This is a genomic window from Nonomuraea muscovyensis (assembly GCF_014207745.1).
Classification (GTDB): Bacteria; Actinomycetota; Actinomycetes; order Streptosporangiales; family Streptosporangiaceae; genus Nonomuraea; species Nonomuraea muscovyensis.
The window spans coordinates 56572-113370 of the sequence record NZ_JACHJB010000004.1; the positions used below are offsets into that span (position 1 = coordinate 56572).

General features: G+C 68.6%; 53 protein-coding genes and 3 pseudogenes (1 of these 56 only partly in view). 30 read left to right on the forward strand and 26 right to left on the reverse strand.

The genetic code is table 11. The features are described 5' to 3' along the window. Positions 1-200 precede the first annotated feature (200 nt). Positions 201-1127, reverse strand: coding sequence for an anti-sigma factor RsbA family regulatory protein (locus FHU36_RS38175; protein WP_185089014.1), 927 nt, complete (start codon positions 1125-1127; stop codon positions 201-203). Positions 1128-1417: 290 nt separating this feature from the next. On the opposite strand from FHU36_RS38175, the gene FHU36_RS38180 reads away from it, so the two are divergent. Together FHU36_RS38180 and FHU36_RS38185 are read left to right on the forward strand one after the other, a co-directional pair. Next, positions 1418-1798: a DUF8711 family protein gene (locus FHU36_RS38180; RefSeq protein WP_185089015.1), complete on the forward strand. Its 381-nt coding sequence runs from the start codon at positions 1418-1420 to the stop codon at positions 1796-1798. A gap of 139 nt (positions 1799-1937) precedes the next feature. Further along, positions 1938-3413 (forward strand): DUF2079 domain-containing protein, encoded by a 1476-nt coding sequence (locus tag FHU36_RS38185; RefSeq protein WP_312892123.1) that lies wholly within the window; start codon positions 1938-1940, stop codon positions 3411-3413. On the opposite strand, the gene FHU36_RS45230 is transcribed toward FHU36_RS38185, so the two are convergent. Continuing rightward, positions 3410-4678, reverse strand: a complete 1269-nt coding sequence (locus FHU36_RS45230; RefSeq protein ID WP_376774190.1) for a glycosyltransferase family 4 protein — start codon at positions 4676-4678, stop codon at positions 3410-3412. The genes FHU36_RS38185 and FHU36_RS45230 overlap by 4 nt on opposite strands. 38 nt (positions 4679-4716) lie before the next feature. Here FHU36_RS45230 and FHU36_RS38200 point away from each other — a divergent pair, with 38 nt between their 5' ends. The 3 genes from FHU36_RS38200 to FHU36_RS38210 are packed head-to-tail and all read left to right on the forward strand — an operon-like array spanning position 4717 to position 10114. Then, a complete protein-coding gene (locus FHU36_RS38200) occupies positions 4717-5535 on the forward strand; it encodes a PIG-L deacetylase family protein (RefSeq protein WP_312892125.1) in 819 nt (272 codons plus the stop codon). A gap of 49 nt (positions 5536-5584) precedes the next feature. Continuing rightward, complete coding sequence (locus FHU36_RS38205) at positions 5585-6643, forward strand: lysylphosphatidylglycerol synthase transmembrane domain-containing protein (protein ID WP_185089016.1); 1059 nt, start codon at positions 5585-5587, stop codon at positions 6641-6643. Positions 6644-6694: 51 nt separating this feature from the next. Beyond that, on the forward strand, positions 6695-10114 hold the full coding sequence (locus tag FHU36_RS38210; RefSeq protein ID WP_312892126.1) for an ATP-binding protein: 3420 nt from the start codon (positions 6695-6697) through the stop codon (positions 10112-10114). Between the two features lie 44 nt (positions 10115-10158). Here FHU36_RS38210 and FHU36_RS38215 read toward each other — a convergent pair whose 3' ends face one another. Continuing rightward, the gene (locus FHU36_RS38215; RefSeq protein WP_185089017.1) at positions 10159-10665 is read right to left on the reverse strand and encodes a hypothetical protein; all 507 of its coding nucleotides are present in this window, start codon (positions 10663-10665) and stop codon (positions 10159-10161) included. Between the two features lie 167 nt (positions 10666-10832). Here FHU36_RS38215 and FHU36_RS38220 point away from each other — a divergent pair, with 167 nt between their 5' ends. Beyond that, the gene (locus tag FHU36_RS38220; protein WP_185089018.1) at positions 10833-11369 is read left to right on the forward strand and encodes a DedA family protein; all 537 of its coding nucleotides are present in this window, start codon (positions 10833-10835) and stop codon (positions 11367-11369) included. A 12-nt stretch (positions 11370-11381) separates the two neighbouring features. Here the strand turns inward: FHU36_RS38220 and FHU36_RS38225 are convergent, their stop codons facing one another. After that, positions 11382-11588 carry a YegP family protein gene (locus FHU36_RS38225; RefSeq protein WP_185089019.1) on the reverse strand — a complete coding sequence of 69 codons (207 nt, stop codon included), beginning with the start codon at positions 11586-11588 and terminating at the stop codon, positions 11382-11384. A gap of 114 nt (positions 11589-11702) precedes the next feature. Here FHU36_RS38225 and FHU36_RS38230 point away from each other — a divergent pair, with 114 nt between their 5' ends. Together FHU36_RS38230 and FHU36_RS38235 are read left to right on the forward strand one after the other, a co-directional pair. Continuing rightward, positions 11703-12545 (forward strand): D-alanyl-D-alanine carboxypeptidase family protein, encoded by an 843-nt coding sequence (locus FHU36_RS38230; protein ID WP_246503220.1) that lies wholly within the window; start codon positions 11703-11705, stop codon positions 12543-12545. Between the two features lie 407 nt (positions 12546-12952). Beyond that, entirely contained in the window at positions 12953-13570 is a 618-nt protein-coding gene (locus tag FHU36_RS38235) for a hypothetical protein (RefSeq protein ID WP_185089021.1), read from the forward strand. Between the two features lie 131 nt (positions 13571-13701). On the opposite strand, the gene FHU36_RS38240 is transcribed toward FHU36_RS38235, so the two are convergent. Then, entirely contained in the window at positions 13702-14199 is a 498-nt protein-coding gene (locus tag FHU36_RS38240; protein ID WP_185089022.1) for a winged helix-turn-helix transcriptional regulator, read from the reverse strand. A 101-nt stretch (positions 14200-14300) separates the two neighbouring features. Between FHU36_RS38240 and FHU36_RS38245 the strand changes: the two genes are divergently transcribed. The 3 genes from FHU36_RS38245 (at position 14301) to FHU36_RS38255 (ending at position 17900) form a co-directional block, all read left to right on the forward strand. Continuing rightward, positions 14301-15743: an MFS transporter gene (locus FHU36_RS38245; RefSeq protein WP_185089023.1), complete on the forward strand. Its 1443-nt coding sequence runs from the start codon at positions 14301-14303 to the stop codon at positions 15741-15743. Positions 15744-15755: 12 nt separating this feature from the next. Further along, on the forward strand, positions 15756-16241 hold the full coding sequence (locus tag FHU36_RS38250; protein ID WP_185089024.1) for a pyridoxamine 5'-phosphate oxidase family protein: 486 nt from the start codon (positions 15756-15758) through the stop codon (positions 16239-16241). A gap of 177 nt (positions 16242-16418) precedes the next feature. Then, on the forward strand, positions 16419-17900 hold the full coding sequence (locus FHU36_RS38255) for an MFS transporter (protein WP_185089025.1): 1482 nt from the start codon (positions 16419-16421) through the stop codon (positions 17898-17900). Positions 17901-17951: 51 nt separating this feature from the next. On the opposite strand, the gene FHU36_RS38260 is transcribed toward FHU36_RS38255, so the two are convergent. Both FHU36_RS38260 and FHU36_RS38265 read right to left on the reverse strand, forming a co-directional pair. Then, positions 17952-18209, reverse strand: a complete 258-nt coding sequence (locus FHU36_RS38260) for a DUF4235 domain-containing protein (protein ID WP_185089026.1) — start codon at positions 18207-18209, stop codon at positions 17952-17954. Positions 18210-18293: 84 nt separating this feature from the next. After that, positions 18294-18536: a hypothetical protein gene (locus FHU36_RS38265; RefSeq protein ID WP_185089027.1), complete on the reverse strand. Its 243-nt coding sequence runs from the start codon at positions 18534-18536 to the stop codon at positions 18294-18296. A gap of 115 nt (positions 18537-18651) precedes the next feature. Between FHU36_RS38265 and FHU36_RS38270 the strand changes: the two genes are divergently transcribed. From FHU36_RS38270 to FHU36_RS38280, 3 genes are all read left to right on the forward strand, one after another. Further along, positions 18652-19176 (forward strand): SigE family RNA polymerase sigma factor, encoded by a 525-nt coding sequence (locus FHU36_RS38270; protein ID WP_185089028.1) that lies wholly within the window; start codon positions 18652-18654, stop codon positions 19174-19176. After that, positions 19173-20381, forward strand: a complete 1209-nt coding sequence (locus tag FHU36_RS38275; RefSeq protein ID WP_185089029.1) for a TolB-like translocation protein — start codon at positions 19173-19175, stop codon at positions 20379-20381. Before FHU36_RS38270 ends, FHU36_RS38275 begins: the two co-directional genes overlap by 4 nt. A gap of 377 nt (positions 20382-20758) precedes the next feature. Continuing rightward, the gene (locus FHU36_RS38280; RefSeq protein WP_185089030.1) at positions 20759-21742 is read left to right on the forward strand and encodes a zinc-dependent alcohol dehydrogenase family protein; all 984 of its coding nucleotides are present in this window, start codon (positions 20759-20761) and stop codon (positions 21740-21742) included. Between the two features lie 166 nt (positions 21743-21908). On the opposite strand, the pseudogene FHU36_RS38285 reads toward FHU36_RS38280, so the two are convergent. Further along, positions 21909-22283 (reverse strand): annotated as a pseudogene (locus FHU36_RS38285) (TrmH family RNA methyltransferase); the annotation flags it as partial. Positions 22284-22434: 151 nt separating this feature from the next. Beyond that, entirely contained in the window at positions 22435-23172 is a 738-nt protein-coding gene (locus FHU36_RS38290) for an SDR family NAD(P)-dependent oxidoreductase (RefSeq protein ID WP_246503221.1), read from the reverse strand. 36 nt (positions 23173-23208) lie between these two features. Here FHU36_RS38290 and FHU36_RS38295 point away from each other — a divergent pair, with 36 nt between their 5' ends. Next, a complete protein-coding gene (locus FHU36_RS38295; RefSeq protein WP_312892127.1) occupies positions 23209-24105 on the forward strand; it encodes a LysR family transcriptional regulator in 897 nt (298 codons plus the stop codon). A gap of 190 nt (positions 24106-24295) precedes the next feature. Here FHU36_RS38295 and FHU36_RS47000 read toward each other — a convergent pair whose 3' ends face one another. Further along, positions 24296-24634, reverse strand: coding sequence for a TrmH family RNA methyltransferase (locus FHU36_RS47000; RefSeq protein WP_376774191.1), 339 nt, complete (start codon positions 24632-24634; stop codon positions 24296-24298). Positions 24635-24676: 42 nt separating this feature from the next. Continuing rightward, positions 24677-25102 (reverse strand): annotated as a pseudogene (locus FHU36_RS38305) (TrmH family RNA methyltransferase); the annotation flags it as partial. Positions 25103-25151: 49 nt separating this feature from the next. Here FHU36_RS38305 and FHU36_RS38310 point away from each other — a divergent pair. Further along, complete coding sequence (locus FHU36_RS38310; protein ID WP_246503222.1) at positions 25152-26633, forward strand: recombinase family protein; 1482 nt, start codon at positions 25152-25154, stop codon at positions 26631-26633. A 551-nt stretch (positions 26634-27184) separates the two neighbouring features. Then, entirely contained in the window at positions 27185-31255 is a 4071-nt protein-coding gene (locus FHU36_RS38315) for a P-loop NTPase family protein (RefSeq protein ID WP_185089032.1), read from the forward strand. A gap of 675 nt (positions 31256-31930) precedes the next feature. Here the strand turns inward: FHU36_RS38315 and FHU36_RS38320 are convergent. The 6 genes from FHU36_RS38320 to FHU36_RS38340 are packed head-to-tail and all read right to left on the reverse strand — an operon-like array spanning position 31931 to position 35405. Continuing rightward, positions 31931-34141: a P-loop NTPase family protein gene (locus FHU36_RS38320; protein WP_185089033.1), complete on the reverse strand. Its 2211-nt coding sequence runs from the start codon at positions 34139-34141 to the stop codon at positions 31931-31933. Further along, entirely contained in the window at positions 34138-34494 is a 357-nt protein-coding gene (locus FHU36_RS38325) for a hypothetical protein (protein ID WP_185089034.1), read from the reverse strand. Before FHU36_RS38325 ends, FHU36_RS38320 begins: the two co-directional genes overlap by 4 nt. A gap of 33 nt (positions 34495-34527) precedes the next feature. Then, on the reverse strand, positions 34528-34719 hold the full coding sequence (locus FHU36_RS38330) for a hypothetical protein (RefSeq protein WP_221497275.1): 192 nt from the start codon (positions 34717-34719) through the stop codon (positions 34528-34530). 42 nt (positions 34720-34761) lie between these two features. Beyond that, positions 34762-34890 (reverse strand): hypothetical protein, encoded by a 129-nt coding sequence (locus FHU36_RS46035; RefSeq protein ID WP_281394589.1) that lies wholly within the window; start codon positions 34888-34890, stop codon positions 34762-34764. 7 nt (positions 34891-34897) lie between these two features. Beyond that, positions 34898-35131 carry a hypothetical protein gene (locus FHU36_RS38335; RefSeq protein WP_185089035.1) on the reverse strand — a complete coding sequence of 78 codons (234 nt, stop codon included), beginning with the start codon at positions 35129-35131 and terminating at the stop codon, positions 34898-34900. Positions 35132-35189: 58 nt separating this feature from the next. Continuing rightward, the gene (locus tag FHU36_RS38340) at positions 35190-35405 is read right to left on the reverse strand and encodes a hypothetical protein (RefSeq protein WP_185089036.1); all 216 of its coding nucleotides are present in this window, start codon (positions 35403-35405) and stop codon (positions 35190-35192) included. A 170-nt stretch (positions 35406-35575) separates the two neighbouring features. Between FHU36_RS38340 and FHU36_RS38345 the strand changes: the two genes are divergently transcribed. Genes FHU36_RS38345 through FHU36_RS38355 form a run of 3 tightly spaced genes read left to right on the forward strand, consistent with a single transcriptional unit; the run spans position 35576 to position 36796 of the window. Then, positions 35576-35899 carry a hypothetical protein gene (locus tag FHU36_RS38345; RefSeq protein WP_185089037.1) on the forward strand — a complete coding sequence of 108 codons (324 nt, stop codon included), beginning with the start codon at positions 35576-35578 and terminating at the stop codon, positions 35897-35899. Positions 35900-35902: 3 nt separating this feature from the next. After that, a complete protein-coding gene (locus tag FHU36_RS38350) occupies positions 35903-36454 on the forward strand; it encodes a hypothetical protein (RefSeq protein WP_185089038.1) in 552 nt (183 codons plus the stop codon). A 24-nt stretch (positions 36455-36478) separates the two neighbouring features. Further along, positions 36479-36796, forward strand: a complete 318-nt coding sequence (locus tag FHU36_RS38355) for a hypothetical protein (RefSeq protein WP_185089039.1) — start codon at positions 36479-36481, stop codon at positions 36794-36796. A gap of 326 nt (positions 36797-37122) precedes the next feature. Here the strand turns inward: FHU36_RS38355 and FHU36_RS38360 are convergent, their stop codons facing one another. From FHU36_RS38360 to FHU36_RS38370, 3 genes are read right to left on the reverse strand one after another with little or no spacing between them, the layout of a single operon-like run. Then, positions 37123-37449 carry a hypothetical protein gene (locus FHU36_RS38360; RefSeq protein ID WP_185089040.1) on the reverse strand — a complete coding sequence of 109 codons (327 nt, stop codon included), beginning with the start codon at positions 37447-37449 and terminating at the stop codon, positions 37123-37125. Positions 37450-37486: 37 nt separating this feature from the next. After that, positions 37487-37837, reverse strand: a complete 351-nt coding sequence (locus FHU36_RS38365; RefSeq protein WP_185089041.1) for a hypothetical protein — start codon at positions 37835-37837, stop codon at positions 37487-37489. A 6-nt stretch (positions 37838-37843) separates the two neighbouring features. Continuing rightward, a complete protein-coding gene (locus FHU36_RS38370) occupies positions 37844-38143 on the reverse strand; it encodes a hypothetical protein (protein ID WP_185089042.1) in 300 nt (99 codons plus the stop codon). 212 nt (positions 38144-38355) lie between these two features. Here FHU36_RS38370 and FHU36_RS38375 point away from each other — a divergent pair, with 212 nt between their 5' ends. Further along, positions 38356-38811, forward strand: coding sequence for a GntR family transcriptional regulator (locus FHU36_RS38375; protein WP_185089043.1), 456 nt, complete (start codon positions 38356-38358; stop codon positions 38809-38811). A 170-nt stretch (positions 38812-38981) separates the two neighbouring features. Then, positions 38982-39419 carry a hypothetical protein gene (locus FHU36_RS38380; protein WP_185089044.1) on the forward strand — a complete coding sequence of 146 codons (438 nt, stop codon included), beginning with the start codon at positions 38982-38984 and terminating at the stop codon, positions 39417-39419. A 171-nt stretch (positions 39420-39590) separates the two neighbouring features. On the opposite strand, the gene FHU36_RS38385 is transcribed toward FHU36_RS38380, so the two are convergent. The 5 genes and pseudogenes from FHU36_RS38385 to FHU36_RS38405 form a co-directional block, all read right to left on the reverse strand. After that, positions 39591-39995, reverse strand: a complete 405-nt coding sequence (locus FHU36_RS38385) for a hypothetical protein (protein ID WP_185089045.1) — start codon at positions 39993-39995, stop codon at positions 39591-39593. A gap of 38 nt (positions 39996-40033) precedes the next feature. Further along, a pseudogene (locus FHU36_RS38390) lies at positions 40034-40507 on the reverse strand (TrmH family RNA methyltransferase); the annotation flags it as partial. A gap of 64 nt (positions 40508-40571) precedes the next feature. Continuing rightward, on the reverse strand, positions 40572-43160 hold the full coding sequence (gene fxsT, locus FHU36_RS38395; RefSeq protein ID WP_185089046.1) for an FxSxx-COOH system tetratricopeptide repeat protein: 2589 nt from the start codon (positions 43158-43160) through the stop codon (positions 40572-40574). 1256 nt (positions 43161-44416) lie between these two features. Beyond that, entirely contained in the window at positions 44417-45367 is a 951-nt protein-coding gene (locus FHU36_RS38400) for a TrmH family RNA methyltransferase (RefSeq protein ID WP_185089047.1), read from the reverse strand. A 154-nt stretch (positions 45368-45521) separates the two neighbouring features. Beyond that, positions 45522-46352 carry a DUF4184 family protein gene (locus tag FHU36_RS38405; RefSeq protein ID WP_185089048.1) on the reverse strand — a complete coding sequence of 277 codons (831 nt, stop codon included), beginning with the start codon at positions 46350-46352 and terminating at the stop codon, positions 45522-45524. A 166-nt stretch (positions 46353-46518) separates the two neighbouring features. On the opposite strand from FHU36_RS38405, the gene FHU36_RS38410 reads away from it, so the two are divergent. The 8 genes from FHU36_RS38410 (at position 46519) to FHU36_RS38445 (ending at position 56559) form a co-directional block, all read left to right on the forward strand. After that, complete coding sequence (locus tag FHU36_RS38410) at positions 46519-47124, forward strand: cation diffusion facilitator family transporter (protein ID WP_185089049.1); 606 nt, start codon at positions 46519-46521, stop codon at positions 47122-47124. A 133-nt stretch (positions 47125-47257) separates the two neighbouring features. Further along, a complete protein-coding gene (locus FHU36_RS38415; protein WP_312892129.1) occupies positions 47258-49036 on the forward strand; it encodes a substrate-binding domain-containing protein in 1779 nt (592 codons plus the stop codon). A gap of 157 nt (positions 49037-49193) precedes the next feature. Beyond that, positions 49194-50807 carry an RNA polymerase sigma factor gene (locus FHU36_RS38420; protein ID WP_185089050.1) on the forward strand — a complete coding sequence of 538 codons (1614 nt, stop codon included), beginning with the start codon at positions 49194-49196 and terminating at the stop codon, positions 50805-50807. A 476-nt stretch (positions 50808-51283) separates the two neighbouring features. Then, positions 51284-52402 (forward strand): GNAT family N-acetyltransferase, encoded by a 1119-nt coding sequence (locus tag FHU36_RS38425; RefSeq protein WP_185089051.1) that lies wholly within the window; start codon positions 51284-51286, stop codon positions 52400-52402. Positions 52403-52573: 171 nt separating this feature from the next. Next, complete coding sequence (locus tag FHU36_RS38430; RefSeq protein ID WP_185089052.1) at positions 52574-53407, forward strand: glycosyltransferase family 2 protein; 834 nt, start codon at positions 52574-52576, stop codon at positions 53405-53407. A gap of 25 nt (positions 53408-53432) precedes the next feature. Further along, the gene (locus tag FHU36_RS38435) at positions 53433-54386 is read left to right on the forward strand and encodes a glycosyltransferase family 2 protein (RefSeq protein WP_185089053.1); all 954 of its coding nucleotides are present in this window, start codon (positions 53433-53435) and stop codon (positions 54384-54386) included. Between the two features lie 5 nt (positions 54387-54391). Beyond that, positions 54392-55183, forward strand: a complete 792-nt coding sequence (locus FHU36_RS38440) for a polysaccharide deacetylase family protein (RefSeq protein WP_312892131.1) — start codon at positions 54392-54394, stop codon at positions 55181-55183. Beyond that, on the forward strand, positions 55180-56559 hold the full coding sequence (locus tag FHU36_RS38445; protein WP_185089054.1) for a lipopolysaccharide biosynthesis protein: 1380 nt from the start codon (positions 55180-55182) through the stop codon (positions 56557-56559). Before FHU36_RS38440 ends, FHU36_RS38445 begins: the two co-directional genes overlap by 4 nt. Here the strand turns inward: FHU36_RS38445 and FHU36_RS38450 are convergent. Continuing rightward, positions 56497-56799: the 3' portion of a glycosyltransferase family 2 protein gene (locus tag FHU36_RS38450; protein ID WP_185089055.1), read on the reverse strand. 648 nt of this gene lie beyond the right edge of the window; 303 of the gene's 951 nt are visible here — the last part of the coding sequence; its start codon lies off the right edge, out of view; its stop codon occupies positions 56497-56499. The two genes, FHU36_RS38445 and FHU36_RS38450, sit on opposite strands and share 63 nt — an antisense overlap.

Below are 56799 nucleotides of genomic sequence, written 5' to 3' on the forward strand. Positions count from 1 at the left end.
CCGCCCGAAACGGCCCTGAGCCGCCCCTTACGACCTCGGTCGCCCCATCCCTGACCCGGTCGCGGTGACCTGCGCGAAGACCGACCCTGGTAGGGCGGGCCCCCTCAGGGTGCGGGCGGGTCTCCCCACCCGCTCGCCCTGGAGCGGGGCGCGCGGCGAGCGCCGCCCCGGCAGGTCGGGCGTCGAGGCGTGCGCGGGGGTCAGCCGGCCGGCAGGTCGAAGTAGGTGCGGATGACGGTGCCGCCCGCGTGGGTGTGCACCCGGACGAGGTCGGTCAGCAGGTTGACGATGAGCAGCCCGCGCGAGCCCGCCACGTGCGGGTCGACCGGCCGGCGGCCCGCCAGCGGGTCGGTGATGTGACCGGTGTCGCTGACCTCGCACACCAGCCGGTCTCCCTCGGTCCAGACCCTGAGGAGGCCCGCGCCACCGCCGTGGTCGAGGCTGTTGGCCCCGAGCTCGGCGACCACCAGGCGGATGTCGTCGAGCCGGGTGCTGCCGAAGCCCAGCTCGGCGGCGAGGTCGGCGGCGAGCGTGCGGGCCGCCGCCAGGTTGGTGCGGTCGAAGCGGAGGGTGTCGGACCGGGCGGGCTCCCCGAGCGGCCGGTTGTGCTCGACGACGACCTGGAAGGGGGCGAAGGCGGCGCTGGGCCGCTCGCCCCGCCCGTCGCGGATGACCGGATGGGTCAGCGCGGCCTCGTGCAGGACGCGGGGGTCGAGCCGCTCGGCGTCGTACGGGCACAGGATCGTGACGTGCCGCCCGGTGAAGGCGAAGTTGATCAGGGCCTCGTGCTGGGCGCAGGCGGGGTATTCGGTCGCGGTGCGGCCGGGCCAGATCGGCTCGCCGATGATCCGTACGTGCGAGCCGGGATGGCGGTCGGCGAAGGCGCGCAGGACCGCGGGGATGATGCGGCCCGGGTTGCGGCCCGCCTGCTCCATGTCGAGGAGCTGGACGCGGGCGGCGTCGGCGCCGAGCTCCGACTCGATCAGCTTGAGCCGGGCGGCGGGAACGGCGACGGCGACGGGCTCGTCGCCGTCGAGGCCCTCGCGGACGAAGGCGGTGGTGGCAGCCACGTAGTGCCGGTCGCCTTGGTAGAAGAGCGCCGGGTGCACGAACGGGTCCGCCAGCATCAGCCTCACGGTACCCGCTCGTGAGGTCTTCACGACAAACCGATGGGTATCTGTCCTGGTGTGAAGAGACTCCGGATCGTCCTCCGTCCCCGTCCGGCGCCCCGGCCCGTCCCGCTCGACCTGCGCACCCCGTCCGGTCGGCCCCTCCCCTTCTGACGGCCCGCCCCATGACGGGCCGGGTCACGGATAAGGCTCAGATAAGGACCTTGTTAGTGTCGTGCAAGCGGCGATCAAGAGTCCGACCATAATGTCCCCTTCATCTCCTGACGAAGAACGAAGGGCAACACACCATGACTCCCGTTCGCCGGCGCATCGCCATGACGATCGCGACGCTCTCCCTCGCCGGCCTCACCACCGCCTGCGGCGCCCTCGGCCAGGCGGTCGACTGCAACGAGGTGGCCACCGAGGTCACCAAGATCTCCAACGAGTTCTCCACCTCGATGGCCAGCGTCGCCACCGACCCCAAGGCCTTCGAGACCGCCGGTGACGAGGCCGCCAAGAAGGTCAAGGACCTGGCCGCCAAGTACGACGGCGAACTCGCCGCCGCGCTGAACGACCTGGCCGCCACCTTCGACGGGCTGTCCATCGACCCGAAGAACCCGACCGCGGCCATGGAGTCGACGAGCAAGCTCCAGGGCTTCACGACGAAGATCCAGAGCGCCTGCTCCTGACAGGCTTCCGGCCGCCGCGCCGCCCGCGTGAGCAGGGCGCGCGGCGGCCGGCCCGGTCCGCGACGCCTCGCGTCGCCGGGCACGGGCCAAGCGCGAACCAGGCGGCGACAGGTCACGAAAGCGGTCTAAAGTGGTCGCCGTGACGGGCGACACGCTTGCGGCCGAGTCCGGGGCCACCGCCGCCCTCCCCCGCCGGCGGACCCTCCTGGGCGGCCACCGGCTCCGCGTCGGGCTCCTCGCCCTCCTCGCCGCCGCCGCCTACGCCGTGATCGGCCTGGTCAAGCTCGCCACCTTCCGCGCCTCGGTCTTCGACCTGGTCATCGTGGACCAGGCCGTCCGCAACTACGCGCGGTTCCGCCCGCCGTACGTGCCGGTGCTCGGCGCCTTCCACGACCGGGGGCTCGACTACCTCCAGGTGGCCGACCACTTCTCCCCCGCGTACGCGCTGCTCGCGCCGTTCTACTGGGTGCACGACGGGCCCGAGTCGCTGGTCGTCGCCCAGGCGCTGCTGTTCGCCGCGGCGATCCCGTTCGTGTGGCTGTTCACCCGGCGCGTGCTGGGCACCGGCGCCGCCTACCTGGTCGCCGTGGCGTACGCCCTGTCCTGGCCCGTCGCGCAGGCGGTGGCGTTCGACGTGCACGAGGTGATGTTCGTGCCCGTGCTCACGGCCGTCATGATCGAGCGCTACCACGCGGACCGGCCGCTGCCCGCGTTCGCGGCGATGTTCGGGCTCCTCCTGGTCAAGGAGGACATGGGGCTCATGGTGATCGGGTTCGGGCTCTTCCTGTTCGCAGTCGGCGACCGCTTCCGCGCCGTGTGCTGCGCGGCCGTGGGCGTCGGCGGGGTGCTGCTGACCAGGGGCGCGCTCATCCCCATGCTCGGCGGCGACGCCGAGGACTTCTGGGCCTACGGCCACCTCGGCCCCGACGCGCCGAGCGCGATCCTGGCGCTGCTGCGCGACCCGGTCGCGGCCGTGCTGCTGCCGTTCGGCGCCGAGGACAAGGTCGACACGCTCCTGCTGATGGTGTGGCCGACGCTGCTGCTGTGCCTGCTGTCGCCGCTGACGCTGGCCGCGCTGCCGCATGTGCTCGAACGGATGCTGGCCGACCGTCCGCTGTGGTGGCAGGCCGACTTCCAGTACAGCGCGTTCACGGTGGTGATCCTGCTGTGCGCGGGCGTGGACGGCCTGGCCCGGCTGCTGCGCCGGCTCAGGCGCTCCGGCGACCGGTCGATCGGGCTCGCCTGGTCGCTCGCGGCCTGCGCGGTGGCCGTGACGCTCGTGCCGAAGTTCGCCCTGGACCAGCTCTACCACCCGTCGTTCTACCGGGGCGACGAGGTGAAGGTCGCCGCCGCCCGCGAGGCCGTGGCCAGGGTGCCGTCCGGGGTGACCGTCGAGGCGGTCAACTCGGCCGGGCCCGCCCTGACCTCACGCGCCACCGTGCTGCTGTGGACCGGGCAGTCGCGCGGCGCGCCGTGGGTGGTGGCCGACACGGCCCGCTGGGAGTTCCCGTTCGGGTCGGCCGAGGAGCAGGCGGCACGGGTCGCCGCCCTGGTGGAGGAGGGCTACGCCAAGGTCTTCGAGCGCGACGGCTACGTGGTGCTGCACCGGCCCTAGACGTCGCCGCGCCCGGCCGTACGGGTGGCCTGCTCGTAGGCGCGGTCGAACCCGTCGAGCACGGCGGGCCACGAGCCCGCCGACGGCGGCGTCTCCCGGTTGTGGGCGGTGATCCGCTCGCGCAGCGCGGCGTCGGTGGCCAGCCTGGCCACGGCCTGCGCGAGGGCCCCCAGGTCGCGGCCGAGCAGCCCCTCGGTGCCGTGCGCGACGAAGTCGGCCACCCCGCTCTGCGCCCGGGCCACCACGGGCAGCCCGGCGGCGCGCGCCTCCAGGGCCGCGATGCCGAACGACTCGCGTGGCGCCGGCGCCACGAACACGTCGGCCGACTCGAGCACCTTGGCGATCTGCTCGCGGCTGTAGCGGCCGGGCAGCGACACCCAGCCGGTCATGCCGTGCCGGGCGAGGTAGCGCTCCATCGAGGCGCGCGCTGGGCCGTCGCCGACCACCGTGGCGCGCAGCGGGATGTGCGCCGGCACCCGGGCGCGGGCCGCGCCGAGCAGTCTGAGCAGGCGTACCGGCTGCTTGCGCGGCGCGAGCCGGCCGACCGCCACGATGTGCACCTCCTCACGCGGGTCCGCGCCCCCGCCCCGCGGGTGTCCGGCGAACGCGGAGACCGTGGAACTTGTGGAGTCCGTGGAGTCCGTGGAGTCCGTGGAGGCTGTGGAGTCCGTGAAGGCTGTGGAGTCCGTGAAGGCTGTGGAGTCCGTGAAGGCTGTGGAGTCCGTGAAGGCTGTGGAGTCCGTGGAGCCCCTGGAGAACGTGCGCCAGGCCGACAGGTCGAGGCCGTTGGAGACCACGTGCACCGGCACGCCGCGCCCCGCGACCGCGCGGATCGGGGCCGCCGCGGCGGTGCTGACCGTGGTGGCGACCAGCCCCCACCGCTGCCAGCCGTACGCCGTGGCGAGCAGCCGGTAGACGAGGCGGGTCAGCGGGTCCCACATGCTGTGCACGGTCACCACGCACGGCAGCCCGGCGCGCACCGCCGCGCGCACGCCCATCCAGGCGAACGGCGAGACCGCGCCGGTGTGCACGTGGACCACGTCGGGCCGCGAGAGCGTCATGCGCCGCGTGAGATGCCTCACCCCGAACGGGTGCACGGGCAGGTCGAAGGGCATGCGGGCGACGACGCGGTGCACGCCGGGCAGCGCCTCGCCCCGTGTCGCGGTCGCCACCTCGACCTCGTGGCCGGCCTGCCGCTGCATCCGCACCAGGTCGGCGACCTGAACCTCGATCCCCCCGAGCCGCGGCAGGTAACAGTCACTCACGTGAAAGATCCGCACCCCTCCCAGACTAATCTGGGCGTGTGCCTCCACGTACCGCTGTGTTCTTCCATGCCCACCCCGACGACGAGGCCCTGCTGACGGCGGGCACGATGGCGATGCTCGCGGCCGAGGGGCACCGCGTGGTGCTCGTGGTCGCCACCGCGGGCGAGCGCGGCCTGGCCGAGATGGAGCCCGGCGAGGAACTGGGGCAGACCCGGCTCAAGGAGCTGTACGAGTCGGCCGCGCTGCTCGGCTGCGCCCGGGTGGAGTGCCTCGACTACGGCGACTCGGGGCTGAGCCCCAAGGGGGGCGTCGCCGAGGAACGCCCCGACAACGCCTTCATCGACGCCGACACCGAGGAGGCGGCCGGCCGGCTGGCCGCGATCCTGCGCGAGGAGAACGCCGACCTGCTGTCGATCTACGATCCGGCCGGCGGCTACGGACATCCCGACCACGTGCAGGTGCACCGGGTGGGGCGGCGGGCGGCGGAGCTGGCCGGCACGGAGATCGTGCTGGAGGCGACGGTCGACCGCGATCCCCTGCTGCGGCTGCTGCGGCTGGCGGGCAGGGTCTACCGGTTCCCGCCGGAGTTCGACGTGCGCACGTTCGAGAGCGCCTACTCGCCGGGTGAGGTCATCACCCACCGGGTGAACGTCCGCAGGTACACCCGGCAGAAACGGGCGGCGATGCGGGCGCACGCCTCCCAGGCCACCGGCGGCGACAGCGACCGCACCCTGGCCGTGCTGCTCAAGGTCCCCGGCCCGCTGTACCGGCTCGTCTTCGGCACGGAGTGGTACGTGCGGCGCGACCTGCCGCCGGGCACTCGGCTGCGTCATCCTCTGGACCGATGGCCCAGATGAAACCTTGGGTTGATTCGCCCGGGCCGCGAGCCCGGCAGACTGGGGCCCGATGAAGAACAAGTGGCTCCAGATCACGCTGTCCGTGCTGTCCCTCGCGCTGGCGGTGGCACTCGTCGTCTACCTGCCGCAGATCGTCCACGCGCTCACCGGCAAGCCGGTGTCGTGGCGCGAGATCGGTGCGGTGTTCGGCACGCTCAGTCCCGGCGTGGTGGCGCTGATGGCCGTGACGTGGCTGCTGAGCCTGCTCGCCTACACGTTCGTGCTGACCGGGTCGCTGCCGGGGCTCGGGCGGTTGCAGGCGCTGACGCTCAACGCGGCGGGCAGCGCGGTGAGCAACCTGCTGCCGTTCGGCGGCGCGGCGGGAGTGGCGCTGACCTTCGCGATGGCGCGGAGCTGGGGGTTCGCCAACCGCTCGATCGTGGTGATGACGCTGGTCAGCGGCATCTGGAACACGCTGTTCAGGTTCGTCCTGCCGGCCGTCGGGATCGTGGCGCTGCTGCTGGCGGGCCGGGTGCCCGACCCGAAGGTGGCCCAGGCCGGGTGGGCGGGCGCCGGATCGATCCTGGTGCTGTGCGCGGTGGTGGCCGCAGCCCTCTACTGGGACCGCGCCGCCGCGCTGCTGGGCCGGGGTCTCGACGGGCTGGCCCGGCTGGTGCGCCTGCGGGTGCGCCCCTCCGACGCGCTCGACCGGCTGCGCGCGGACACCGCCGGCATCGTCCACACCCGCTGGCCCGGTCTGTCGCTGGGGATGGTGTTCTTCCTCGGTCTCCAGTGGGCGATCATGGTGGTCTGCATGCGGGCCACCGGCGCCTATCCGGGCCTGGCCGAGTCGATCGCGGTCTTCGCCCTGTCGCGGGTGCTGACCACCGCGCTGGTCACGCCCAGCGGCGCGGGGATCATGGAGGGCGGGGTCGTCGCGCTGCTGATCGTCTTCGGGGTGGACGCCCCTCAGGCGACGGCCACCGCACTGCTTTTCGGCTTCTGGACTTACACTGTCGAGATCCCGTTCGGCGGCCTGGCTCTGGGCGCGTGGGCACTCCTGCGCAGGCGCAACGGCCGCGGCGCCGCCACGGAGCCCCCGTCCGCGATATCGAAGGCCACCCAGTGACGATCCCAAACAGAACACAGACCTTGTGCGTGATTCGGAGGCCCGCATAGCGTGGCGGCTGACATGGTGGCGTTCCGGGTTCTGGGGCCAGTCGAGGCGTACGGCGACGACGAACTCGACCTCGGCGGGTTGCGGCAGCGGGCCGTCCTCGCCCGGCTCCTTGTTGCCAGAGGGCAGGTCGTGCCGGTCGACACGCTGCTCTACGACCTGTGGGACGACGACACGGCCAAGGGCGCCCAGTCCGGTCTGCAGGTCTACATCTCGCGGCTGCGCAGGGTGCTGGAGCCGGGCAGGCCGCGCGGCGGCCCCAACCGGCTGCTGGTGACGGTCGCTTCCGGCTATGCGCTGCGGGTGGCGCCCGACCAGGTCGACGCGCTCCGGTTCGAGCAGCTCGTCCGGGCCGCGGGCGAGCACCTGGACGAGGGCGACCCGCAGTCGGCGCGCGGCCGTCTGGAGAAGGCGCTCGGTCTGTGGCGGGGCACCCCCTACTCCGACTTCGCCGACCAACCGTGGGCCGAGGCCGAGGTCAACCGGCTCACCGAGCTGCGACTGGTGGCCCGCGAGCGGCACGCCGACACCGGGCTGCGCCTCGGCCTGCCGGCCGAGACCGTTCCCGACCTGGAGGCGCTCACCACCGAGCACCCGCTGCGCGAGGAGGGCTGGCGGCTGCTCGGCCTGGGCCTCTACCGGTGCGGCCGGCAGGGTGACGCCCTGGCCGCGCTGCGCCGGGCGCGCACCATCCTGGCCGACGAGCTGGGCATCGACCCCGGTCCGGCGCTGCGCAAGCTCGAGTCCGACATCCTCGCCCAGTCTCCCGAGCTGGAGCTGGTGCCGCCCCAGCGGCCGGCGCGCGCCGTGCCCGCCGCCGACACCTGGCCGCCGCGGCCGGCCGCCGCAGTGGAGCCGCCGCCGCTGGAGCCCGAGCCGTTCGTCGGCCGTGACGCCGAGCTGGCCCGGCTGACCACGGCCGCGGCGCGGACCGGCAGGTTCCAGGTGGCGATCGTGACGGGCGTCGCGGGTGCCGGCAAGACGACGCTGCTGCGCCGGCTGCAGAGCGAGCTGGCCGGTGACGGCTGGATCACCGCGTCGGGCGCCTGCCCCGACTCCAGCGCCACGCCGCCCGGCTGGGCGTGGGTCGAAATCCTGCGCTCGCTCGTCGGCGTGACCGGCGCGGGCGAGTACGCGCAGCTCCTGGCGCCGCTGCTCGACGACGCCGCCCCCGACCCCGACGACGACGAGGTGTCCGGCGGCTTCCGCCTGCACCGCGCGGTCGGCGGCTACCTCGCCGGGGTGGCGCGCCGGGCGCCGGTGCTGCTGACGCTCGAAGACCTCCACTGGGCCGACGACCAGACGCTCGCCCTGCTGCGCGCGCTGCCGAGCCTGCTGGCCACCAGCCGGGTGCTGCTCGTGGTCACCTGCCGCGAGAGCGAGCTGGACGACCGCCAGTCCGACGTGCTGGCCGCGCTCGCCCGGCTGGGCCCGGTGCGGGTGGGGCTGTCCGGGCTCGACCCGAAGGCCGTGGCCGAGCTGGTCCGGGCGACCTGCGTGCGCGAGATCGACGAGGACGCCGTCGAGTCGATCGTGGAGCGGACCGCGGGCAACCCGTTCTTCGTCCGCGAGACCGTGCGGCTGCTCGACTCCGAGGCGGCCGCCGACCGGGCCAGCGCGGCCGAGGTGCTGTCGCGGGTGCCGTCCGGCGTGCGCGACGTGCTGCGGCGGCGCATCTCGCGGCTGCCCGCCGGGGCGCAGCAGATCCTGCTGCAGGCCGCGGTGATCGGCCGTGACGTGGACGTCGACGTGCTGGTCGACGTGGCCGGCGACATCGAGCGCAGGAGCTCGCGAGGGGAGAGCGACGCCGGAGCCGCCGACGAGCGGCGCGGTGACAGCACGGACGCCGTGGTCGAGGCGGTGGAGGCGGCGCTGCTGGCCGGGCTGGTGACCGAGCCGGGCCCCGGCCTGCTCAGGTTCGACCACGACCTGGTCCGCGACACCATCTACTCCGACGCCTCGCGGCTGCGGCGCACCCGGCTGCACGCGGCGGTGGCGGCGGTCATCGAGCGGCGCGCCCCCTCCGACGTGGCGGCGCTCGCCCACCACTTCTACGCCGCCGACGCGGCCGAGAAGGCCGTCCACTACGCGGGCTTAGCGGCCGAGCAGGCCGAGCGGCGCTTCGCGCACCGCGAGGCGGCGACGCTGTGGGAGCAGGCGATCGCCGCGTTCAGCCGGACGGGCGGCGACACGAAGGACCGCCTGCAGCTCATGCTGCGCCGCATCCGGGCGCTGGCCCTGTGCGGTGACATGGCCGCGGCTCGGCTGCTGCGGCGTGAGGCCATGGACGCCGCGCTGCCGCTGGGCGACCTGGAGATCACCGCGCGGGTGGCGGCGTCGCTGGCCGTGCCGCACAAGGGCATGGCGCGCGACTTCACCCGCACCGCGTGGGAGATCGTCGACGTCACCGAGAAGGCGCTGATGGAGCTGCCGGAGGGTGAGCAGACGCTGCGCGCCAGCCTGCTCACCACGCTGGCGCTGGAGCTGGAGGGCTCCTCCTCGCCGGAGCGGGGCCGCCAGGCGTCGCTGGAGGCGCTGGAGCTGGCCCGGCAGAGCGGCGACCCGGTGCTGCTCGCCGCCGCGCTGAGCGGGCGGCTGCGGCAGTCCTACGACATCCCCGCGGTCGACACGCGCGAGGGCATCGGCCGCGAGCTGCTGGAGGTCGCCCAGCGCTCCGGGCAGATGGCCACCCAGGCGCTGGCCCACCTGGTGCTGCTGGAGTGCGCGGCGGCGCGCGGCGAGTTCGCCGTGGCCGACGAGCACGCGGCGGCGGCCGACCGGCTGGCCCGCCAGTACGACCTGTCGGCGCCGGCGGCGGTGTGCGCCTGGTACTCCGGGCAGCGGCTGATGATCGCCGGCGACTACGCCGGGGCCGAGCGGGCCTACCGCGAGGCGGCCCGGATGACGGCCCGGGCCGGCATGCTGGAGGGCCGCCAGGACCTGCCGCTGATCACCACGTTCTGCCTGCACCTGGTCGACGGGCGGGCGGCCGAGATGGTCGAGGCGCTGGCCGAGGCCCACCAGCGCGGCGCCAAGTGGACGCTCGACGCCTACGCGCTGGCGCTGGCCTCGGCGGGTCATCTCGCCGACGCCAATGCGGTGGCGGCGATCCGGCCGCCGGTGCGGCCCGACTTCCTGTACGAACTGGCGATGACGTGGCGGGCGCTGGCCGGGATGCTCCTCGACGACCGGGAGCGGATGGTCGACTGCTACGACAAGCTCAAGCCGTTCGCCGACCGGGTGGCGGGCGCCGGCACCGGAGTCGTGGCGCTGTGGCCGGTGGCGCTGACGCTCGGCGACCTGGCCGTCCGGCTGGGCCAGCCGGACGCGGCCCGCGACCACTACATCAAGGCGCTGGAGGTGGCCGAGCGGGTCGGCGTGCCCCGCTGGGTCGAGGCGGCACGACGGTCGGCCGGCGCCTGAGCCGGCGGCGCCGGTCGGATGCGGGCCCGGCCGGTGCGGGCCGGTCAGCAGGTGACCTGGAAGCGTCGGCTCTTGACGGTCCCGGCGCCTTCCACGGCCAGCTCGACGCGGTACCAGCCCGTGCTGCCGGTAAGCCTGGGGTGCCAGGTGACGGTCTGCTCGGCGGCGGCGAAGCCGCCGTGCTCCACCAGGTAGGTGCGCCAGGTGTTGGTCCGCGGGATCCAGCGGGTCAGCCGCCAGGTGTAGAAGGCCGTCCGGCCGGGCGCGCGGTTGACGGCCACGCCGGCGGCCTCGTACGTCCTGGCGCAGCCCGCCTCGGCGACCGGCGGGCCCAGGCGCACGGTGCCCGGCTCGGCCTCCAGCCGGGCCGGGGCGGTGACGGGGGTGGTGCGGGCCGACAGCGTGATGCTCTTCGCGGTCGCGGGAGCGGAGGCGGCGGTGTCGTAGGCGGAGACCCCCACGTACGCCGCGGTGAAGGCGAGGGCCGCCACGAACAGCTTGGCCGTGTTCGCCGTGCCGGTGGCCAGTGCCGCTGTGCTTCTCGTCACCATGATCAACGCTCCTCGTCGTTCACACCTAAGGTGTAGAGGAGGGTGGTTGTGACCTGCTTGCCTGCGACTTGCACCGTTTGTCGAGCTCTTGGCGGGCCTGCGCGGCGACCTGTCTTGAACTAAGGTTAGGCTGACCTTTGTACTCTCAGGGGTGGTGATGTTCTGCAATGTGGCGCCCGATCCTCGCCGTCCCCGCCCCCGCCGAGCCGTTCTGGCTCGGCCTTCCGTACTGGCTCGTCGGCGTCATCCTGATCATCGCGCTCTTCGGAGCGTTCCAGGTGTACTACTGGGTGGGGCGCCGGCTCGGCGAGCGGCTCTACGACTCGCGCGTCGGCGTCAAGATCGGCCGTGAGCGCATCGGCAAGGTCGAGAGCATCGTGCAGCGGTGGGGGGCGCTGGCCGTCTACGGGTGCTTCTGGGTGCCGATGCTGCGCCACACCCTGCCGTGGGTGGCGGGCGCGCTGCGGGTCTCCTATCCGTGGTACGTGGTGGCCAGCGCACTGGGCTGTCTGACCTGGGCGCCGATGTGGTGGTTCGGCCTGACGGCGCTGGTGTGGGGGTGGCTGCAACTGGCCGCCGAGTCGCCGGTGGCGGCCGGCGTGGCGGCGGTGCTGGCGGCCGCCGCCGGGATCGCGCTCGTCGCCCGGCGCAGGAGGAGACGCGCCGCCAAGGCCGAGTCCGGGACCAGGACCGTGTCGCTCTGACTCCCCTGCCGATCAGTCAGGGGGCGATGGCGGGCCAGGGGTGGTGCGGTCGTCGATCGTGGCGTCCGGGGCGATCCGGCGGACCGACTCGATGCCGTTCACGCAGGCCGGCTTGGTCCGGTACGGTTCGCTGACGGCGACGGTCTGGCCACTGGCCGCGACCAGCGCGAAGCGGAAGTCGCCCCGCTCGTCCTTGGTGATCACGTACCTGCCCGCCATGGCCTCCCCCGTTCGCCGGCGTAACAGCGGTTTACCCCGGCTAGACAGCGTTTTCGCGGCTTTGAGGTCAAGTTCGGCAAACCCGAGCCTTGATCACCTGCGACCATGTCTGTCATGCGCATCGGTGCTTTCCTCGGCTCCGCCGTTCTAGCCCTGGTCGTCGGTCTCGTGTCGCCTGTGGGCGCGGCGCGGGCGGCGGACGTTCCCGCCGTCGGGGCGAAGACGGCGTACGTGATCGACTCAGCGGGAACGATCCACTACGCCAAGCGTCAGACGCGGCGGGTGCCGGTCGCGAGCCTGGTCAAGGTCATGACCGCGTACGTGGTGCTGCGGGAGGCGCGGCTGAGCGACCGGATCGAGGTGACGGCCGCCGACGTACGGTACGCCGCGAGCAACGGGGCGGCCACGGCGGCACTGGCCAAGGGTGAGCGGCTCACCGTCCGTGACCTGCTCTACGGCCTGATGCTGCCGTCCGGGGCTGACGCGGCCAACGCCCTGGCCCGCAGGTACGGGCCCGGCAAGGCGGCGTTCGTGGCCAAGATGAACGCCACCGCCCGGCGCCTCGGCCTGAACGACACCAACTACACCAACGCCGACGGCATGCCGTCGCCGGCGGGTTCCTACTCCACGGCCTTCGACCAGGTGAAGCTGGCCAAGGTCGCCCTCGACAACTCGACGTTCCGGACGGTCGTCTCGCGCGAGGTGCACAAGGTGGCCAAGTCGTCCATGCAGCGCGCGCACACCTGGCGCAACACCAACAAGCTGCTGCAGAGCGCCGACGGCGTGCTGGGCGTCAAGACCGGTTACACGAACGCGGCGGGCTTCTGCCTGCTCTTCGCGGGTGAGCGTGGCGGCAGGCGGGTGATCGGCGTGCTCCTCGGCGACCAGGACGCGCGCCGCTTCAGCACGGCCGAGCGGCTGCTGGACCACGCGGGTGAGCAGATAGCCGGCAGCTGATCCGGCGTTAAATACGGATAGCGGCTTTTAGTCACCTTTTTCGGAGGCGACGGGTAAGGGCTCGAACAAAGGCGGTAGGTGGCGGGGACAGCCCGTGCCCCGAAAACCGCCCGACATCCCGCATGTCGCTTGACACCGTATTCGTTGACGCTTTTTCACCTTTGTTTTCCCTGTATGGGGAAGTCCATTTCGGCGTGGCGTCGTCGTGATTGTCGCAGCGACTGTAAGCATCTTCATGGTCACGCTGCGTCGCCAGCGGGCAGGCATGGGCCGTCTTCCGGCCAGTGGTCAGCCGCGGTCACGGCCGCGCTCCGAAAGAAACGGTACCTTCTATGTTCACAAACAATCCCAGAACGGACTCTTCGGCTACGCATTCCCGGCCGCGGCGGAACTGGTCGGCGAAGCGCATGGCGATGTTCGCCACGGCCGGCTCGCTCTCCCTGGCCCTTGCCGCCTCCACGTCCCCGGCTGCCGTCGCCGACGACCCCGAGAAGGAGAAGAGCAAGAGCAACTCCACCACGATCACGACCGTGGACAAGGGGGGCGACCACGACAGGCAGTGTGAGGCCGGGCACTTCTTCCGTTTCCACAACATCCGGCCGCGGAACTTCTTCGTCCCGCGTACCAAGTTCATCGACGGCCCCGGCGGCGAGATGACCGTGTCGGTCGTCCGCGAGCACGAGGTCCTCGCGTTCCTGGAGCTCGACAAGACCGCGACGCGCTCGGTCACCATCGACGACGTCGTCCGCGAGCTGTCGAAGTCGGTCACGCCGCACCTCGAGCTGAGGCACATGGTCTTCACCGGCCACGACTACACCCAGTCGATCAGCGACGGCATGTACGGCAACATGTGGTACCGCGTGTTCGGCTACCGCGTCGGCTGGTCGCAGTGGGCCCAGCTCCGCGACTGCCGCGCCTGGAAGGTCTCCACCGGCATCGCCAGCGTCCCGTCGCGCGTCGAGGGCTGGCGGTACTGGGAGACCAAGCACCCGAGGCTCTTCGGCCGCAAGCTGTCCGTCAAGTAAGGGCGGCCCAACCCCGGACGGTACTGGCACAGGCCCCTGGTGAAGGCGGCGACTTCGGTCGCCCGCCGTTCACCGGGGGCCTGCCGCATGTCCGGCGCACGCCGGCCGGCGTGCCGAGGGGGTCGCCCACGTCAGCGACGGGCGAGCTCTCCGAGCGCCTGGCGGGCGACGGCCGCCTTCCTGTCCGCCTCGTCCCTCGCGGCCTGCTCCTCGGCCGCGATCCGGACGTCGTAGGCCGCCCGGGCCGCGGCGATCTCCTTCTGGTGGCTCTCGGTCCAGGCGACCAGGGCGCTGATGGTGTCGTGCAGGGTCGCACCCAGGGCCGTGAGCTCGTAGTCCACCCGGGGCGGCACGGTCGCGTGCACGGTGCGGCTCACCAGCCCGTCACGTTCGAGGTGACGCAGCGTCCGGGTGAGCATGCGCTGGCTCACCCCGTCGATCATCCGCCGCAGCTCGGTGAAGCGCAGGCTGCGCCGGTCGAGCAGGGCGATGACCTGCAGCGACCACTTGTCGGCGACGCGGTCGAGGATCTGCCGGACCTCGCAGTCCTCGCGCGTGTCCCACTGCAGGACGTCGTAGTCGCCGGTATCCCTGCAGTAACCGAGGGACTTTGAAGTGCCGTCTTCCATGACCGTCCATACTGACGCAGGATGCTGCCGGTATCAAGAAGGAACCGGCATGCATGAAGAGAACCAAGGGCCGGTTCCGGGCTGACGAGAGGAGTCAAGTCATGTCCGCAACCACTGCCCGGATGGACGCGCGCGCCTGGGGTGTGCTGCTCGTCCTGGCCGGCGCGGTCTTCCTGGAGGGGATCGACGTCGCGATGCTGAACGTGGCGCTGCCCGCGATCCGCGCCGACCTGGGCCTGTCGACCGGGACGCTCAGCGGGGTGGTCAGCGCCTACGTGCTCGGCTACGGGGGGTTCATGCTGCTCGGTGGCCGAGCCGCCGACCTGCTGGGCCGCCGTCGGATGTTCCTGTTCTGGCTGGCCGTCTTCCTGGTGTTCTCCGGCCTGGGCGGCCTGGCGAGCGAGGGGTGGATGCTGCTGGTCGCCCGGTTCGTCACCGGTGTCGCCGCCGCGTTCATGGCGCCCGCGGGCCTGGCGTTGATCACCGGGAACTTCCCCGAGGGCCCGCAGCGCACCAAGGCGCTCGGCGTCTACGCCGGCACGGCGGCGGGCGGCTTCTCGCTCGGGCTGGTCGTCGGCGGCCTGCTGACCGCGATCGGCTGGCGCTGGGTGTTCTTCGCACCCGTGGTGCTGTCGGCCGTGATCCTGGTGGCGGCCCTGGTGCTGCTCAGGGACGCCGACTCGCCCGAGCGGCAGGCCGGCGGCTTCGACCTGCCCGGCGCCCTCAGCGTCACCGGGGCGATGCTGCTGCTGGCGTACGGCGTGGTACGCCTGGAGCACCCCGGCGACGGCACGGCTCTGACCCTGGGCGTCTTCGCCGCCGGCGCGGCGCTGCTGGGGATCTTCGTGCTGGTGGAGCGCCGGTCGGCGAACCCGCTGGTGCGGCTGGGCATCCTGCGCTCCGGGCCGCTCGTCCGGGCCAACCTCGGGGCGCTGCTCTTCCTCGGGTCGTTCGCCGGGTTCCAGTTCCTGGCGACGCTGTACCTGCAGGAGCTGCGCGGGTGGAGCGCCCTGCAGACGGGCGTGGCCATGCTGGTCATCGGCATGGACACCATCCTCGCGCCGACGCTCACGCCGCGCCTGGTCAGCCGGTTCGGCAACGTGCCCGTACTGCTGGGCGGGCTCGTGGTGGCCGGCGTCGGCTATGCCCTGTTCCTGCCGTTCGATCTGGACTGGACCTACGCGGCGATGCTGCCGACCATGGTGCTGCTCGGCATCGCCTTCTCGCTGACGTACGGCCCGCTGACCATGGCGGCCACCGACGGCGTCGCCGAATCCGAGCAGGGCCTGGCCGGCGGCCTGCTCTACACCTCCTTCCAGTTCGGCACGGCACTCGGGCTGTCGGCGGTGACGGCGGTGAGCGTGGCCGCCCTCGGCGGCGCCACGGCGCCGGAGGCGAGGCTGGAGGCGCTGCGCACCGCCCTGGCCGTGCCCGTCGCCGCCGCGGTGGCGGCCGTCCTGATCACCGCGTACGGCCTGCTCCGCGGGGCGCGCGGCCGGCACGTGCCCGAGCCCGCGACCGGCGACGTCCGCGCCTCGGCCTGAGGGGAGGCTCCGATGACCGGCAAGGTGACGTCGTTCGCGGCGATCGAGGATGAGTTCTCCACCTACATCGGCGACATCGTCTACGCCACCATGACCACCGTGGACGCCAAGGGACGGCCCCGGGCGCGGGTCCTGATCCCGGTGTGGGAGGTGGTGGACGGCCGCCCGCTCGGCTGGCTGGCCACGTACCGCACCCCGGTGAAGGCCGCGCACCTGGCGCGGAACCCGCACGCGACGTTCTCCTACTGGACGCACCGGCAGAACGCCGTGGCCGTCGACACCGTCGCCGAGTGGGTGGACGACGTGGAGGTCACCCGCAGGGTGTGGCGGCTCTACGAGCAGGGCAGCCCGCCGGGGGCCGGCTACGACCTGGGCAACTTCTGGAGCGGCGTGGACGATCCCGGCCTGCACGTCCTCCGGCTCACGCCCTGGCGTGTCCAGGTCATCCGCGGCCGTGACCTGCGCGGCCGCATCTGGCAGGCGGAGGGCACCGCCTGACCGTCCCGGGCCGCGGATCGCGGCAGGGCCGAAATGCGAGCCGCCGGACCGGCGTTGTTCCCTCCATAGGTGCGTGGCGGGACGTGGGCCGGATCGCCGCGGGTGACGCCGGGCCCCGTGGTGCGGGGCAGGGCGGAGGCGGGCGCGGGTCCGGCCTCCGCCACGGAGGGAGGTCCCATGAACGCCGCGTCTGCGCACGCCGGGCCGGATCCACGCCGGTGGAAGGCCCTCGCGGTCACCCTGGTCGTCGGCTTCATGATCCTGCTCGACGTGACCATCGTGGCCGTGGCGCTGCCGTCCATGCAGCGCGACCTCGGCGCCTCGCCCGCCGAGGTGCAGTGGGTGGTGTCCGGGTACGCGCTGACGTTCGCCCTCTCCCTGGTGCTGGCGGGGCGGCTGGGCGACGCGATCGGCCGGCGACGCATCTTCCTGGTCGCGCTGAGCGCCTTCGTGCTGTGCAGCATGGCGGCGGGGGCCGCCCCGACCATCGAGCTGCTGGTGGTGGCGCGGCTCGCGCAGGGGATCGCCGCCGGCTGCCTGGCCCCGCAGAACTCGGCCCTGATCCAGCAGTTGTTCACCGGCGCGGAACGGGGCCGCGCGTTCGGCCTCTTCGGGGCGACCGTCGGGATCTCCAGCGCGGTCGGCCCGATCACCGGCGGGGTGATACTCGCGCTCGCGTCCGGCGACGAGGGCTGGCGCTGGATCTTCTTCGTCAACGTGCCGATCGGGGTCGCCGCGCTCGTCCTGGCCGCCCGGCTGTTGCCGCACGGCCGAGGCTCCCGGCGCGGGTCGCTCGACCTGGTCGGCGTGACCACGCTGGGCGGTGGCGTGTTCCTCGTCATGCTCCCGCTCGTGCAGGCCGACTCGGGTGGCGTTCAGCGGCTGTGGTGGATGTTCCCGGCCGGGGCGCTGCTCCTGGCGGCGTTCGCGCTGTGGGAGCGGCGGATCGCGCGCCGGGGCGGCGAACCGCTGCTCGACCCCAGGCTGATCACCGAGACCCGCGGCTACGCGCCCGGTTCCGCGCTCGCGGCGGTGTACTTCGTCGGGTTCAGCGGTGTCTGGCTGGTCTTCGCGCTCTTCTTCCAGAACGGGCTGGGGTTCTCGCCGCTGATGTCCGGGCTCTGCGTCACACCGTTCGCGCTCGGCTCGGCAGCCGCGGCGGTCGTGGCCGGCCGGCTGGTGGAACGGCTGGGACGGCTGCTGACCGTGCTCGGGCTCGTCGGGGTCGTGCTGGGGCTGTCCGCGGCGGCGCTGCTGCTGGGCTTCGGCACCCCGCCCGGTGCCGTGTGGGCCGCGGTCCCCGCGTTGCTCGTCGGCGGCATCGGCAGCGGCTTCGTGATCTCGCCCAACGTGACGATGACGCTGAAGGAGGTGCCGGTGCGGATGGCCGGCGCGGCCGGTGGCGCCCTGCAGACGGGGCAACGTCTCGGCGGGGCGGTCGGCACGGCGGCGCTGCCCGGCCTGTACTACCTGGTCCTCGCGTCGAGCGGCGGCGACATCGCGGAGGCCGTCGCCGTGGCCCTGGGAGCCGCGGTCGCCGGCGTGGCGGTCGCCCTCGCCATCGCGGTGGCGGAGTGGCGGCGGGACGGCCGCCCCGCCACGGTCCGGCCGTGCCGTCCCGAGGTGGCCCACGGCCACACCCACGCGAGCCATGGCTGACCGCGCCGGCGCATGCCGGCGCTCACCCGCTGCTCGCGGGCCGTACGGGCCTCAGCCCTTGCCCTCGACCGCCCGGCGGCGGAAGGTCTGCGCGCCCGCGCGATGCACGGCGGCCTTGACCAGGCCGAAGAGCGCCCCCTGGATCGCGGCGGCGACGAGGACCTCGGTCCAGCCGCGGCCCAGGTCGTCGGCGTCCGGTGCGTCGTCCTGGCCGGTGGTCAGCTTCCAGACCCGCTTGAACAGCGACACCGCCAGCGCGCCGCTCAGCATGCCCATCACCAGCGATGCGGTCTTCTCCACAGTGTGCATCTCAGCTCCTCACGACGGTGTCTGCCTGTGCCCCGTGTGGCGCTCATAAACGTGGACGAGCTCATCGCCGGCGGCTGCGACCCGTCAGGCCATCGCCGGGCAGGTCGCCAGGGTCGCGGCCGGGCCGCCGGCCGACGCCGTCATCGACGCCACGAGGTCGCGTACGTGCGCCGGTACCTGTCGTCGTCCTCGGTCGTCCCCCACCTCGTAGGCCCAGGGAACCGGTTCTCCGGTCGCCCTCATCATCGCCGCGTGGGCGGCGTTCTGCCGCTCCCGGTCCCCTGACCAGAGATCGCCGAACTCTTCCGGCACCGAACTGCTGGTCACGGGCGCACCTCCGCCGTCGGGGACCACGTCACGCCGCGTCCCACCATGGCAGACGCGGCCGTGGTTCCAACCCCGTCGATCCAGGCGGCGTTGACAGAGGGATGAGAGGAGACGCATGGATCGATACGAGGGCTTCAGGGAGTTCGTGCACGGGCGCCAGCAGGCCCTGATGCGCAGCGCGTACCTGCTCACCGGGGACGCCTCCCAGGCCGAGGATCTGCTGCAGACCGTGCTCATGCGGACCGCCCGGCACTGGCACCGGCTCGCCGGGGACGGCAACCCGGAGGCGTACGTCCGCAGAGCGCTGATCAACGAGCACGTCTCGTGGCGCAGGCGGTTACGCCGGCGCCCCGAGACCCCCACGGCGCATCCGCCGGACCGCGGCCGGGATCGCGGCGACGAGAGCCTGCACCGCCTGGCGTTGCAGGAGGCGCTGATGCGACTGACCCCGCGCCAGCGCGCCGTGCTGGTGCTGCGCTACTACGAGGACCGCAGCGTCGAGGAGACCGCCGCCCTGCTCGGCTGCTCCGCGGGCACGGTCAAGAGCCAGACCAGTCATGCCCTGGGACGGCTGCGCGTTCTCGCCCCCGAACTGGCCGATCTGCTCAACGCCGTCGATCCCCAGGAGGTCCCCCGATGACCGGATTCCGCGACGAGTTGCACCTGCTCGCCCGCCAGGCTCCCGCCGTCGATCTCGCCGAGCGCGCGCTGCGGGGCGCGAGGCGGAGGCGGCGGATCGGCGTCTACGGTTCCGCGCTCGCGACACTGGTCGCCGTGGCACTGAGTGCGACGGTGCTCACCGGCGGACTCCTCGGCGGCGCCGACGAGGGCACGATCAGCGGCCGCGCGACCGACGTGCTGCCCGCCTCGGGGGTGGACCCGCTCGCCTACGCCTACTACGACATGTGCGGGCGGAGGTGGAGGCTCGGGGAGAACACCCGCGATTTCGCGGGCGAGGACTGCGTCCAGTGGCGCGTGGTCACGCGCACCGGGCAGAACTTCCGGATGCCCGAGGCGCTGAGCTTCTACACCGACCAGACCAGGCAGAACTACATGAACACCGCCGCTCCCGTGGCCATCACCCCAGACGGCCGGCGGATCGCCTACTACAGCGAGAAGGACCAGCGGTTCGCCGTGCGGGACCTGGAGTCGGGCGAAGTCCGGTCGGCGCCGCAGACCGTGACCAGGGCGACGATGGTCGCCCACGGTGGGCTGCTCCGGCTGTCACCCGACGGCCGGTACCTGGGCCTGAATGGTTTCGGCGGGCTGGACGCGGTCGTCGACATGGACACCGCACAGGTCACCGAGATCCCCGTGGGCTGGCACGTGCACAGCGTCGCCGCCGGCGGCTCCCCGGTCGTCCTCGTGAACGAACATGGCCGGTACGCGCTCCTGGCCGATGGGCAGGCGCGGCCCTTCACCGCCGAGGACGTGGCGCAGCAGGTGAGCGACCTGGCGCCCGACGGGCGGAGGGTGGCCTACCTGACCGGCGGGAGGTCGGGGCTGACGGCCGGCGGTGTGCAGAAGTCGCGTCCCGACGACACGATCGTCACGGTCGACGCGACGACGGGACGGACGCTGTCCACGGTGAAGCTCCGCGCCATGTCCGGAAATTTCCGGATATGGCGGATCGGCGGCTGGCACAGCCCCACGGAGGTGGTCGTCTCGGAGATCGTCCACGACTCGTCCTGGATCGACAGCCGTACGGGAGGGCCGGCCAAGGGGCGCGTGCCCGTCCTGGGCGAGACGGCGTACGCCCTGGACGTCAGAACGGGCGTTGTGCGCAAGCTGCACACCTACACCTACCGGGGCTGGAGCGGCGACGTCGTCCTCCCGGGCTTCTAGCGCGGACCCCGGCCTGGTGGCGCGACGCCGCGCCACCCCCGACGCCGGGAGGGCCGGACCGATGACCTGAGTGGGATCGGTCGGCGGGAGATCGGGGCGGTTCCTATACGCTGACGGCGAGCGGGGATGGGCAAGACCGAACTGCTCGACACGGCCGTGCGGCAGGCCGGTTCCATGGGCGCCCGCGTGCTGCGCGCCTCCCGCTCCGAGTTCGAGTGACGGTGGCGCGGTACACCGACCACCGCGCATCGCCCGCCCCAGCAGGAGCGGCACGTGCACGACGTCGTCGAAGTGAATGGTCTGCGGTTCCCGACGGTGCGCCAGGCCTCCGGGCAGCCCTCACCGATGCTGACGAGAAACGAGAAAGAGGTGCAGTCATGCGCGCCGTGATTCTGCAAGAGTTCGGCACTCCGCTGATCCTCACCGAGATCGACAAGCCCGCCGCCGAACCGGGCCAGGTGCTGGTCAAGGTCAAGGCCAGCGGCGTCAACCCGCTGGACACCAAGATCCGGGCCGGCAAGGCCGCCCACGCCGAGCGCACGCTGCCGGCCGTCCTCGGCCTGGATCTGGCCGGTGTGGTCGAGGAGGTCGGCGCGGGCGTCAGCGACTTCGCGCCCGGCGACGAGGTCTACGGCATGACCGGTGGCGTCGGAGATCTGCAGGGCTCGCTCGCCGAGTACGCGGCCGTCGACGCCCGTCTGCTCGCCCGCAAGCCAACCGCGCTCGCCATGCGCGAGGCCGCGGCTCTGCCCCTGGTCGTCATCACGGCCTGGGAGGGCTTGGTCGACAGGGCTCAGGTCCAGGCGGGGCAGAAGGTCCTCATCCACGGCGGGGCCGGCGGCATCGGCCACGTGGCCGTGCAGATCGCCCGGGCCCGCGGTGCCGAGGTCTTCGCCACCGCGTCGCCCTCGCGGCTGGAGGCCGTCGCGCGCCTGGGAGCCACCCCCATCGACCACACCACCACCGCCGTGGACGAATACGTCGCCAGGCACACCGGCGGCGAGGGCTTCGACGTCATCTTCGACACCGTCGGCGGAGCCGTGCTCGACGCATCCTTCGCGGCCGTACGCACCTACACGGGTCACGTCGTGAGCGCCCTGGGTTGGGGGACCCACAGCATCGCGCCCCTCTCCTTCCGCGGGGCGACCTACTCCGGCGTCTTCACCCTGCTGCCCATGCTGACCGGCCGCGGGCGGGAACACCACAGCCAGATCATGCGTGAGGCCGCCGCGCTCGCCGACGCGGGGGCACTCAAGCCGCGACTCGATCCCAGGCGCTTCACGCTCGCCGACGTCGCCGACGCCCACACGGCCGTGGAGAGCGGCTCCGCGCAAGGCAAGATCGTGATCGACGTCAACTGACACCCGATCAGGCGATCGGTTCCGGGGGCGAGTTCCGGCCACGAGGGGGCGAACCGGATGGCCTCCAGGGCCTCCGTGATCAGGCGGCCGGCCGAGGCGGCGCCGTCGATCGTCCCTGAACGGTCGTCAACAGGCACAACCCGGCCAGAATGGTCCAGGCGCCGAGCTACGACCGAGCGCCGCTTCGCATGAGCCCATGGCAGGCGATGGCGGCAGCGGCCACCACGTTGAGCGAGTTGACACCGGCGGCCATCGCGGCCGGGCTCATCGGGATGCAGACCGGCGTGTCGGCCTCGTGCAGCCACCTCGACGACAGCCCGTCGCCCTCCGACCCCAGCAGCAGCGCCACCCGATCAGACAGCTTGACGGCGTCCATCGGTGTCGCGGCCTGATCCGGGGTCAGCGCCAGCGTCTGGAAACCGGCCTCGCGGATCTGCGCGAGGCCCGTGTACCAGTTGTCCATCCGCGCGTACGGGATCGAGAACACCGCACCCATCGAAACCTTCACCGACCGCCGGTACAACGGATCGGCGCACCGGGGGGGGACTGGCCGGTCGACCTCGTCGACCCGCAACACCTCGATTCCACCGAACTCGTCGTATCTGACTGCCCTTGTCATTGTCTTGCTTCTCCTGTGGCGCGCGATGCGCGGCTGACGTCGAGAACGGGAATGGTTCGTGCTGGTGTGGCTGTTACCAGGGCACCGTTCCGGCGTCGTCGAAGAATCCGCCGGTCGGTCCGTCGTCGGGCAGGGTTGCGAGGTGAATCGCGATGGCCGCCCCCTGTTGTGGTGTGCGGACGCCTTGGAAGCCGTTGAGGTCGGTGGCGGTGAAGCCGGGGCAGCCGGAGTTGATCAGGATGTTGGTGTCGCTCAGTTCCTTGACGTATTGGATGGTGAGGGCGTTGAGGAAGGTCTTCGAGGCCAAGTAGGGGGCGGGAACCTGGCCCATGTCGATGCCCGGTGTGGTTTGCAGGGCGAGCGAGCCGACGCTGCTGGACATGTTGACGATCCGCGGTGATGCCGAGTTGCGCAGCATCGGCAGCATCGCGTTGGTGACCCGGATGACGCCGATCACGTTGGTTTCCACGACAGCTCGCACGGTCGCGGGCTCGACCGTGGTCGGTGTCTGTGGCATACCGCCGGTGATCGCGGCATTGTTGACCAGGACGTCGAGCCCTCCGGCATGGCCGGCGATCAGCTCGGCCGCGGCGGCGACACTTGCGTCGTCGGTGACGTCGAGCGGCACGCCGAACGCATCGGTCCCGGCCGCGCGCAGCTTCTCGACCGCGGTGTCGCGGCGTCGTCGATCCCTCGCGCCCACACCGATTCGCCAGCCAAGGGCGCCCAGGCCTGCGGCGATCTCGTATCCGATTCCCTTGTTCGCGCCGGTCACCAGCGCGATCGTCCGTTCACTCATGCCGTCGATCATGTTGCGAACTCGGGTGGGGCGTCCAAGACCGGTCAGGTGGGCGGCGATACCGCACGGGTATTGGTCGTGGTCAGCGCCGGATACGATGAGCTGGTGGAGACGCGGGAGTTGCGATACTTCGTCGCCGTAGCCGAGGAGTTGCACTTCGGGCGGGCGGCACAACGGCTCGCGATGACCCAACCACCACTGTCGCGGGCGATCCAGCAGTTGGAACGGCGGCTCGGAGTCGTTCTGCTGCACCGCACCGCTCGCGCCATCGCCTTAACCGAGGCCGGTTCGGTGCTGCTACGGGAGGCCCGGCTCGCGCTCGACGCGGTCGAAGCCGCCGAGCGCCGCACCCGCCGCGCCGCGGCTGACCAGCCCGGTGTGGTCCTGGCCACCAAGGCTGGAGCGTCCAGGGAACTCTTGTCGAAGCTTCTGCACGCCTACGCCGCCGAACCGGGCTCAGTGGCAGTCGAGGTGATGCTGTGCGGGCCGGGCGAGCCGGAAAGTCTGCTGCGCAACGGGCGTGCCGACGTTGCTCTGCTCCACCGGCCTTACGACACGACAGCCGGATTCGACACCGAGGATCTGCACACCGAACAGCAGGTCGTGGTCCTGCCCAAGGGTCATCCCCTCGCCAACCGGGCGTATCTGTCGTTAGTCGAGGTCAACGCCCAGACGGACCTGCCCCTGCCGCGCTGGCCTGGACGGGATGGCGGCCATCCGGACGGCCCCGGCCCGCAGGTGCGCGACCATACCCAACTGTTCCAACTGGTCGCGCTCGGACTGACCTGCGCCGTCGTACCCGAGTCGCTCCGAGACCAGCTACACGACGACCACGCCATCGTGCCGGTGTCGGACGCACCGGCCGTCACGACCGTCATCGCCTGGCCGCCGCACAGCAGATCCCAAGCCGTCGCCGACCTCGTCCGCACCGCGACACGCCTATAGCCGATACCCGCTGCAGCACCGCTGTTCGCAGGCCGCACGACTGTACCGAGCATCACCAATGTTTCGGGATACATCCGGAGATGCCGCGTGGAGTTCGCGGGTCAAGGGTGAGGGCCCCGCGAATACGCGGTGATCGCACCAGCGATTGCCCCCCACCATCGCGCCAACAGCCGCGCTCGGCGCGCCACGTTCAAACGTCGCAAACCAAGCGGTGGGGCGGATCGGCCAAGAGGCCCACGACTAGGCCGACGCACCAACCGGACAGGCCAGCGACGACGGCGCCGACCGCTCCGGCGCCGCGATCCGACAGTTTGACGGTATCCATTGGTGTCACGGTCTGATCAGGGGTCAGCGCGAGCATCTGATAGCCCGCCTTCCGGATCTCCTCCAGCCCGGTGAACCAGTAGTCCATCCGCGCGTACGGGATCGAGAACACCGCCCCCATCGACACCTTCACCGCCCGCCGGTACAGCGGATCGGCGCACCGCGGAGACAGGATGATCCATCCACCCCCAGCGCAGCGGCACACCTAAATATGGCGCCAACATTCAGGTCCGCGAGAAGACCTGAACTATTTCCGCATCAGCCCATGGCAGGCGATGGCGGCGGCGGCCACCACGTTGAGCGAGTCGACACCGGCGGCCATCGCGGCCGGGCTCATCGGTATGCAGACCGGCGTGTCGGCCTCGTGCAGCCACCTCGACGACAGCCCGTCGCCCTCCGACCCCAGCAGCAGCGCCACCCGACCAGACAGCTTGACGGCGTCCATCGGTGTCGCGGCCTGATCCGGGGTCAGCGCCAGCGTCTGGAAACCGGCCTCGCGGATCTGCGCGAGGCCCGTGTACCAGTTGTCCATCCGCGCGTACGGGATCGAGAACACCGCACCCATCGACACCTTCACCGACCGCCGGTACAGCGGATCGGCGCACCGGGGCGACAGGATGATCCCGTCCACCCCCAGAGCGGCGGCACACCTGAAGATCGCACCGACGTTTGTAGAGTGCGCTAAAAGACACACTCCCCCACGGCGCACGCAGGTGATGCAGATGCCTCTCAGCCCGCGATCCTCCGACTCCCCCATCATCGCCGTCGGCTACACCCGCGTCTCGACAAAACGTGAAGAGATGATCAGCCCTGAGCTGCAAGAACACGAGCAGGATGTGTACGCGGCCAGGCACGGTATCCGGATCGTCGAGCGCGTCCGGGACCTGGATCTGTCAGGACGCGAGTTCGCCAAGCGGTCCGTGGACTACATCGTCCGTGGGATCCGTGAGGGTCGGTGGAACACCGTGCTCCTGTGGAAGTGGTCGCGGTGGGGGCGCAACCTGCTCCAGTCGCGGCTGTATCTGGCGGAGGTGGAGCAGGCCGGCGGACGCGTCATCGCTGTGACCGAGGACTTCGACACCACGACGAGCGTGGGACGGTTCACTCGCGACCAGATGTTGACGATTGCCGAGTTGCAGTCCGACCAGATGTCGGAGAGCTGGAAAGAGACCCAGGCCCGGCGCCGACGCAACGGCCTGCCGCACACCGGCGCCGCCCGCTTCGGCTACCTCTACGACAGGGCGACCGGATACACCGTCGATCCGGCAACCGCACCGGCTCTGAAGACCTGCTACGAACGGTTCGTAGCAGGTACGGGCATGCGAGCTTTAGCCCTGGAACTCAACGCCAACGGCTACCGCACTCTTCGAGGTGGACTCTTCACCTCCACAGCGCTGGGCCGGCTCATGGACACCGGCTTTGCCGCAGGTCTGATCAGAGAACGCTCGAACCCGCCCAACGACGGAACCAACTCACGCAAGCTCTCGTCCTTCGACGTGTGGCGCCAGGGAGCGCACGAACACATCATCTCGATGGAGCTGTGGGAGACGTACCGCGAGAAGCGCCTCGCCAACGCTCTGAAGGCGCCTCGTCTACGGGTCGTGACGCACACGCTGTCCGGGCTCGTGGTCTGCAAGGCGTGCGGCCTCACGATGATCAGCGCCCGAAACGGCGAACGTCAGTACCACGTCTGGCGCTGCCGAAAGAGGCAGGAGACCAAGTCCTGTCCGGGTGCGGTCGTCAGCAACAAGCGCCTCGAAGCCATGGTGCGCGAGTGGGTCACCACCAACGCCAAGGGCGGCGAGACCGTCGAGGCGGACCCACAGCGCATCCTGGCCGCGCAGAAGGCCACGACTGACGTGAAGGCATGTGAGGCGACCATCAGTCGCCTGAAGGCCAAGCGGAGACGGTTGGCCGATGGGTACGCGGCCGGCGATATCGAGCACGAGGACTACACCGCGCTGAAGGCTGAGATCACGGATCAACTCGACGCGGCGGAGACGGCCCTCAAGACAGCGTGCGCACTGGAGGCAGAGATGGGCACGGATCTCAAGGCCACCTTCACAACGCTCGCGGATCTTTGGGACGACGCCACGGCTCAGGAGCGTCACGAACTTCTGACAAGGGTGATCAAGCGCATCGATATCGAGCCCGGCACGTGGAACAACCCAAACAAGGCAGTCATCGTTCCTCGCTGGGCCTAGAACTCCCTGCTCAAGGACGCAGCGTGGGGACGAGCAGCGCCCGTGGTCCCAACGCTCAGTTGGAGGTTCTCCGCTGGAATGCGCGTAGGAGAGATGGGGTCTGGAATCGTCGGACTTTGGCGGCGTCCTGGGCGATAATGGTTGGATGGGTCTAGGTCGTGTGACGCTCGTCCTGACATGCTTGCTCGTGGCTGGACTTGCCGCAGCCTTCGCGATCATACAGTGGGATCAGGCGAACAAGTTGGCCACCTCGATATCAGCCTTAGGAGCCGTGGCAGCGGTTGGAGTTGCAGTCTGGGCGGCAGTACGACAGCCAGCTACAAGCATCCGCGTATCGAACACGGGCAATGCAGTAGCAGGCTCCAAGGGCAAAGCTGTGAGCGGGCTAGATGGTTCAGCGAAATTGACAGGCGAAGTCATAGTTGAAGGCACTGGCGACGCCGATGCCTCCGATGGCGGGCAGGCTACCAGTGGAAGCAAGTTCAGTTAAATAACCACCATACGGCTCCAGGCGAAAAGGCCGATAATAAACGGTGACAGAGCGACGTAGGATGGCCGTCCGCGACAGCGGCACTGCCACAGCCAGCGCGAGTGGCTTCGCCAACAGCGGAATCTTTGAGGGAGACGTCTACCAGATTCTGCCCCAGCCAGTAGCACGATCGGCTTACTTGCACACGGTGCAGCGCATCGCTCCGGCCAAGCTAATCGATCGCGATACAGAACTGATTGAGCTGACGAGATTTTGTGCCACTACGGATGGATCTCGTTATCTCTATTGGCAGGCACCAGCTTGGGCTGGCAAATCAGCGCTGCTGTCATGGTTTGTAATGCACCCACCCGCCGGGATGCAAATAGCGTCCTTTTTCATAACCGCCCGATTCTCTGGGCAGAGCGACCGCAGAGCATTCATCCGAGTCGTAGCGGAACAGTTGGCTGAAGTAGCTATGCAGCCCATGCCGGTCCTTACTGACGCTACCGAGGAAGCGCATTTCCTGGAGATGCTTAAGCAAGCCGCAGCGGTCTGCCATCAGGAGAGACGACTTTTAATACTCGTAGTCGATGGCCTGGACGAGGATCGAGGAGTCATCCTAGGCCCAGAGGCGCATAGCATCGCAGCATTACTGCCTGCTCAGCTACCTGACAATGTGCGCGTGATAATCGCAGGTCGGCCAGACCCACCAATACCGTCTGATGTACCAGATGATCATCCACTACGCGATATCGGCATTGTAAGGAAGCTAGATGCTTCGCCGCGGGCCCAGGTGATCCGCGCCGACGCTGAGAGGGAATTACGCAGACTGCTGCATGGCACTGTGGCACAGCAAGATCTATTGGGTCTAGTAACAGCGGCTGGTGGCGGACTAAGCAGCCGAGATCTCGCTGAGCTCACCGACCTAGATCCCTGGGAAATCGAAGAACACTTACATACCGTTTCAGGTAGGACCTTCGCCACTCGTGAGAGTTTATGGCGTTCCGAAGTTGTGTATGTGCTTGCACACGAGGAACTACAAAAGACGTCCACCCACTATCTGACCGGCACCAGGCTACAGAATTACCGACAGCGGCTCCACGCATGGGCGGACCGATATCAGCAGGAGAGCTGGCCCGTCGGCACGCCCGAATATCTTCTAGGTGGATACTTCAAGCTCTTAAACGAAGTTGGTGAGCACGACCGCCTGGTGATATACGCCCTCGACCGATCACGGCATAACCGCATGCTAGATGTCACAGGGGGTGACGCCGATGCCCTAAACGAGATAACCACAGTTCAACGCATTGTTGCGTCTCAAGCGTCTCCTGATATGCTCACCTCGCTTCGGCTAGCCGTGGCTCGCCATCATTTGAAAGACCGGAACCAGCATATCCCAGCGAATCTACCAGCAGTATGGGCCAAGCTTGGGTACCTCACACGGGGCGAGGCATTGGCTCGATCGATCACCGATCCCTATCATCAAGCTCAGGCGTTCGGACGCTTGATCCATATTGCGGCTCAAGCCGAAAAGATGGATCAAGCTCGTCAATTCGCTGAACATACCGAACAAATCGCTCGTGCCGTCACTAACGCGCATCAGCAGGCCCAGGCCATGGCTGAATTGGCGATAACCCTAGCCCACGTTCACAGCCTAGACTGGGCCGAGCAGATTGCCTGCGCCATCGCGAATCCGTACCAGCGAGCACAAGCCTTAGCTGATCTCGCGAACGCTGCTGCCGACATCGGGGAGTTAGACTGGTCTGAACGGATTACAGCGTCCATTGCTGACGCTGAGCAACAGGTAAGGGCCCTAATACACCTGGCAAAGGCACAAGCCAAGACTGGGGCAATAGAGCGCGGTTGCCACCTCGCCCGCCGAACTCAGCGAATCGTGGATACTATTTCCGACTCCCATCTGCGAGTACAAGCCTTGAGCGAATTAGCGGAGATAGCGATAGGCGCCGATCAATCAATCTGGGCTCGTGACCTCATCCAGCAAGCAGAGAACATAGTCGATCTTGTGCGTCATGCCGATCAGAAGGTATGGGCCCTGGCATGTCTAGTAAGGGCGTACTGGGAGCTTGGCGATGCGAATCAGGCGTACAGTCTCACAATCGAAGCAGAGAAGACAGCTCGCTTTATACCGCATACCTATGAACAAGTCTGGGCTTTAGCGCATTTAGCGATGGCCATAGTGAAGCTCGGTAGAGTAGACAGAGCTGAAAAGATCTGCCGGAAGATAGCTAACACAAAACAGCAAGCTCAAGTGATGGCTGGCTTGGCGAGCTCTTTAGCCGACGCTGGAGATATCGACGGATCCCTAAAGATCGCTAGATTGATCTCTCAGCCCGAACATAAAATAGACGCACTAGGGCACCTTGCTGAGGTTACAGCTGGCGTAGGGAAAATCGGTATCGCCCGCCACCTCAGTTACGAGGCCGAAGAGATAGCCCGCACTCTCACTAATCCCAAGCAACAAGCACAAGCTCTAGCTTGCCTTGCCGATCTAGCGGCCGATACGGGAGAGATGGATCGAGCTTACCGTCTCAATGACGAAGCGGAGCAGATTGCCCGCACTATAACGAATATTAAACAGCAAGCACATGCGTTGGCCGAATTGGCAGAAGCGGTAGCGGTCAATGGAGAACTGCACCACGCAGAGCTACTTGCCCACACGATTACTAACCCGACCAGAAAGGCTTGGGCCCTAGGCGGCCTAGTGAAAATAGCCGTCGAGAGGGGGGATTTTGCGCGCGCTGAGCAACTCGCTTATGCGATCCGAAATCTGCACTCTCATTACCACGCTGAGGTACTCGCTAACTTAGCGGAGGCGATAGCTAGGGCCGGAGACTTGGATCGCGCCGAGCAGATCTCCCGCACAATCGCTGATTCCGATCAACAAATACGAGCCCTGTGCCTCCTCGCGAGAACGGCAAACGACGCGGAGGACTTCGAGCGCGCTCGCCGCTTCATTGACCAAGGCGAACTGCTACATTGTAACGACACAGATGCACGTGAATGGGACGTGGCCAATCTGGCGGAGACGGCCATCTGCATTGGCGATGTCGAACGCGCGATACGACTCGCCTTTACCATTATCGACGTCGACCGGCAGGCGTGGGTGTTGGGCAACGTTGCAAAGATCGCTTCGGATATCGGGGAATGGGCAGCTGCCGAACAAGTCGCTAGCGCAATCAGTGATACATATCGACAGGCGCGAGCCTTGACTCAAATGTCGAGCGTTGCCATTGAGCAAGGCGAGGCTGATCGAGCCTACGGACTTACTGACCAGGCTGAACAAATCGCACATACCCTCACCTACACATACCAGCAGGCATTAATCCTGGATGAACTAGCAAAGATAGTCGCGAGCATGGGGGACCTGGACCGCGCTGAGCTAATGGCGCGCACCATTCCCGAAGGGCGAGATGGAAGCTTGGCCGACATAGTGCAGATAGCAATTAATCTCGAACACACAGACAGGGCCGAGCAAATCGTCAATACTATTGCCGACCCTCAAGAAAAGTCACGCGCGATATCATTCTTGGCTAAACGGGCAGCACAGCTTGGCGATATTGATGGGGCCGGCCACCTAGCCGACAAGGCTCAGTATGCTGCCGAGGCTATTGCCACGCCATACGCACAGGCTTGGGCTTTAACCGACCTGGCAGAGGTGGCAGCAGATACAGGTGACATGGATCGGACCTACCGTCTGGTTGACAGGGCAGAGCTTGTCGCGAGCACCATCGAGGACACAGATGACCGAGCACGCGCTCTCGCTAGCCTTGCAAAGTCAGTGGCCGAAATTGGAGACCTGGATCGGGCGGAGGAAATTGCCCGCACTGTCGCGGACACGAATCAACAGACATCGGCTCTAGCCGATATAGCAAAGACCGCGGCTAGAATCGGAGACATTCATCGCGCCAAGAAGATTGCCCAAACTATTCCCAACGCGTTCCTCCAGATGCGGGCATTAGTTCATATCACAGAGTATGCTGACCCTATTCACGCACGTCAAATAATCGCGAGTGGACTTGTCGAAGGCTCTTGGTGGTTACCCCTCCGCGCTCTAGCGACGATCGCACCGGACGCTCTAAGCGTATTGACCGATGACTTACTAATAGGTACTCATCCTGCACTTCCGACGTGACCGGCCATAATGGGCTGAAGATCTCTACCTCAACCGAGTTGGGGACAACATCGCAGACCATGACGAAAGGGGCCCGACTAAATCGTTCAGCCGGGCCCCTGATACTTATTTGATCTGCTCCTCACCACGTCGGGCGTGGCGACGTTGTTCGATATTGGCCAGCACATAGGCGGCTGCTTTCCAGAATTCTTCCCAGCAATGCGCCTCGCTGAGGGTCTCGTCTGGTTGACGCAGGTCAGGGCTTTGCGTTGGGCCTCACCCCCTTTCGGCCAATGACAGGGTCACCGCGTGCCGTCGCGGTGCAGATCGCGCGCTTGGTTCCAGAGGCGGCGACCGATACGGAGACGTAGGCCAGAGCCGTTGCAGCGAGGGCAGAAGCGCCAGCCTCGACCGATCAGATGGGCGACACGACCGGCGCCTCGGCACCGGCTGCACTCGCGGAATGGTCGGGTGCAGCACGCGCATGCGTAACTGAGTGCGATCAGGATGGGTAGGGCGATTGCTGCGGCGGCAGCAAGCATGTGTGGGGGCATGAAACCACCTCCTCGGGTTGATTTCAGGTAGCTGGCCGATTGGGCTGCTACCTGCCACAAGGCTGGTCAGTGGGCATCTTCGGGTGCTAGCGGAGGTGCTTCCGGAAGCAGTCGGGACTGCTTCCGGAAGCACCCGTGAGCGCTAGTCGGTGGGCAGGTTTCGGTCACGTTCCGCGATGGCTTGGGCGAGGCTGGACCGGCGGATGCCACGGCGGGTGTACTTCTTGCCGTTGATGCGCCGGCCGATGTCGCCCACCTTGACCCCGTGGGGCTTCAAGGCGCTGGTGAGCTGCTCGGACTGCCAGCCGCCGTACACCTCAGGCCGAAGTTCGGCGAGTCTCGCGCACAGGGCTTCGTTCCACGCCTTGTCCTGCCCCGCCGGCCACACTCGCGCAAGGTCGGCGAGCAGGTCATAGGCTGGTGCGTCCGCTCGGGTCTGTTCATCTGGGGCGGGCATGGTGCCCGCCTTGACACGCAGTTCGATCGCTCGCGCGATCACGTGCTTGGCCTGGTCGGTATCGACCTCGAAGCCGCGCCGCGCACCGGGCTTGCCCAAGCCGACCACGATGCCCCAACCTGCTTCGGCCACCGGCTCGAACACGGTCGCGCGGTAGCCCATGCGGTACATGGACGTGCCAAGGATCATGTCGTTGGCAACCTGGTCGGCCACCGACATGCACATGCGGGTGTTGACGTTGCGCGTGATCCCGGTGGGCAGGCTGTCCTTGTCGGGGATCTGCGTGTCGATCAGCAGAATCACGCCCAACGCGCGACCTAGCTTGATCACCTTTTCGCAGATCTCCCCGGCTTCTTTGCCGTGCGTCTTGTCCTGGAACAGCTCTTGCGCCTCGCTCAGGAACACGACCAACGGATGCAGCCCTGATCCCTTGAGCGATGCCAACTCCGCCGTGACCTTGTTCTCCGGAGCCTTGCCCAGCTCGTGGTAGTGGCTGATGCGAGCGGCACGCCGCTCGCACTCGGCGTACAGCCACTTGACCAGAGCGGCGGCACGGCCGATGACCTGGTCACTGCTGCCGTTGCCGTACTCGCTACACACCGGCTCCACGATTTTGAAGTCGCCGACGCCCTTGAACTCATATCCCCGCAGCTCCACGCGAGGATCAAGGGATGCGGCGAGCACCAGCAGGCGCATCAGGAACGTCTTGCCGCTGCCGGGCTGCCCGCCGATGAGCCAGTTGCGATACATCAACTCCGCGTTGATGAACTCCATGCGGGGCGTGGTGGCGAACAGGAAGGGCTGGAAGACGTCCACGCTTCCCGCCCGCAGCAGCGGCCACTCCGGTTGCTTCATCTTGCTGGCGGGCTCGTATCCGACCCACAGCGCCAAGCGTCCCGGATGGCCGCTGGCGGGCTCTGGCCAGACCTGATCCAGCGGGAGCCGCAACGCCGAAGCCAACCGGCCGCGCCGGGCCACGACATCGGCGGCTTCCACACCGAACGGCAGGTCAATGATGGCCAGATGTCCGGGGCCGTCGCGGTGGATGTCGCGGGGGAAGCTGATCGCGTGCTGATCCTTGGCTACCGCCTGATTGATCGCTTGGATACCGATGCTGAGCAGGCCACGCCGTACCAGCTCAGCAGTGAGCTTGCGATAGCGCGGGCCCTGACTGACCCGATCGGTGATCGGCTTGTCCGCCGGACGCCCGGCACGCGCCAGCACGAGCAACAGCATCCCGAGGGCTGCCAGCCTCGCCCCATCGGGCACGCTGACGTCCATGGCGATCGCGACGGGCACCGTGGCGCCGATCACGATGGCGGCCATGATGAGCACCGACCAGCGCCACCGGGACTGGCGCTCGCGCTGCTTGTCCAGCTTGAGCCACGTCATCGGGTCGTTGCGGTCGGCGGCAGCCTGCCTCAGAGCCCAATTGCCCTCTTCGGCGCTGGCCCAGCGCAGCACACGCCCGATGCCGGCGAACAAGCCGACCGGCGCGTACAGCAGCGTCTTGGCCGCGTACTTGGGAAGCCGGACCACGTGGTAGCCGACCACGTAGCCGACGTCCTTGACCCACCAGGTGACCATGGCGCGGATGCCCCGACCGGTGCGCGCCCACAGGGGAAGGATGGGGGCGCGCCCCTGACCGGTCCGCGACCGGTCAGGGGGTACGCCGTCGTCGGGCGGGTCCACAGCAGGACCGAGCACCGGGGCAGCCACCAGGACGGATTCCCGATCAAAGAACGGGTCGTCTTGGCTCTCGTGGTCGTCTCCCTCCCTCGTGTCCTGGCTGGCCTGGTCGGACTCGGAAGATTGGTCGGTCCAGGCGAAGGACGCCAGCGGGAACAAGCCGGGCCGGCGGGGAGAGTCGTCCTGGTTGGACGCAGACCCCGTCATGAGCCGTCGCCCCTGACGGGATGACCATGCGTGGGCTGTTGTTCCTGCGCGGTCAGCTCGTCGCGGAGGTAGTACAGCGGGTCGGGCTCGCCGTCGCGGTGGGCGCTCAGAGTGGCGTGTGCGGCGGCCAAGAGGTTCGCTCGGCTGAGCCGGGTCCTGCGGATCTCGGCGCGAAGGCGGGTGATCTCGTTGACCAGGGCCGGACCGTCGTCCAGTGCGGCGGTGATGTGCCGCCACATGTCGTGCAGCGCCGATGCGGATCGGGCGAACGTGGTGAGGAGCTGTCGGGCGGTGCGGTTGCGGTTGTTGACCTCCTGAAGGTCAGGGTCGGCGTAGGGGTGGCGGTTGGGCACTAGGGCATCACTTCCCTTCGGTCGGTGAGCAGGTCAGGAGCCGGTGAGCCAGGACAGGGCAGCCGCCAGCGCACGGCGGATGTCAGGGGCCAGGGCGGTTGCGGCCAGTAGGAAGCCGAACAGCACGCATACGACGGCGTGCCAGACGCGCAACTTGAGGAACCGCATGGCCAGCACCACGAGCACGCCGGCTAGCACCACCAGCGGAAACGTGACCTTCATCATCAGGGCGTCACCTCCCTTCCACGTGTCGAGATTGGTGTGTGACTAGATGCCGTCGTGGCGAGCCTTCCGGCGCTGCCAGCGGGCACGGGCGCGGCACTTGTGGCAGCGCTTGCTGCCGTGCTCCAGCAGGGCGCCGCACAGGCACCGACGGTTCAGAGGGAAGCTGCGCAACAGGTGATCACCTCCTGACCTTGTGCCGGTTCGGGGACTTCGAGGCGTCATCGGGCCGGCGGGCGTGCATACCGAGCACGCGACGAGTGACGCGTTCGCCCCATGTGTGTGGGTGGTCGGACAGGTTCATCCGGCGGTCGTCGGCGCGGACGCCGTAGACGAGAACCACGAACAGCAGCAGCACAGCGAGGGCTGCCAGAAGCATGAGGATGAAGACCAGCAGTGGGAGGTCCACCGTCACGCTTCCCTACGGGCGTCGGCCTGGTGACCGTTGATGTGGATGTTGGGCATCATTCGGATCACTTCCTTCCGAGTCGCGTGCCGGAGAGCAGTGGAGCGCCCGGGGAGTTCTCCAGGAAATCGGCCACGACATGAAGCGCAATGATCAACAGAAGGAGCGCCGTTGCGCCCATCTGACCCGGAAAGAGCCCATCGGCGAAGTTGTCGAGGAACTCCGCGACGGTGCGGACGCCGGTGATCAAGCGCGGGTCGTGGTGTGCGGTGGAACTCAGCATCCTGATCACCTCCATTCCGCATCCGGGCTGTAGCAGCCGTTTGTCCTGATCGAGCACCCGTGTAGGGGGTGCTACACGAAGGACCGTACAGGCCCCCCTGCACGACCGTCAAGGGCCCCCTGCACGAGTCTGTCTAGCCCCCCCTTGACGAAGCGCGTACTCTGGCGTCCATGACGAAGGAAGGCGTGAGCGAGGCGGTTGCCACCGCACTTGCAGACCTCGAACACGCTTTTGATGCGGCAGTTACAGCGATAAATGCGGAATCTGACCACAACGTCGCCTATAGCGGGGCGACGGAATTGGTGGAAACGCTACGGCGACTGTTCGAGGCTTCGGCAGATCAGCGGGCACGGTCGGCGGCGCGAATTTTCGACCAAGAACGTATGTCGCTGGCGGGGCTGGCCGATCGAATCGGTGTATCCAAAGCCCGCGCGGCTCAACTCATAAAAACAGCGAAGGATGCCGATCAGCGTGTAGGCGAGGACGGAGGGTAATAGGTGAGCGATCCGACAGAAGTGATCGTGGAGGTCTGGCCAGTCTCGGCCGATGACGTTGGACTATGGCTTATCAGTGGTGCTGACGCCTGGCGCTCGGAGGCCATCCGCCAGGACAGCGATCCTCATTCGGCCGTCGAAGCTGTCCTGGAGAGGAACGGGGCACTAGAGGGTGTCAAGCTTCTGCATTCCACCTCATGGAGAGCGGATCAGACAGTCGTCATCCTCACCTATGTGGCTGTAATCGGCTGCAAGGCATTCGTACGCGACCGATGGCAAGAAGCCGCGCCGATCAATCCAGCCCTTCCGGATGCCGTAGGCAAGCCGATCGAGGTAGACGCGGCAGAAGCACCCATTCCGCGCTACATCGACGTTCTCATGCACGGGTTGCGCCACTTGCAGTTCCTCCTGCAAACCGACTCATCGGCTCGCTCCGCACTCTGCGGGAAATGGCCCGAACATCTCGCAGTATTCCGGCCGGCACTCGCCGGGATGTACGACTTCGAGCGCGGGGAGGAACCAATCACCCTGCCCGAAGGACAAAGCGCCCGCTGACCACACATCGGAACAGGAGATGAAGTGCCCGAAGAATCGCTAGACCGTCTGCACTCGCAGCAGCGAGCAGCCAAAGTTCTGGAGACGCTTCTAGCGCGCATCGCGAACGAAGGTCTTCCGATTATCACCTGGACTATCTCAAGCGATGCCTCTCAGGCCATCCTTACCGGAACCTGCGATGCGGAAAGCGCCGACCAAAGACGCAGCGATTTCGAGGCATGGCGCGAGGCACTGGCCGCTACGGAAGTATCCGATGTATCGGAGGGCGGAAGTACACGCTTGCGCGCATCCGTGACGGACGACTACGAGGACCTGATAATCGCGCTAATCGCGGAGGCTTGAGAACATAAAGAGGGTGGGACGGCCGAAGCCGTCCCACCCTCTTTCTCTTTGCAGAGCTCCTAAGTGACTGCGCAGCTTGCACACACCACACAGGCTGCGGGGCTTGGCTTCCAGGCTAGAGGTAGCTTTGCGCGCCCTGCGGCGATTGCGACTATGAGCCCGCATAACGCTGTGCCGTTCCAGCAACCGAAAGTTGGCATAGCTCCTCTGGGGCAAGGTACAGCATGTTGGATCACGCTGCTTCCCAGCGTCCCTACTGCAAAACGCGGACGCACTAACGCCTGCGTCAGTTCGTCGCAAAACAGGGGGATGGAGTTATGCATCGGTCATCCATTCTGTGCGGCGTTGATCAGTTGAGCGGCACGCGCCTTAGAGATTCCAAGCGCCTGACCGAGGGCTTGCATGGAAAGCCCTTCGTCCTCACGGATTCGCGCCGCGAGCTTTGCGCGGGTGAGTGCCGCGTCATCGGCCATCTCGCGCAGAGCGTCAGCCAAGGTGGTTGCTCTAGCGAATGCCGATTTGGGATCTGATGCATTCTGCAGCGCATTGCTGATCTGATCGTAGAGGATCCCGAGGATTTGAAGGGAATCGGTCGCGTCTACTTGCTCCTGTGCGTCGGATTTCCTGTGTGCAATCATCTCGGCTACTGCCATTCCTCCACCTCGTAGATTCCGTACCAGCGGGCACGCCTCAGATCTCCCATGGCGGCTTGGTGGTGGCGTAGTCCATCCACAAAGGAGGACCATAGTTCTCTCGAATCAACAGGTCGTCGTTCTTATCGACGCCCACTATGAGGGTTGCTGCTCCGGCAGCATCGAACTTGCATGTGAACCAGACCTCTGCGCGGCGCATCGAGCAAGGACGCCAATCGAGGCCCTTCGCTACTACATGAGTGATCTGCCCCCATATCCGGTATGGCGTTTCTGAACTATTCGGATCGGCCGGAGCGATGGCGAATGGGTTGTCGTCGGTGGGATCGAATGCAAGGAAATCGCCGACGGTAAGAAGCTCCGCGCGTAAGACATGCTCGCTGGTAGTCATTCCCCTTCACCTGTCCCGCTCTTGGCGTTTGAGGTTTTCCAGCCGCATGGATACTCTGCGAGCCGCTGTCAACGGGTCGTCGGAAGGGCAGTATGCGTAGACACGCCTTCTGGCAACCTTCGTCAGCCGCCCGCTCCACCAACTGAAATAGGTTCCATCGGTCCACACCACTAAGTTGGTGTAGACCGATACGAGGGCGACATGCTCATTTCCGTTGACGTCTGCTTCCACGCCCATTTCTGAAAGCGCGTACGCGAGCCATGTCGCGGCTTGTTCGGCGGTCTTCGGCTTGGTGCCGGGGTTCATCGGAGGGAGCGTCACGCCGACCGCCTACCTTCGCACCGTGGCCGCTCTGAGGGCTGATCAGGCATCAGGGTCATGCAGGGTCAATCTCCCGTCTTGCAGTCTGATGGAGTCCTGCGGTGAAAACCATCGGATAGCAGGGTTTCCCCAGGTTACGTCTAGGGGCTCATGGCCACAAGGCCCATGGCAACATGGCCACATGACACTGATGTGCTGTGATCGACTACAGCTCCGGCGTGCCGCTGAATCGGCAGGTAGCCAACGCGATTCGGGCCGATATCACAGCCGGCCGCTACCGCCCCGGAGTTTGGTTGCCCTCGGAGACGCAGCTAGCTCAGATGTACGACGTGGGCAGGGACACCGTCCGGGATGCTCTGGCACTGCTGCGCGCGGAGGGGCGTATCACGACGGTCCGCAAGCGGGGCTCACTCGTGGTCGGTGAGCCGGATCGAGAGTCCTACCAGGTCCCTCCGGGGGCACGGGTGATAACACGCATGCCTACGCCTGATGAACGCCGTGACCTGGCGACGTCTGAGGAGCTGAGAGAGTTCGGCGGCATCCCGGAGGGCGTGCCGGTCTTCGAGGTCACGCCAGGCCCTCGCAAGCACAAAAGGGTTCTTCGCGGGGATCGCGTCGAACTGGCCTTCAAGGAGGCAGAGCCCGCCGACTGACGCAACGCCGCCCGGCGACCAGATCCCGATCGCGTACTCGGGCCTGTGCAAGCAGCCGGTCAGGGACGTGGCGGCGTGGAGATGCTGGCCGACATATCAGAATGGGCACGGTTGGTGACCCGCATGCGTGCCACAGAGATGACCCAAGGACAACTCAGGACGATTGCGTCATGAGCATCCCCACCTGGCTCGAATACGCGAACGCCTTCGGCACCCTGGCCGCAGCAGGTTTCGCTGCTTGGACGATCAGGCAGTCCACCCAAAGTACGGACGAGAATCAGAGGGCCCTCGTTCGTGAGCGGCGGGTCGAGTTCGAGCTTGACGTGCTCGCCGATCTCGTAGAGCTGAACTCCCAATCATCCAGCGTCGTAACGCGTGATGAGCGCATGCGAGCACGGGCCGCAGTACTCGGCATCGATGTAATCCCCTTCACCCGCGCTGCGCTCAGCCTCGAAAGCACGCCGGAGGCCATCGGACGTGTAGCCAAGCGCGATCCCGAACGTCGAGACAGCCGACAGAGCAGTATCGAGTTTTGGGGGCTGGACATCATGGAGGAGCTCTTGAGCGCGATCCATGCGCGACTGGAAGAGCGACCTTCAAGGCCCTGAGCTGCACCTAAACGGCACTATCGCTTGCGAGGCAAGAGGCATTCGCCATCCGGCGCCCTATGGTGCTTGTACCACCCCTACACAAGGAGGATGGATGCTCCCTGGATGCGGCAACTGTGACTGCTTCATGGTCGAAGTGGGATCCATGGTGGTCGGGCACGGAGACAACTACTAGGACCCGATGAACGCGGCGGTGCGGTTCAACGCGCCGCCGCGTTCTGCTGTAGGTGTGCTGGTAGAGGTCATGCCGAGCCTGTGCCCTTGCGCACGCCCCCCCTTCCAGACCCACAAGACCATCCGATCCTCGGAGCGCTGATAGGGCGTCAACTGCACCCGCTCCACGTCTGGCCACGCCGAGATGCGCGCGGCCATCCGCGACACTTTGCGCCACCTGCCGACGATGTGACTGGTCGTGAGCCTTTCACCGGTCCGCGAGAAGACCTGAACGGCGTAGACCCGTGGATCCGGCACAGGGCCGTGCCCCAGTCTCCGAATAATCATGATGGCGACACAGACCGCGACCAGGCCCACGAGAGACGCCACGACAAGCAGCACGAACAGGTCATGCGGAGTCATGTCGGCAGGCTAGTGGCCGAGGAGTGCCGTGTACCCAGCTAGAACCGGCCGCTATTCCTCATCAAGCCGTGGCAGGCGATCGCCGCAGCGGCAACCACGTTGAGCGAGTCCACCCCCGCCTCCATCGCCCGGGAGCTCATCGGGATGCACACCGCCTCGTCCGCCTCCTCCAGCCACCGCGACGACAACCCGTCACCCTCCGACCCGAGCAGCAACGCCACCCGCTCCGTCATCTTCACCTCGTCAAGCGAGGTGACCGACTGCTCAGGGGTCAGGGCGAGCGTCTGGTAACCCGCCTTCCGAATCTCCTCCAGCCCCGTGAACCAGTCGTCCATCCGCGCGTACGGGATCGAGAACACCGCCCCCATCGACACCTTCACCGCACGCCGATACAACGGATCAGCGCATCGCGGAGACAGGATGACCCCGTCCACCCCCAACGCCGCAGCACATCTAAATATGGCGCCGATGTTGCTGTGATCAACAAGATCCTCAAGAACCAGAATCCGCCGAGGGTGTTGTTTCGCGACCTCCACATTCATGCAGGCGTCTTTCCTGCGATCCCTGTACTCCCGACTACATCCGAGTACGTTCCGACCAGTAGAGGAGGTCGTGTCGGTTGGCCAAGCTGGACGAATGCTCGACGCCTAGAACGCGCTCCCGAACGGGAAGCAGGGCGGCAAACTGGTCTCGAGCAGCCGCCGCATCCCCCGCCTCCCCCGTCCAACGCGCGAGTTGGTGCCGGGTAGCTAGGGTATGGCGGTGCTCGGCGCCTAAGATGCGTTCGTACGGGAAAAGCAGCGCGGCGAACTGATCACGAGCACTAGCCGCATCCCCCGCCTCCCCTGTCCAGTAAGCGAGATTGTGCCGAGTGACGAGCGTGGACGGATGCTCAGCGCCCAGGACGCGCTCGCGTATGGGGAGCAGCTCAGTCAGCTGGTCGCGCGCCGCGGTTGCGTCACCCGCCTGTCCCGTCCAGCGGGCGAGGTTGTGCCGGGTGGCCAGGGTGGACGGGTGCTCTGCGCCTAGGACGCGCTCACGTATAGGGAGAAGGGCGGCGAACTGATCTCGCGCCGCGGTTGCGTCGCCTGCCTGCCCCGTCCAGCGGGCGAGTTGGCTTCTAGTGATCAACGTTTCGGGGTGCTCCACTCCTAACAGGCGCTCACGTACGGGGAGCAGGGCGATGAACTGGTCGCGAGCGGCGATTGAATTCCCGGCTTGTCCAGTCCAGTGGGCGAGCTGGCTTCGAGTGGCCAGGGTGTTGGGCTGTTCTGTTCCTAGAACCCGCTCGCGTACAGGGAGAAGGGCGGCGTACTGGTCACGAGCGCCGGCAGTGTCCCCGGCCTCGCCCGTCCAATGAGCGAGGTCATGCCGGGCGGTCAAGGTTTCCGTGTGCTCGGTGCCCAGGACACGTTCGGCTACAGGAAGCAGGGCGGTGAGTTGGTCACGGGCGGCGACGGGGTTCCCCGCCTGCCCCGTCCAGCGAGCGAGAGCGCATCGGACAGACAGAATGTGTGGGTGTTCTAAGCCAAGGCTTGTGACCTCGCTGTCATGTATCTGCTGGCACAGAGCCTTCGCGGTGCGGTAGTCCCCGCTGAAGCCGAGGAACTGCGTAATGGCAGAGAGGGCCGGTGAGCTGAGGGGCAGGACGGCACTAGCGTGCGGCAGAAGTTGGGCGAACCGTAGCCATGTGCCCGGCTCGTCCGGCCTTTCGGGCAAGGCGCCTGCGAGAATAGCGGCTGCGGCGCGCCGCCAGATGTCGCGCCGGCCCGGGGTGAGTTGATCAAGAGTGACAGCCTGGACCAGGCGGTGCACCGACACTGTTCCGCCAACCGGTCGGCTGATGAGGCAGTAGCGGCGCAGTGCAGTGACCGCGGCGTTTATCGCCAGGTCGCCGTATGGCAATGCGAGCGGCTCGCCAATGCCATCGCTACCGCTGGCGAGCAGGCCTTGGAGGGACTGGCCGATCGGCGCGAGCAACAGCCGGTAGGGGATAGCCTCCGGCGCGTAGCAGGCCAGCAACCGCAGTAGCGCGATCGCCTGCGGGCTGGCCTCGGCCAAGCGGTCAAAGGCCAGCTTCCAGGTAGAGGCGACCCGCTGCTCATAACCCCATGCTTGTCCCTGGTCGAGCAGATCGGCGCGCCTGTCACGCAGCAAGCCCAAGTAATCGGCCAGCGTGGTGCCCGAGTCGGAGATGTAGGCACCAGCCTGTTCAAGTGCCAGTGGTAGCGCACCCAACTCATCGACCACGGCCGCAGCAGCAACCTCGTCATGCTGGCCACTGCGATCGAGTAGGAAAGCCGCGGCCGGCGCTGCCTCCAACATCGACAGTTCCATGCCGTGTCTCGGAGGCCAACGGCCGGAACGGCTGGTGATCAGGACGTGTCCGTTGCCGGCGGGTGGGAGGAAGGCTCGCAGAGCTTCGGCGTCGGGGGCATTGTCGAAGATGAGCAGCCACCAGCCGGGACGAGCGGCCAGCGCGGCATGGACCTGGCGCACCGGATCGGCCGTCTCGCCAGGCGGGCGCAGCCCGAGTAGCGCGGCCAGATCGGCGAACGCAGCCGACAACACTGCCTCATCCTCCGCGGCCACCTGCCATACCAGCTCATAGGCGCACTGGTAGCGGTGGCCGTACTCGACGACCAGGCTGGTCTTGCCGACCCCGCCCAACCCGTGTACAGCGACCAGACACGGTAGAGCCTCGGCAGCCGACAACTGCTCGTAGAGCTCAGCTAGGACCTCTTCACGACCGGCTAACTGCGGTGGGCGCGGAGCCAGCCGGACCGGGCGGGTATCCACCGGCTTCCGCGGTGGCAAATGCACGTCTCCTACCGCGCCTACGAAGCCGCCGGTAATCGCAATGGCTTTGTCGCCGGTCATCGGCGGAACTGTCACCGAGCCGACAACGGCGATGGACTGAGCGCCTTCGGCATGCACACTGCCGGAACCACTGACCCGAGCCGACACGCCTACTTGGCCTATGATCTTGCCACCAGGCGAATGGCCGCCGACCGCTGGCGAGCCTGCCTCTGAGGGTGATACCGACGGCGGGGCATCTGGAGAAGGCCCAGAAGCGCGTAACTGCATCCACAACGCTGCGCCGCCTAGCAACGCACCGACCGCCATGCTGACCACACTGGCCCGCTTGTCCAGCACGTCCAGCACCTCAGGCGGAAGGTGCAGGGGGTCGGCGAAGAAGAACCCGACTAACCCGGCCCCCACTGAGCCCAGGGATAGCGCCGCCCCAGCCCGCGCTAACGTATGCCGCCAGCTGCGCCGTACCGGCGCGCCCTCAGGAGTCCTTTCCGGGAAAGAAGCCGTCACCATTCCAGCGTGCCGCCGAAGCTAGCCGTTGCCCAGGACCTATCGCGAAGCCGCTATTCGTGCCGCAGTCCGCGCCATGGACTCATGAGCGCGTATTACCCACCCAGTCCGTCCTCACCAACACATCCGCACGGCTTTCAGAGTCATATATGAGCGTCCATAATCGGCTCCAGAGCGTCACTTCGCTGCACCCCAAAACAAGAGCCGCTTCCACGAGAAAAGGCCTCAGTACCCCTAGACCCATCTCGCCGTCGGATAGATCATGGTCATCAAACGATCTTCTTAGGAACCAAGGAGGACCATGATGCCGAAGATCAGGTCGACGGGACGGGCAGTGGCCCTGGTGACAGCGAGCATGCTAGCCGGGGGCATGTTCACGGCTGGCGGAGCGGCCCTGGCAACCGCCATGAACGAGGCCCCGATCAACGCCTGCGTCACCACTTCGACCGGCGCCCTGCGCATCGTCCGTCCTGGAACAGCGTGCAGTGAGGGCGAAACCGCGCTGGATTGGAACCGGCAGGGTCCGCCTGGACAGCTCGGCGTATTCACGATCAAAGGTCCGGGGACCAGGATAGCTCCCGGAGAAACAGCTCACCTGCGGGCTGACTGCGGCGACGGGAACTACGCGATCTCTGGCGGGTACTTAGGCGAGCGGCCTACGGCTTCAATAAGCGTGTTCGCCAACACAATTGACAACAAGGACACCAGCGCATGGCGAGTCAGCATCATGAATCACAGCGAGACGACGACCTACCCCTTCGTGACGTACGCATCTTGCGTGCCACTCCCAACTGCTGGATGAGGATGTCTGCTCTTCGCCCATGAGCCGGCCCACTGACATGCTCACAAGGCGAGCACGGCGGTAGGCGCCGTGGATGCACGGTCGATCAAGTGCATCAGCGCCCGTCGTACGTTGAGTCATCGACCGTCCGGTACGGCCGGGCGGTCGAGATGCCAAGCTACGTCGTACGAACCGCGCCCAGGCGTGTCCGTGATCAGCTGTCAACCGATCATTAGCAAGTACAACTCGTCAAGGCTGCTTACTCCACATCTGGCCGCACGCTGCTCAGGCGCTCACCCCCCAACGAGCCGAGCTACTACTGGGCGCCGCTTCGCATGAGCCCATGGCAGGCGATGGCAGCCGCAGCCACCACGTTGAGCGAGTCCACCCCGGCGGCCATCGCGGCCGGGCTCATCGGGATGCAGACCGCCTCGTCGGCCTCCTCCAACCACCGCGACGACAACCCGTCACCCTCCGATCCCAGCAGCAGCGCCACCCGATCCGTCATCTTCACCTCATCAAGCGAGGTGACCGACGGGTCAGGGGTCAGGGCCAGCGTCTGGAAACCGGCCTCACGAATCTGATCCAGCCCGGTGAACCAGTTCTCCATCCGCGCGTACGGGATCGAGAACACCGCCCCCATCGACACCTTCACCGCCCGCCGATACAACGGGTCAGCACACCGAGGCGACAGGATGATCCCATCCACCCCCAACGCCGCAGCACACCTAAATATGGCGCCGACGTTGCTGTGATCAACGAGATCCTCCAGCACCAGAATCCGCCGAGGGTGTTGTTCTGCGACCTCCACATTGCCGTGGTCGACCAGATCCTCCAGGACCAGGAGCCGCCGAGGCCGTGGTTCGGCGGGCGCCGCGTCCGCGTCGTCGGCCAGGTCGTCGAGGTCGACGCGCCGGGGGTCCGGAGGGGGCGCCAGGACGGCCTCGACCGGCGGCAGCGGGAGGCGGGCCATCGACGCCAGGGCGCCCCGGTGCACCGGGAAGCCGGCGATGCCCGCCATGACCTCGTCGTCCACCACGTACACGAGCGCGTCGTTGAGCACGTCCGCGAGAGGGTCCAGCCAGCGGCGGGTGGTCAGCACCGAGCGGACGGGGAAACCGGCGCCGAAGGCGCGCCTGATCACCTTCTCGCCCTCCGCCAGGAACAGCCCCCGCTCGGCCTCCAGGCTCTTGCGCAGCTCCATGTCACGGAGCCGGGTGTAGTCGGCCAGGCGCGGGTCGGCGGGGTCGGTCACGTACTCGAGCACGCTTCGATCCTGCCACGCCCCTCGGGCCCGCTCCGCCGCCGCACGCCACCGGGCACGAGCGGCTCGGGCCGCCGCCACGCGCCGCCGGGCACGAGCGGCTCGGGCCGCCGCCACGCGCCGCCGGGCACGAGCGGCTCGGGCCGCCGCGCGTCGCTCAGGCGCTCTCCTCGGGCGCGGTCTCCAGGCGCGTCCGGGCGGAGCGTTCGGGCGGAACCGCGACGAGCCGCCAGGCGTGCCAGGCGAGCGCGTAGCAGGCGATGACCACGCACAGGCCGACCACGGTGCCCGCGCCCACCTTGGTGATGACGCTCGGCAGGCCGAGCCGCGGGGAGGGCGGGTCGTAACGCGGCCACAGGAACGCCCCCGCGACCGTGCCCGCCACGGCGGCGACGAGCACGGCCACCCGGACGAACGGAGCGGTGCGCAGGTGGCCGGGCACCGGCATGGGCGCCATCGCCGACAGGCGGCTCCAGACCCATGCCAGCACGACGGCCAGCCCCACGATCGACGAGACGTACTGCAGCAGCCGGAACAGGCTGATCACACCGAGGACGCGGTAACCCAGCCAGGCGCCCCACTCCTCGGGCCCGGTCGAGTGCGTGAACGAGTCCCACAGCACGTGGCTGCCCGCGCCGATCACCGCGCCGGCGACGATCGGCAGGAGCCGGACGTACCGCCAGGACGGGGCGAGCGTCGCGGCCCGCCCGGCGAGCGCGGGAGGCAGCAGCGAGATCAGCGGGTCACGGAACACCTGGTGGAACAGCCCCAGCAGCACCACGACCGCCGCCAGGTCCAGGGTGACCACACCGCTCCAGGAGTGCCAGTCGGTGTAGTCGGGCAGCAGGAAGTCGACGTGTGGCAGGAAGATCGGCAGGTCGGGCACCATGGCGCCGATCGCCAGCGCCCACGGGTCCACGAACCTGCGCACCCGGGCCGACGACACCAGCGGGAGCACCGCGGCGATATGACTGGGCGTGAACGGCACAGTCTTTGTCCTCCCCCGTTGACGATCATTGAAGATTATCGGCCGCCCTTTGCTCCCTACCACTAAAGTGACGATACGTAACAGGTACGCTACCTACCGCTGCCATCGACGGTGCGTCGGGATTCGGGAGGTCAAGGTGCCTGATCAGCGGGTTCGGGTGCATCCGGTGGCGTCAGCCGACTGGTTGCGTGCCGCCCGGGCGGCGCGCTCCCTGTCGGTGGTCACGCTGGTGTGGCTGGGGGTGGAGAGCTCGCTGGGCCTCGTCGCCGGCGTGGCGGCGCACTCGGTCGCGCTGCTCGGCTGGGGGCTGTCGGCTCTGGTCGAGGCGGCGGCGAGCCTGATCGTGGTCTGGCGGTTCACTGGGTCGCGGACGCTGTCAGCCGGTGCGGAGCTGCGGGCGCGACGGGCGGTCGCCGTGAGCTTCTGGGTGCTGGCCCCCTACCTGGTGCTCCATGTCGCCTACGACATGGGGGCCGGTCACCGGGCCGAGCCGAGCGTGCTCGGAATCGTGGTCACCGCCGTGAGCATGGTGAGCATGCCGGCGCTGGGCCTGGCCAAGCGGCGGCTGGGCGCGCGGCTCGCGTCGCCCTCGACCTCAGGGGAGGGCACGCAGAACGTCATCTGCGCGGTGATGGCGGGCGGCGTGCTGGCGGGGCTGTGGCTCAACACGCTGGGTTGGTGGTGGATGGACCCGGCGATGGCGGTCACGCTGGCGGTGGTCGCGGCGCGCGAAGGGTGGCGCGCCTGGCACGGTCACGCATGCTGCCACTGACGATCACCTTCCGTGATACCTGCACCAAAAGGGGTGTTTTGCCACGGCTTGAGCATTGAGTATCGTTCCGGAGGTATTGCGGAGCTAATCCCGCCAGGGTCTCCGGAAGGTTACGACTACCTAAGAGGACATCGTGGGGCGACACCGCACAGACGAGTTCGACGGCGGCTACCGAGCCCAGGAGCCCTCGCCCGCCCCGCGCAGGCGCGCCGCCCGCGGCGGCCGAGGCAGGGTGCTGGTCCCACTCGCCGGTGCCGTCGCGCTCGCCGTGCTGCTCGGCGTCGCCGCGTTCGTCATCTTCAACCGTGAGCACGACTGCTCGGGCGGCAAGCTGCCGCTCCGCGTCGTCGCCACCCCCGACATCCAGCCCGCGCTGAACAAGATCGCCGGCACCTACAACAAGGCCCTGCACTCCATCGACAGCCGCTGCGTCGAGGTCACGGTGGCCAAGGAGGCGGCCTCCCGCACGGCGAACACGCTGGCCGCGGGCAAGGCGAACGCCGACCTGTGGGTGGCCGACTCCAGCCTCGCGGTGTCCAACCTGCGCAGCGACCCGGCCACGGCGGTGCCCGAGCCGTCCGGTTCCGTGGCCACCTCCCCCGTCGTGCTGGTGACCGCCAAGTCCTCGGCCGCCAAGCTCGCCGGCAGCCTCCAGCCGAGCTGGTCGGGCCTGATCGCCGCCGCCAACGTGGCCAACCCGGACGGCCCCGGCAAGAAGGTCCGCGTGCTGGCCCTCGACCCGCAGAAGAACTCCGCCGGCATGGCCGCGCTGCTCGCCGCCGCCGGCTCGGCCAAGGAGGCGGGCCAGGACAAGGCCCTGGTGGGCGCGCTCAAGGAGCTGTCGGGCCAGCTCGTCTCCGACCCGACCGCGCTGCTCGCCAGCCTCACCGTGAAGTCCGGCAGCAAGGTGCCGGTGGGCGTCGCCTCGGAGCAGAGCGTCCACGTGCACAACTCCAAGAAGCCTGACGCGCAGGTGGTGCCGCTCTACCCGGCCGAGGGCACGCTGAGCCTCGACTATCCCCTCGTGGTCGTCACCAAGGACGCGGCCGCGCAGAAGGCGGCGGCCGACTTCAAGCGGGAGCTGACCACCGAGTCGGCCGTGAGGGTGCTGCAGGGCCAGGGCTTCCGCGGCCCGGACGGCAAGGGGGGCGACACCCTCAGCAAGTCCAAGGGGTTCAACCCGACGCCGCCGGAGGCGCTGCCCGCACCCGACGTCAAGACCGTGGCGAGCATGACGCAGACCTGGTCGCGCCTGAACCTCGGCAGCCGCATGCTCACCCTGCTCGACGTCTCGGGCACCATGGCGCTGCCCGTGCCGAGCACGAACATGACCCGCATGCAGGCCATCGCCAAGATCGCCACGGAGGGGCTGGGCCTGTTCGCCGCCGACTCCGAGATCGGCATCTGGGCGTTCTCCACGCACCTCGACGGCCAGGGCAAGGACTGGCGCGAGATGGTCTCCGTCGGCCCGCTGACCGAGACCATCGACGGCACGCTGCGCAAGGACATGCTGATCAAGGAACTGGCGACCGTCCAGGCCAAGGCCACCGGCGACACCGGGCTGAACGACACGCTCAAGGCCGCCTACACCGAGATGACGAAGTCGTACCAGCAGGACAAGATCAACACGCTTCTGATCCTCACGGACGGCGCCGGCAACGACGACCCGCAGGGCGGCCTCGGCAACGAGCAGATGCTGGAGTTCCTGAAGAAGACCTACAACCCGAAGCGGCCGGTCAGCATCCTGATCATCGCGTTCGGGCCGGACGCGCCCAAGGGCAAGACGCAGATGGACGCGCTCGCCAAGGCGACCGGCGGCGAGGCGTACATCGCCAAGGACGTGCTCCAGGTCCGCGACTTCTTCCTCCAGGGCATGGAGCGGCGCCTCTGCGCGCCCAAGTGCGACGGCTGAGCTTCTCGCGGCTGCTTTCCCGCTGGTTGCCACATCGGTCACCCTCGCCCCTTTCCTCCCAAGTCATGCCTGTTGGGCATGGTGCCGCCAACCCCCGGGAGCGGGTCGGCGTCCTAGGCGCGTGGGGGTTCGTGAGCGAGTTGCGGGGAGGGACGTCGTGCCCGGATGGCCGACCGCCGATCGCGCCGGCGACCAGCGCCTGGTGGACGCGCTGCGGCGCGGCGACGGTCCCGCCGCGCTCTACGACGCCTATGGCGAGCGCCTGCACGACTACGCGTTCTCGCTGATCGGCGAGGGGGGCGGCGCGGCCGACGCGGTCCACGACGCCCTGGTCACCGCGCACGGGCGCGTGGTGCGCCTCAGGGACGGGGCCCGGCTGCGCGCCTGGCTCTACGCGCTGACCAGGGCCCAGGCCGTCGCCCGCCTGGCCCACCGCCCCGGTGCTCCCCGCCGGGGCGCCTCCGGTCGCGGCCCCGTCACCCCCGCCGACCCTGTCGGGCCCGAGACGGGGTTCGCGGGGGATGCGGAGCTGGGCGCGCTGGTGCGTGAGGCGCTCGGCGAGGTGGGCCGGATCGGGCGTGAGGTGCTGGAACTGTCGTTGCGGCACGGCCTGCGCCCGGCGGAGGCCGGCGCGGTGCTGGGGCTGACCTCGCGCCGCGCGGCGACCCGGCTGGCCCGGGCCCGGGACCACCTGGAGAACGCCGCGGCGGCCGTCGTCCTCGCCCGCGTCGGGCGCGCCCACTGCCCCGACCTGTCGGCGATGCTCGACTCGTGGGAGGGGCCGCTCACCCCGCTGCTGCGCCGCCGGGTGGCCGGGCACATCGCCGGGTGCGAGGTGTGCACGGACAGGCGACACCACGAGGTGTCGGCGGCCCGGCTGCTCGGCACGGCGCCGGTGGCGTACCCGCCACTGTCGCTGCGGCGCCGGGTGGTCGACACGTGCCTGAACCCGGAGCGGGACGACGCCCGCGCCCTGATCCTGGAGCGGAGCGACGGCTTCGACCGGACGGGCTTCCCGGTGACGACCGGGCGCCGCTCGCACCGGCCCCGCCCGCTCGGGCTGGTGCCGGCGCTCGTGGCCGCCGCGTGCCTGCTCGCCACGACCGGCGCGGTGCTGGTGGCGGCGGGCGACGGCGGCCCCGCCGCGCTGCCCGCGGCCCCCTCCCCCGGCGTGTCCATGCCGGCGGAGCAGCAGCCGATCGGCTCTCCTGAGCCGGACCCCGAACCGGACCCCGGACTCACCCCCGAGCCGTCGCCCGACGACTCCACCCCGGAGCCGACGGCCACCCGGCCGACCGCCACGCCCCGCACGACCAGGCCCGTCACGACGAAACCGGTCACAGGGCCGAGCGCGACCCGGCGCGCCGCGCCCCGCGCCAGACTCGGGGTCACCTGCCCCGGCGGCATGGACGGCGCGGCGAGGGTCGTGCTGCGCGCCCGGCACGCCTCCGTCACCTGGAGCGCGGGCGCGTCGCAGGGCCTTGAGGTGTTCCCGGCGAGCGGCTCGATCCGGGCGGGCAGGTCGGCGACCGTCGTGGTCACGGTGGCCGACCCGGACACGGCCGGCGACGGCACGGTCTCGCTGTCCAGCAACGGGGGCGGCACGTCGTGCCCGCTGTCCTGGCCGGGCCGGTCACGTCCCTCGGACCCGCCTGCCGGCGATCCCACGACCGAACCCGGCACCCCGGAGCCGTCCGGAGACCTCACGCGGACGGACCCGCCCGCGCGGGCGTCGGCCGACGCGACCGCTGAGCCTGCGCACGACTCGTGAGTCACGGGGAGAGCATGACGCGGTAGATCGACGTTGAACTACATATGGTGCGAATTCCGCCCCCAAGGCCCTGCCACTGGCCTTCGTAGGGCATCCTGGTGTGCTTGGGGACCGCGTCGGCAGCCGCAGACCTTACCCATGGGTGTGCCATGCATCACCTGGGGCAGATATTCCTTCCTGCTGGTAAACCGAGGCGTGTCGTCAAGCGTCGGCATTGACGTGTTCACGAAACGATTGGTCCCATGACATGGGATGCGATCAGTCGTGCCCTTTCACGAGCCAGGACCGGGGAGAACGGTAATGATCAAGCACTGCCGGGCGGTCACCGTCACCACGGTGGGGGTCGCCGGACCGTTGCGTGATCGTGACCTGCCCATCGTTCCATTAGGAGGAGCCCCTGGGAGCCTCGTGGTGAAGGTGCTTTCCGAGGCGCGTCAGGGAAAGGGCATCCGGACCGGACAGGGGGCCAGGGAAAGGTGAAGATCTCGATCGCTCGCCCGAGAGATCTCGCGGACTCCGAACGCGCGCGCTGGCGGGAGCTGCAAAAGGCGGATCGGGCCCTGGACAACCCGTTCCTGTCGGTCGAATTCGCCGTGGCGATGGACCGCCTGCGCGACTATGTGCGGGTGGCGGTCGTCGAGGACGCCGGCAAGATCGTGGGTTTCTTTCCCTACGAGCGTCACGGCTTCGGCGTGGGCAAGCCGCTCGGCGGCTTCCTCACCACCTGTCACGGCCTGATCGCCGAGCAGGGCGTCCAGCTCGACGCCAAGGCCCTGCTGCGCGCCTGCAAGCTCAACGTCTACGACTTCGACCACATGGTCGCCGGGCAGCCGACGTTCGCCCCGTACGAGAGCGACGTGCGCCCGGCCCCGGTGATGGACTTCACCGCCGGCTTCGAGGCGTGGCTGGAGCAGGTGAAGGCCAACTCCCCCAAGAACCTCAAGACGGTCCGCTACAAGGAGCGCAAGCTCGGCAGGGAGCAGGGCGAACTCCGCCTCGAGTGGGCCTCGGCCGACCCCGAGGTGCTGCGCACGCTGCTCGCCTGGAAGTCGGACCAGTACCGCAGGACCGGCCGTGTCGACAGGTTCGCGCAGCCGTGGATCGTCGAGCTGACGGAGCAGATGCACGCGGAACGGTCCACGGACTTCGCCGGCGTGCTGACGATGCTCTACTCCGGCGACGTCCCGGTGGCGGGCCACTTCGGCCTGCGCACGGCCACCACCCTCGTCGGCTGGTTCCCGGCCTACGACACCGAATTCGCCAGATACTCGCCGGGAATCGTCCACCATCTCCAGATGGCGGAGGCGGCCGCCGCGGCCGGACTGCTCATGGTCGACATGGGCAAGGGCGGCAAGGAGTACAAGGACTGGCTGAAGAGCGGCACGCTGCACGTCTCGGAAGGGCGCATCTCGCGACCGTCCCCGGCGGCGGCCGTGCACTGGATGGGCCGTGTCCCCCTCAACAAGGTCCGAACAATCGTCCTTGATCGGCCGTCTCTCTATAAGGCAGCCGATCGCGTGCTCAAGGGCTACGGGCGGATGCGTTCCGCCCTGCAGCACGAGCCGGCCGTCAAGGAAACCACGGGGGCGCGCTGAGGCGCGTTTCCGGCTCCCCCTCGCAACCAGCACCAACCCCAGCACACCCAGCACACCCTCACTCCCACAGGACCGTCAATGCACCGTTCGCCGCTTTCGGCATTTCCTCAGCACCCGGGAGATGCCCTGCCGCGGCTCGCAGCGAGTGGTCCCGAAAGGATTGTCCGCCCCATGAGTCCCGAGATGATCAGGCACAACGGCAAGGTGCACGTCGCGCCGCTGCGCTCCATGCCGCCCATCGAGCGTTTCACCCCCATCACGCCGCACCTCGCGATCTCGCCCACGGTGAGCGTGGTGGTGCCCGCGATGAACGAGGCGGAGAACCTTCCGCACCTGTTCGCGACACTGCCCCAGTGGATCGACGAGATCGTCCTCGTCGACGGCAACTCCGTGGACGACACCGTCGCAGTGGCCCGCCGCCTGCGCCCCACCATGAAGATCGTCACGCAGACCGGCAAGGGCAAGGGCGACGCGCTGGCGGCGGGCTTCGCCGCGTGCACGGGCGACATCATCGTGATGATCGACGCTGACGGCTCGATGGACGGGCGTGAGATCATCTCCTACGTCGGGGCCCTCGTGACCGGCGCCGACTTCGTCAAGGGCTCGCGCTACGCGCCGGGCGGCGGCAGCGACGACCTGACGCTCAGCCGCAGCCTCGGCAACAAGGCCCTCACCCTGCTGGTCAACATCATGTACGGGACGAAGTACTCCGACCTGTGCTACGGCTACAACGCCTTCTGGGCGCGCCACCTCGACGTGCTCGACCTCGACTGCGACGGCTTCGAGGTGGAGACACTGATGAACGTGCGCGCCGCCAAGGCCGGGCTCAAGATCCACGAGGTGCCGAGCCACGAGCGCAGCCGCATCCACGGCGAGAGCAACCTGCGGGCCGTCCGCGACGGTTTCCGGGTGCTCAAGACCATCCTGCGGGAGTGGCGCCGCCAGCCGGCCACCCCGATCCCCGAACCCACCGCACGGCCCGCCGCCGACCGGGGCGTGGCCTGACCGTCGCCCGAAATAAGGTCCACCCGTGCTTACATCCGTCGTCATCTGCGTCTACACCGAGGACCGCTGGGAGGACATCAGGCAGGCCGTCGAGTCGGTCGAGCGCCAGCGGCGCCCCGCGCACGAGCTGATCCTCGTCGTCGACCACAACCCCGACCTGCTCCTGCGGCTCAAGGGCCGGTACCCGCGGGCCGTCGTCGTGGCCAACAGCCACGAACGCGGCCTGTCCGGCGGCAAGAACACCGGGGCGGACGTCGCCACCGGTGACATCGTCGCCTACCTCGACGACGACGCGGTGGCCGACCCCGGCTGGCTGGAGGCTTTGGAGGAGGGCTTCCAGGACACCGGTGCCGACGGCACGGTGGTGGGCGTGGGCGGGCGGACGGAGCCGCTGTGGGCGTCGAAGCGGCGCCCACGCTGGTTCCCGTACGAGTTCGACTGGACCGTGGGCTGCACCTACCGGGGCATGCCCGCGGTCCGGGCGCCGATCCGCAACGTCATGGGCGGCAACGCCGCGTTCCTGCGTGAGGTGATCGGCGAGGTGGGCGGCTTCCACAGCGGCATCGGCCGCAGCGTGCAGGGCCGCAAGAGCCGCCCGCTGGGCTGTGAGGAGACTGAGTTCTGCATCCGGCTGAGCCAGCGCAGGCCCGGCTCCGTCATGCTGTTCGAGCCGCGCGCCCTGATCGGGCACAAGGTGCCCCGCCAGCGCGAGACGTTCGCCTATTTCCGCTCCAGGTGCTACGCCGAGGGGCTGTCCAAGGCGCTGGTCACCCGCGAGGTCGGCACCCAGGACGGGCTGTCCAGCGAGCGGGCGCACGCGCTCAAGACGTTGCCGCTCGGCGCGCTGCGCAGCCTCCGAGAGGCGCTGCGCGGCGATCCCGGCGGGCTCGGCCGGGCCGTCGCCATCGTGGTCGGGCTGGCCTGGACCGCCTGGGGCTACCTGGTGGGGTCCGTGCGGCTGCGGGGTGCTGGACGGTGATCCGCGTGCCGATCCTCATGTACCACTCGGTCACCGACCAGCCGAAGGACGAGACACGCGCGCTGTCGGTACGCCCGTCCGACTTCGCCGAGCAGCTCGCCTACCTGGCCGAGAGCGGGTTCACCCCGCTGACGTTCGGCGCCCTCGCCGCCGCGCTGCACCACGACCGCAGCGGGGCGCTGCCCGACAAGCCGGTCGTGGTGACGTTCGACGACGGCTACGCCGACTTCCACGCGCAGGCACTGCCGATCCTGGAGCGGCGCCGCTTCCCCGCCACGGTCTTCGTGACCAGCGGGTGGCTGGCCGACGCCGGTGCCGACGCGGCCGGCCGTCCGCTGGACGACATGCTGAACTGGGGCCAGGTCCGCGAGGCCGCCCAGGCCGGCATCGAGATCGGCGGCCACAGCCACAGCCATCCCCAGCTCGACCAGCTCCGCGACGCCGAACTCCGCGACGAGCTGCGCCGCAACAAGGGCCTGCTGGAGGAAAGGGCCGGCGCCCCGGTGGCGACCATGGCCTACCCCTTCGGCTACTCCAGCGCGCGGGTGCGCCGCGAGGTGCGCGCGGCCGGCTACACCGCCGCGTGCGCCGTGGCCAACGCCGTCGCCGCCGACCGGCACGACGTGCTGGCCGTGCCGCGGCTGACCGTGGCCAGGAGCACCGGCATGGACAAGTTCCGCCGCGCGGTCGAGGACCGCGGCGTCCCGCTGCTCTACCTGAAGGAGCGGGCGCTGACCAAGGGCTACGCGGTCGTCCGGCGGGCCAGGTACGCGGTGCGACAGGTCGTCCCCCAGTGAGCGGCGACGTGCGGCCCGCCGAACGGCCGGCGGGCCTGCGGCGCTGGCTGCCGTCCGACCTCAACGACCCGCTGCTGCGCAACGCGTACGCCCTGATGCTGAACGCCGGAGCCGGCGCGGCCATCGGGCTCGGCTACTGGACCGTCACGGCCCGCGTCTTCGACGAGAAGGACGTGGGCGTCGGGATGGCGATCCTGGCGGCCATGCGGTTCCTCGCCGCGATCACCTCGTTCGGCTTCGTCGGCACGGTGGCCCGGTTCGTCCCCCAGAGCGGCCGGCAGACCGGGCGGTTCGTCGGCACCGTGTACCTGGCCGGGGCCGGGCTGGCGGTCGTCGCGTGCCTGGTTTTCCTGCTGACGCTGCCGAGCTGGGGGGAGACCTACAGCCTGCTGTCGGGCTGGACGGCGGGGGTGATCTTCACGGCCATGGTGATCGTGTGGGGCATCTGCACGCTGCAGGACGTGGTGCTCACGGCCCTGCGCAAGGCGCCGTGGGTGCCCGTGGCCAACCTGATCTTCTGGGTCATCCGGTTCGGGGTGCTGGCGGCGTGCGCGTTCGCGCTGGCCTCGTCGTCGGGCGTCGCCGTGTCCTGGGTGGTCTTCCTGGCCTGGATCGGGCCGGGGCTGCTGGTGGCGCTGTGCCTGAACACGATCGTCTTCCGGCGGCTGATCCCCCAGCACGCCAGGGTGACCGCCGCCGACAGGCTGCCGCCGACCCGGCAGATCGGCAGGTTCCTGGCCGGCGACTACGCGGGCTCCATCTTCACCCTGCTGTTCAACTACGGCGTGCCCGTCCTGGTGGCCGCGCAGGTCACCGAGGAGATGAACGCCTACTACGGGCTGACCATCACGCTCGGCGCCATGCTGGAGATGCTCAGCTACACGATGGCCTCCTCGCTGACCGTGGAGGGGGCGTTCGACTCGGCCCGGCTGGCGGAGAACTGCCGTCGGGCGCTGCGCCGGACGTTCCTGATCCTCACGCCGCTGGTGGTCGCCGCGGCGGCGCTGGCGCCCGTCGGGCTGCTGCTGTTCGGTGAGGGGTACGCCGAGAACGCCACCGACCTGATGCGGCTCATCGCTCTCGCGGCGCTGCCCCGGGCGGTGGTCGAGTTGTACCTGGGCGCGCTGCGGGCGCTGCGCCGCGCCGGGATGATCGTGTTCGTGCAGTTCGCCATGGCCACGCTGGCCATCGGCGGGGCACAGCTCCTGTTGCCGGTCTACGGCATCACCGGGGTGGGCATGGCGATCTTCGGCAGCCAGACCATCATGGCGCTGGCCGTGCTGCCCGGGCTGCGGCGGATCGCCGCGGGCCGGTCAGGGAGCCCCGAACCCGCGCGCCTCCATCCGCCGGACCACCCAGACGGGGTTGAGTCGTAGCAGGGCGATCACGGCGACGCCGTAGGACCTGATCTCCCGCGGGTCGGTGGCGAAGGCCCGCGCCGCCCAGCGCAGCGCCTCGGCGCGGCGCCCCACGGCGACGCGGGTGAACGCCACCTGGCCGGCCAGCCGGGAGTAGCCCTTGCGGGAGGTGCGGATCTCGGGATAGCGCTCCAGCAGCCACTGCAGGGCCTCGGCGATGGTGTCCCAGCGCCCGGCGAAGTGGGACTGGCCGTGCAT

Excerpts from the sequence above, each read along its gene's own strand:
- FHU36_RS38175 (WP_185089014.1), bottom strand. The coding sequence starts at position 1,127 with ATGCTGGCGGACCCGTTCGTGCACCCGGCGCTCTTCTACCAAGGCGAC.
- FHU36_RS38180 (WP_185089015.1), top strand. The coding sequence starts at position 1,418 with ATGACTCCCGTTCGCCGGCGCATCGCCATGACGATCGCGACGCTCTCC.
- FHU36_RS38205 (WP_185089016.1), top strand. The coding sequence starts at position 5,585 with ATGAAGAACAAGTGGCTCCAGATCACGCTGTCCGTGCTGTCCCTCGCG.
- FHU36_RS38215 (WP_185089017.1), bottom strand. The coding sequence starts at position 10,665 with ATGGTGACGAGAAGCACAGCGGCACTGGCCACCGGCACGGCGAACACG.
- FHU36_RS38220 (WP_185089018.1), top strand. The coding sequence starts at position 10,833 with ATGTGGCGCCCGATCCTCGCCGTCCCCGCCCCCGCCGAGCCGTTCTGG.
- FHU36_RS38225 (WP_185089019.1), bottom strand. The coding sequence starts at position 11,588 with ATGGCGGGCAGGTACGTGATCACCAAGGACGAGCGGGGCGACTTCCGC.
- FHU36_RS38230 (WP_246503220.1), top strand. The coding sequence starts at position 11,703 with ATGCGCATCGGTGCTTTCCTCGGCTCCGCCGTTCTAGCCCTGGTCGTC.
- FHU36_RS38235 (WP_185089021.1), top strand. The coding sequence starts at position 12,953 with ATGGCGATGTTCGCCACGGCCGGCTCGCTCTCCCTGGCCCTTGCCGCC.
- FHU36_RS38240 (WP_185089022.1), bottom strand. The coding sequence starts at position 14,199 with ATGGAAGACGGCACTTCAAAGTCCCTCGGTTACTGCAGGGATACCGGC.
- FHU36_RS38245 (WP_185089023.1), top strand. The coding sequence starts at position 14,301 with ATGTCCGCAACCACTGCCCGGATGGACGCGCGCGCCTGGGGTGTGCTG.
- FHU36_RS38250 (WP_185089024.1), top strand. The coding sequence starts at position 15,756 with ATGACCGGCAAGGTGACGTCGTTCGCGGCGATCGAGGATGAGTTCTCC.
- FHU36_RS38255 (WP_185089025.1), top strand. The coding sequence starts at position 16,419 with ATGAACGCCGCGTCTGCGCACGCCGGGCCGGATCCACGCCGGTGGAAG.
- FHU36_RS38260 (WP_185089026.1), bottom strand. The coding sequence starts at position 18,209 with ATGCACACTGTGGAGAAGACCGCATCGCTGGTGATGGGCATGCTGAGC.
- FHU36_RS38270 (WP_185089028.1), top strand. The coding sequence starts at position 18,652 with ATGGATCGATACGAGGGCTTCAGGGAGTTCGTGCACGGGCGCCAGCAG.
- FHU36_RS38275 (WP_185089029.1), top strand. The coding sequence starts at position 19,173 with ATGACCGGATTCCGCGACGAGTTGCACCTGCTCGCCCGCCAGGCTCCC.
- FHU36_RS38280 (WP_185089030.1), top strand. The coding sequence starts at position 20,759 with ATGCGCGCCGTGATTCTGCAAGAGTTCGGCACTCCGCTGATCCTCACC.
- FHU36_RS38290 (WP_246503221.1), bottom strand. The coding sequence starts at position 23,172 with ATGATCGACGGCATGAGTGAACGGACGATCGCGCTGGTGACCGGCGCG.
- FHU36_RS38310 (WP_246503222.1), top strand. The coding sequence starts at position 25,152 with ATGCCTCTCAGCCCGCGATCCTCCGACTCCCCCATCATCGCCGTCGGC.
- FHU36_RS38315 (WP_185089032.1), top strand. The coding sequence starts at position 27,185 with ATGGCCGTCCGCGACAGCGGCACTGCCACAGCCAGCGCGAGTGGCTTC.
- FHU36_RS38320 (WP_185089033.1), bottom strand. The coding sequence starts at position 34,141 with ATGACGGGGTCTGCGTCCAACCAGGACGACTCTCCCCGCCGGCCCGGC.
- FHU36_RS38330 (WP_221497275.1), bottom strand. The coding sequence starts at position 34,719 with ATGATGAAGGTCACGTTTCCGCTGGTGGTGCTAGCCGGCGTGCTCGTG.
- FHU36_RS38340 (WP_185089036.1), bottom strand. The coding sequence starts at position 35,405 with ATGCTGAGTTCCACCGCACACCACGACCCGCGCTTGATCACCGGCGTC.
- FHU36_RS38345 (WP_185089037.1), top strand. The coding sequence starts at position 35,576 with ATGACGAAGGAAGGCGTGAGCGAGGCGGTTGCCACCGCACTTGCAGAC.
- FHU36_RS38360 (WP_185089040.1), bottom strand. The coding sequence starts at position 37,449 with ATGGCAGTAGCCGAGATGATTGCACACAGGAAATCCGACGCACAGGAG.
- FHU36_RS38365 (WP_185089041.1), bottom strand. The coding sequence starts at position 37,837 with ATGACTACCAGCGAGCATGTCTTACGCGCGGAGCTTCTTACCGTCGGC.
- FHU36_RS38370 (WP_185089042.1), bottom strand. The coding sequence starts at position 38,143 with ATGAACCCCGGCACCAAGCCGAAGACCGCCGAACAAGCCGCGACATGG.
- FHU36_RS38380 (WP_185089044.1), top strand. The coding sequence starts at position 38,982 with ATGAGCATCCCCACCTGGCTCGAATACGCGAACGCCTTCGGCACCCTG.
- FHU36_RS38385 (WP_185089045.1), bottom strand. The coding sequence starts at position 39,995 with ATGACTCCGCATGACCTGTTCGTGCTGCTTGTCGTGGCGTCTCTCGTG.
- FHU36_RS38430 (WP_185089052.1), top strand. The coding sequence starts at position 52,574 with ATGAGTCCCGAGATGATCAGGCACAACGGCAAGGTGCACGTCGCGCCG.